Raw genomic sequence first — 54,502 nt, forward strand, 5'->3', positions numbered from 1 at the left:
TCGAGCTTCTCGTTCTGCTCGTCCTCGTCCTCGTCGTGGCCGGTCCCCACGACATCCGTGAGGTGATCGCGGACTTCGGCGGTACGGCCGTGCAGACGGTCGGCGAGCGCGTTCATCTGCCGCTCGACCAGCGCGCCCGAGGCGGCCTTGCCGACGCCGCTCAGGTCCTGGCGGAGTTCGTCGCCGATCTGCTGGAACTGCGGGTTGTCCTTGAGCTGCCGCGAGACCAGGTCCACCACGGCGCCCGGGCTCAGTTTCAGTCGCTTGCCCGCGATCAACGTGCCCGCGGCCATTGCCAGTTTGAGCTTCTTGGTGCGCCCGAGGACGTACCCGGCCCCGACCGCGAGGCCGATGAGTGTCCGGTTCATGGTGTCGTCCTGTCGTCCGTTCCGAAGCTTCGGTGTGTGGCTGTCTCCAGCCGGTCGAGGAGTTCGTCCTCCAGCCGGTCGAACTCCTCCTCGGTGATCTCGCCGGCCTCCAGCAGCTGCTCCAGGCGGGCGAGTTCGGCCTGGGCCGTCGCGGGGTCGTAGTAGATGCGCTCGGCTTCCCGCACCACCTGTTCGATGACCCACAGGCTGCCGCGCACGGGGGCGAACGGCAGGAGAAGCACTTCCGAGATCAGTCCCACGATGTGCCTTCTAACCGTCGGTGCCGTCGGTGCCGGCGGGTCCGTCCGGACCCGGCTCGACGAAGCTGTACGGAGGCAGCGGACCGTTCACGCTCATTTCGAGGTGCTGGCTGGCCGCGCGCAACTCCTCCACCTTCTCCAGGAAGCCCGCGGCCGAGTCCCGTTCCACCAGGAAGGAGATGTTGGCCAGCCATCCGGTCGATCCGGGGCCGGGACTGGTCGCCGCGGCGAGGGGCGCGAGCGCCTCCTGCACGGCTGCCGCGTCCTGGACCTCCCGGGCCTGTACGGCGGCGGCGATCATCTCGCCGAGCCGGAGCCGCTGCTCGTGGTTGCCTCCGCCGGCCTGCCGGTTGGCGTCGGCGAGGGCCCGCAGCTCGGGGTCGTCGGCCAGCACCTGGCGCACCACGTCCTCCTCCACGTGGGAGGCCTTGAGGTTGTACTCGACCTTGCCGTCGAGCGCCCTGAGCCGCTCCTCGTAGTGGCTCGCGCGCTCGGCGAGGACCTCGGTGACCTTGCTGTCGTCGGGGGCCAGACTGCCGAACCGCATGGGCAGCACACAGCCGGTGGCGCCGGTCTCGGCGAGCACGTTCTGGTGGGCGAGGAGCTCGCGCCGCTTGGGACGCAGGTCTTCTGGTGCGTCGCTGACGACCGCCGCGAGTTCACCCTCCTTCAGCACGCGCACCGGCCGTGGCGGATCGCCCACGCCGTCCAGGCCCTCGGGGAGGGCGGCGTGCGACCGCGTGGTGATGCCGTAGACGTAGGTGCTCACTCCTCTTCCTCCCTCTCCCTGCTCTCCCTGCGACGCGCGGATGTGCTCTTGCGCGTCCGTGGCCGGGGCTCCTGCTCCCTCTCCTTCGAGGAGCCCTCGTCACGGGCCTGCCGGAAGGCGTCGGAGATCGTCTCCGCGGCACCGGACAGCGCGCCCTTGGACTTGCCGTGGGCGCCGGATTCGGTGATCTCGCCGACCATGTCGGGCAGGCCGGGGCTCTTGCGGGGGCCCGCCTCCAGGTCGAGGCGGTTGCACGCCTCGGCGAAGCGGAGATAGGTGTCGACGCTGGCCACGACGACCCGCACGTCGATCTTGAGGATCTCGATGCCGACCAGCGAGACACGTATGAACGCGTCGATGACGAGTCCCCGGTCGAGGACGAGTTCCAGTACGTCGTAGAGGCTGCTGCTGCCTCCTCCTCCGCCGGCTTGTTGTGCCGGGACAACGGTCATGACTGCCGTCCTCCTTACCGGGGAAGGGCTCGCCGCGCGGGCGGCGGTCTACCGGCCGCCGGAGCGCTCTGAGTCGGACCGCCCCCGCTCGTAGCGGCGGACGCGCCGGTAACCGGTGAGCTGCCCCTGTTCGTCGAGGTCGACCTGATAGCTCGCCATGAGGCTCATCGTGTCCGGGACCCGGGCGAGTTCGAGGACTTCGATCGCCAGGGACCAGCCGCCGCCGTCCGTCTTCTCGAAGGACGAGACGGTCTCCGCAGTCATGCCGGTCATGTCGCCGAGTTGGTCGCGCGCCTGGCGCAGGACCTCTGCCGGCGTCGGCCGGTCGTCGTCCGTCATGGCGTCGTCCTTGCGCGGTCTACCGTGATATGTGAATTCTGTGAGGCTTATTAAGTTTCGTCCACATCCAACCGTATTCGAGTGGCCCGAAGCGTCCCGGCTAAACCTTGCTGTGCGGCCGCCGGGGAGTGTTTCGCCTGCCGGCTGCGGCGGGGCGGTGCCGGCGCGATCAGAGACTTCCGTATCTACGGCCCGAGCCTGGGTACCCGGGCTCAATGAACGCCATCGCATACGCCATCCCCGACCAAGCGGCCGCTTCGAATCCGGCGGGTCTGATCGCCGTCCTCGTCGGTGGCCTCATCGTCGCCGGCGCCCTGGTGTGGGCCGTACGGCTCGGCATCAAGGTACGGCGCCGCGAACCGGGCCCTCCGGGGCGTCACGAGCAGCCCACGATGCCGAGCACCGGACCGGTCCGTGAGACCCGGGAGGTGCGGGAGGAGAACGAGGTCCCCCAGGCGGGAGACAGGACCGAGCGGCTCACCCCGCACGAGCTCCAGCCGTCCGGCAGCAAACGCAGCGAGAGCCAGAAACGCCGCCGGTGGAATCCAGGCTCCAGCGGCGGGTTCGGCAGCGGGGGCCCGGGCAAGGCGTAACCGTCCGACGCGGTCCGGCATGCTGCCGGACCGCGTCGAGGACTCGGCTACGGAAGAGGCGTCCCGCCTGTCGCGTTGAGGATCTCCGCGGTGATGAAGCTGGCCTCCTGAGAGGCGAGGTAGACGTACGCGGGAGCCAGTTCGGCGGGTTGGGCCGGGCGTCCCAGGGGGCTCTGCCTGCCGAACTCGGTCGTGTCGGGCATCGTCGCGGGGATCAACGGCGTCCACACCGGTCCCGGGGCGACCGCGTTGACGCGGATACCTCGGTCGACGATCATCTGGGCCAGCCCCTGGGTGAAGGCCACGATCGCGGCTTTCGTCATCGCGTAGTCCAGCAGGTGCGGGCTGGGTTTGTAGGCCTGCACCGACGTGGAGTTGATGACGCTGCCGCCCTCGGGAATGTGCGGCAGGGCGAACTTCGTCAGCCAGAACATGCCGTAGAGGTTGGTGCGCATCACCCGGTCGAACTGCTCGGTCGGGATCGCCTCGATGCCGTCGGGCTGGGACATCTGGTAGGCGGCGTTGTTCACGAGGACGTCGATGCGCCCGAACTCCCCGACCGCCCGCTCGATCAGGGCCCGGCAGTTGTCCTCCTCGCGGATGTCGCAGGAGACGGCGACCGCCTTGCGGCCGGCCTTCTCCACGAGACGGGACGTTTCGCGGGCCTCGTCCGCCTCCTCCTCGAGGTGGGTGAAGAGCACGTCAGCACCCTCCCGGGCGAAGGCCAGGGCCACGGCCCGCCCGATGCCGGAGTCGCCGCCGGTGATGACGGTTTCGCGGCCCGCCAGCCGGCCGGTGCCTTGGTAGCTCTCCTCGCCGTGGTCGGGCGGCGGGTCCATCGGCCCGGTCCATCCGGGGTGCGGCTGGTCCTGGGAGGGGAAGTCGGGGCGTGGGTGCTGGGTGGCCGGATTCTGCTGGGTGTGCTGCGGATCGGTCACGACGACCTCCTGACCGCTGGACGGGCGTGAACCCTGACCGGGTTCCCGCCTCACCCCGACCGAAAGCCCGTCGCGGACGCGCGTCAGCGGCCCATCAGAACGCCTCCCACGGGGCTCAGCTCGCCCACGTCAGCAGGCGTTGTCCCGTCTCGGGGGCCCGTAGCCTCGCCAGGGACCGCTTCTCCAGCTGGCGTACGCGCTCGCGGGTGAGGCCCACGTGCCGTGCGACCTGCTCGAGGGTGCGCTGCTCTCCGTCGTGCAGGCCGTAGCGGAGGCTGAGGATCATGGCCTCGCGGGGCGCGAGCGTGCCGATGGCCCTCCGCAGGTCCTGCGCGAGTGCCTGGTACTCGGCGATGTCCGCGGCCTGCAGCACCTCGGTGTCGGGGATGAGGTCGCCGATCACCGTCTCACCGGTTTCGTCGACCGGCGTGTCCAGGCTGACCGCCTGCCGCCCGACGCGGCGCAGCCAGTCGACCCGGGACTCGGCCAAGCCGCTCTCCCGGGCGACCTCCTCGGCGGTGGGCTCACGCCCCAGGTCGAGCTGCAGGCGCCGTTCGATCTTGCCGAGCTTCCGCAGCTCCTCCACCACGTGCATCGGCAGCCGTACGGTCCGGGCGTGCTGGGCGAGGCCCCGCTCGATCGCCTGGCGGATCCACCAGGTCGCGTACGTGGAGAACTTGAAGCCCTTGGTGTGGTCGAACTTCTCCACCGCCCGGATCAGCCCCAGGTTGCCCTCCTGGATGACGTCGAGCAGGGGCACACCCCGGTGAGCGTGCCGCTTGGCCATCGCCACCACGAGCCGGAGGTTGGCCCGGATCATGTGGTCCTTGGCGGCCTTGCCGTCGCGGGCGACCGCGTCGAGTTCCCGGCGCCGCTCCGGCACCAGGTCGCGCTCGCCGGCGTCGGCCTCCCGCAGCTCCTCGGCGGCCCGCACTCCCGCCTCGATGCGCTGGGCCAGCCGTACCTCGTCCTCCGCGGTGAGCAGTGGGGTCGCCGCGATCTGGGCCAGGTACTGGCCGAGCAGATCCGGTTCCTCGTCGGGTTCGGGGACCCGGCCGCGCGAGCGTGCGGTGCGTGTGGAGGCGCGGCGGCTCACTCGGGGTTCCATCGCGGGAGTCTGTGTCAGGGGAGGCATCCTCACGGCCTTTCGTCCGTTCTGGTCGCCTTCATTGCCTGTTGTCCGGGTACCCGGAGAGCCCATGAGGAACCGGCTGGGGTCGGCTCAGTCAGCGGCGGTACGACGAGTGCGCCACGTGCGAGCCGGAGATACAGCGTCCGGCGACCAGCAGCCGGTCGGTGTCGGGGGGCAGCAGACAGCGCAGGGGGATGTCGTAGAAGCTGCCCGGGGGACGCGCTTGAGGACGGTGCCGCTGCCGCAGGGGTTGTGGATGTCGACGGGTTCACAGACGCTCGCGACTCCCGTGTGGAGCCGCCGACTTCGGGCACTCGGAGTCGGCGGCGGGTCCGTCCGGACCGCCGCAGAGGCTGGAGGTGAAGAACATGGGTCATGGTGGGAACGTCATCGACGAGCTGGTGACCGATCACCGCGAGGTCGAGCAGCTCTTCGGCCGGATCGAGGGGCTTCCGTCCGGTGACAAGGACCGCAAGGTGTTCGCCGACCAGGCCACGATGGAGCTGGTCCGGCACTCGGTGGCCGAGGAGGAGTACCTCTACCCGGCCGTGCGGGAGCACATCGCGGGCGGGGACGCGCTGGCCGACAAGGAGATCGAGGATCACTCCAAGGCCGAGCAGATCATGAAGGACCTGGAGGGGTGCGACGCGGACGATCCCGAGTTCGACCGGCTCATCGGGATGCTGATGAGCGAGGTCCGCTCGCACATCGCCGACGAGGAGGGCAACCTCTTCCCCCGGCTGCGCGCGGCGTGTTCCGCGGAGGCGCTCGACGGCCTGGGCGACAAGGTGCGTCAGGCGAAGAAGATGGCACCGACCCGCCCGCACCCGTCCGCCCCGGACAAGCCGCCGGCCAACAAGCTGCTGGCCCCGGGCGCCGGCCTGGTCGACCGCATGCGCGACGCGCTGTCGGGCCGCGGCAAGAAGGACTGAACCTGCCGGGTGGACGGCCGTGCGGTCCGGCAGCCCGAGAGCTGTAAATACGTGAGTTTCCGGGGGAGTTGGCCCCCGAGGCGATGGTGCGGCAGGGGCAGGCGTCATCGACCCGGGGGTCCCGTCCGTCAAGGGCGCGTCCCGCTCGCCCTGGCGCATGCTGCGGTACCGCACCATGCGCCGGTGGTCCGTCGCCAACTACTCGTGCGGCGCTCGGCGGCGTGTTCGGCAGACCTGCGTGGGTGATCGCGCGGAGGACGGCGACGCCTCGGCCGTACGGCCCGGGGGTGGGCCCGCGTCGAGGGACGTGCCTCGGGGCTCAGGCGATGAGTGCCTGGCCCGGGTCGAGGTGGTCGTGGAGTGCGGTGCGGTGCAGTACGGCCACGGGGGCGAGGAGGTCGGGGTGGCGCAGCAAGGCCGCCGCCTGGCGGTCGCGGGCGTCGGGCGACACCAGACGCCGGAACTCGATCGGCACACCGGTGGAGTGGGCGCCTTCGGCGATCGCGGCGACCGCCAGCCGGGCCAGTTCGGCGTCGCTGAGCAGGCAGGCCGCCCAGCTCGCCACCACCTCGTCCACCCAGGTGCGCCAGGCGAAGTCGTCCGCGTCGTCGTGCGCCGTCGCGTCCGCGCCGGTGATCCAGTCCAGGCCGGCCGAGCCGCCGGGCCCGGCCATCTGGACCAGGGCCACGTCCGTCGGCGTCGGGTACCGCAGCCACGCGGCCACCGTGACGGCCTGCCGGGCCTGCACCTCGCTCAGGGCCGCGGCCAGCGCGCCGCCGCACGCCGGGTAGGAATGCGTCAGCCATTGGGTGGTCGCCGCGATGAGCGGGGAGAGATCTGTGAGCACTGCCGGGCCGTCCGAGGTACTGGCGATGAACAGGGGATCCATCAGACGGTAATCCGTCGTCCCTGGCCGCCGACATACCTGCGACCGCGTGAGCAGCGTGGTTTCGCCCACACCACCGAGTGGTGGGTCAGGGCTTGAGGAGAGTCTTGACCATGCCGTCTTCCTTGGCCTGGAACATGGCGTACGCCTTGGCCGCGTCCTCCAGCGGCATCGCGTGCGTCTTGAAGGTGTCGACGCTGAGCGGATCGTCGTCCGTGAGCAGCGGCAGGATGTCCTCCACCCAGCGCCACACATTGGCCTGGCCCATCCGTACCTGGATCTGCTTGTCGAACATCGTCAGCAGCGGCATCGGGCTGGCAGCACCGCCGTAGACCCCGGAGACGGAGAGCGTGCCGCCGCGGCGTACGAGGTCGATGCCGGTGTGCAGGGCCCCCAGCCGGTCCACTCCGGCATGCTCCATGAGCGGCTGGGCCACGGCGTCGGGCAGGAGCCCGGTGACCCACTGCGCCGCCTTGGCGAACGGCGCCCCATGCGCCTCCATGCCCACGGCGTCGATGACCGCGTCGGTCCCGCGCCCGTCCGTGAGGTCTCGCACCGCCTCCGGCAGGTCCTTCGCGTGGCGTCGCGCGTCGAAGCACGTGACGCCACGCGCACTCGCCCGCGAAAGACGCTCGTCGACGAGGTCCACACCGACGACCAGGCCGGCGCCGCGGTGCCGGGCGATCCGCGCGGCCATGTCTCCGATGGGTCCGAGGCCCAGGACGGTGACGGTGCCTCCCTCGGGGATGTCCGCGTACTCGACCGCCTGCCAGGCAGTCGGCAGGACGTCGGAGAGATAGACGTAACGGTCGTCGGGCGGGCCCGCGGGCACCTTGATGGGCAGCTTGTTGCCGAACGGCACACGCAGCAACTCGGCCTGGCCGCCCGGCACTTGCCCGTAGAGCTTGGTGTAGCCGAACAGCGCTCCGCCGCTGTGCCGCTCGCGGACCTGGGTCGTCTCGCACTGCGAATGCAGTCCCCGGTCACACATGAAGCAGTCGCGACAGGAGATGTTGAACGGAATGACGACGCGGTCGCCGGGTGTGACCGCTTGGACGTCCGGCCCCACTTCCTCGACCACCCCCATCGCCTCATGGCCGAGGATGTCACCCGGATCCAGGTAGGGGCCGAAGAGCTCGTACAGGTGCAGGTCGGAGCCGCAGATGCCCGACGACGTGACCCTCACGATGATGTCGTCGGGCTTCTCGATCCGCGGGTCGGGAACGGTCTCCACCCGCACGTCCCGTTTGCCCTGCCAGGTCAGTGCGCGCATGGTGTGGCTCCTTCCGGATCGTGGTCGGCTGCCCGTAGGCCGAGTCCCCGTCCCCTCGTTCGCGACACCTCGCCCGGCTGCACGTACCGCGCCGCGCGTTTATGGGCCTGCCGTGAGGGCACGCGGCCGAACTCGCCCAGGTCGGCGTCCCGACGACGCTCGTGGAGCGCCGCCACACCGAGTCCCCTCTCACCCGGGCGTTCGCTGTCCACGCTCGCACCCTGGAAGTCCTCGACGCGAGGGGGACGGCCGACGAACTGGTCGCCGGGGGCGCCCGATCGACAGGGTCCGGGTGTTCGGCGCGGCCGAACTGGACCTGGCGCGGTCGCCCACCCGGTTTCCGTTCGTCCTGGTGACTCCGCAGTACGAGACCGAGCGTGTGCTCCGGGAGCGGGCCGAGGCGGTGGGCGCGGAGATCCGGCCGGGGACGGAGCTGGTCTCACTGCGGCAGGACGCCGACGGGGTCGAGGCCGAACTGTGCGGGCGGGACGGGACGGTGCGCACCGAGCGGACCTCGTACCTGGTCGGTGCCGATGGCGTGCACAGCACGGTGCGTCGCGCGGTGGGGCTGCCGTTCGTGGGCCGTTCCTCGGTGATGAGTTCGGTGGTTCTGGCCGACGTGCGGCTCGCCGAGCCCCCGGCTGACGTCCTCACAGGCAACGGCACCGGGGACGGCTTCGCCTTCGTCGTGCCCTTCGGCGACGGCTGGTACCGGGTCATCACCTGGTACCGGCACCGCCGGCTGCCCGACGACGCGCCCGTCACGCTGGAAGAGGTGCGCGAGGACACCCGCCGCGTGCTCGGCACCGACTACGGCATGCACGACGCCCGCTGGCTGTCGCGGTTCCACAACGACGAGCGTCAGACCTCGCACTACCGGCAGGGCCGGGTGCTGCTGGCCGGCGACGCGGCCCACACCCATTCGCCTGCCGGCGGGCAGGGTATGAACACCGGGCTGCAGGATGCCTTCAACCTCGGCTGGAAACTGGCCGCGACCGTGCAGGGCCGCGCGGACGACGCCCTGTTGGACAGCTACGAAGCCGAGCGCCATCCCGTCGGGCAGCGGGTGGTGCGTATGACCGGGGCGCTCATCCGGCTCGTCGTCCTGCGCCCGCCACCTCTGCCGGCCGTGCGCGGGCTCGCCGGCCGGACCGTCCTGCGTGTCGGGCCGGTCGCCGACAAGGTGGCGGGGGCGCTGTCGGGGATCGCGATCCGCTATCCGGCCGGGCCGGGCGGTCATCCGTCGGTGGGAGCCCGGGCGCCCGACCTGCCGCTGTCCGGTGAGTCAGGGGCGAGCAGGCTGTACGAGGCGCTGCGGACGGGGAGATTCGTCCTGCTGACGGCGGACCCGTCCGAGGCGGCCACGCTCGACGGGCGGATGGCGGACGCGGTCGACGTCCACGCTGTGGCGGACCGCCGCGCCACCGCCGTACCGCCGCTGATCCTCGTACGCCCGGACGGCCATGTCGCCTGGGCCACCGACGAAGCCGACCGCGGGCACCGCCGGCGCGAACTGACCGCCGCGCTGGATCAGTGGTGCACAGACAGCGCCGGACCGGTAGGCGACGCGTGAGTGACATGTGCCGTGAGACTCCGGGGTACCCGACCGGCAGTGACACATCGGCAGGTGACCTGGTGTGCGTCTCTACCACAGTCGGCCAACCGAGCCCGGATATCGCCGTCGACGCCATGGCCGTGGCTTCCGTTACCTCGACGTCGAGGGACAAGTGCTGCGTGACCCGCGGGAGTTGGACCGTATCCGGGCGCTGGTCATTCCGCCGGCCTGGCAGGACGTATGGATCTGCCGCAGGGGCAACGGACATCTGCAGGCTGTGGGTACGGACGCCGCCGGGCGTCGCCAGTACCTGTACCACACGCAGTTCCGCGCCGAGCAGGACCAGGCCAAGCACGGGCACGTGCTGGATGTCGCCGAGGCGCTCCCGGCCCTACGGGCCGTTGTCGAGGGGCACTTGAGCGACCGGGGGCTGACGCGCCGACGAGTCCTCGCCACCGCAGTGCGCCTGCTCGACCTCGGGCTCTTCCGTATCGGCAGCGATCGGTACGCCGAAATGAACGACAGTTACGGGCTTACGACGCTGCTGCGGGAGCACGCTCGCTGCCGGGCCGGCGCGGTCCTGTTCACCTATCCCGGCAAGGCAGGTCAAGAACTCGCCCACACCGTCACCGAGCCCGCCGCCTGCCGCAGTCTGAGGGCGCTGCTGCGGCGCAGGAACGGCGGTGACCGGCTGCTGGCCTACTGGGAGCGGGGTGCCTGGCACGACGTGAGCGGCGACGAGGTCAACGCGTACCTCAAGGAGATGTCCGGCCTGGACATCTCCGCCAAGGACTTCCGTACCTGGCACGCCACCGTCATGGCGGCGGTGGCGCTGGCTGTCTCACAGCCCGTCGCACGCAGCGAGACCGCACGACGCCGTGCCATCGCCCGCGCGGTGCGCGAAGTGTCCCGGTATCTCGGCAACACGCCTGCGGTCTGCCGGGCTTCCTACATCAATCCACGGGTGATCGAGCTCTACGAAGAGGGGGTGACGATCGCCGACGCGCTGCCCCACCTGGGTGAGGAGGCCGCGGACGGCATCCCTGCCACCCACGGCCTCCCTGAACGAGCCGTCGTGCGCATGCTCCGCAACGGGGAGCGCCTCTGAACGACCGACTGATCCGTACCGATGTGACTGTGGCTCAGTCCTCGCCCCGTACGACGTTCCAGTCGTCCCCGCGCCGCAGCTGACCCGCGTCGCCGTCGATCGTCGCGCGCATACAGGTCCGTATGCTCTGCCCACGTACGCGGCGTGCCCTCGCCCAGCCTGTCTCGGGTCGACGGACGGCGGGGGTCGTCTTCCTGGCTTCCACAGTCACGGCGGTTCATCTTCTTTCTGCGTCCGGCCCGTCGCGGTCCGGTTCGTTCCTTCGCCCCGTAGGGCTCACTCATGCTGAGCGACCGAGTTTCCATTCGGAGCTCGGGGAAACGTTGGTCAAGACCAACGCTCAATGGAGCGGCGGCTGGTGGGGCCGGCGGCTTGAGGTACACCGTCGGCGAGAGCTTGGAGGAGTCCGTCCGCGCAGTCCGGCATGGCACCCCGCCGGAACCTGGCACCGATCTCCTGGACCACTTCCGCCACCCGGGCATGCCGCCGGCGCGCGCCGTACTCGTGCCGGCCGTGGGTGAGGATCACCCCGACGACGGGTCGGATGGTCCTCGATCTGCGGCCCGTGCAGGGGACCGCAGACGAACACCAGGTGGGAGTAGTCCTCGGGGCGAGCCTGCGCCAGATGCGGTCCGGCGGGTCGGAAGCCGGGACTCCAGCCGACGTCGTGGTCCAGCCCCGCCCGTTCGAGCAGTTCCCGCACCCGGTGCAGCGCCAGCACGTCCCCGGCGGTCGCCTCCCCGTCCGGGAAGCCGACGCCGACCGGGCCGGCAATCACCGTGACCTGTCGGACGGCATGGGTACCCGGTGTCGCACGGACGCGCACGGCGCCGAGAGGCCCGGCGCGGCAGACGACCGCCAAGGAGGAAGAGATGAGCACGGTCAAGGAAACGGTGGATGTCGAGGTCCCCGTGCACACGGCCTACAACCAGTGGACGCAGTTCGAGGACTTCCCGAACTTCATGGAGGGCGTCGAGGAGGTCACGCAGCTCGACGACCGGCACAACCACTGGACCACCAAGATCGGCGGGGTCCGGCGCGAGTTCGACACCGAGATCGTCGACCAGATGCCGGACGACAGGATCACCTGGAGGTCCATCGGCGGCGACGCCGAGCAGCGGGGATCCGTCCGCTTCCAGCGCCTGGACGACATGCACACCCGGGTGGAACTGACGATGGACGTCGAGCCCACCGGTGCCGTCGAGAAGGGCGGGGACATGCTCGGCGTCATCGATCGCCGGGTGAAGGGGGACCTCCGCCGCTTCAAGGACTACATCGAGCACCGCGGCGGCGAAAGCGGTGCCTGGCGCGGACGGATCCGGCCCGGAGAACCGAACGCTCCCCTCTGATCACGAGACACCGCGCTCACCGGTACCCGGTCGGCCCGCACGCGGACACAAGCTGTCGGCGTGCGGGCCGATGCTGTCGGCCGGCCGATCCGGTCGCGGGATCACGTCACCGTCTGGTCGCTGCGGCTGCGGTCGTGCTGCTGGAGGAAGACGAGCAGATCGGCGACGGTGAGTCCGGTTTCCGCCGGGTGACGCAGGACGGTGTCCGCCTGGATGCGGTAGGTGTTGGTTCTGCCCTGCCGGGTGTGGGTGAGATAACCGCCGCCCTCCAGGTCGGCGATGATCTTCTGCACAGCCCTTTCGGTGAGCCGGCAGCGTGCGGCGATGTCCCGGATGCGGGTGGCGTGATCGCTGGCGATGGCGGCCAGGACGCGTGCGTGATTGGTGAGGAACGTCCAGCCGGTGTGCGGCTCAGGGGCTTCAGCCATACCCTCCAGATTAGGACATGGCTTTCATGCGTTCAAAAACCTGAAAGAGATTTCCGGTATCCCTTGACGTGTAACGGTCTGCGGGGGAGCCTGAATTGGAGCCACTGTCCTCGCTGGAGGCCGCCATGCAGCAGCTACAGATCCCGCATCGCTCCGTCGCAGCGGACGAGGCGGTAGCCGGCACTCCGGTCAACCCGGAGGAGGCCGTGCCGTACGAACCGGCGATCCACACGCTGGTGCAGGACGGCACCGTGATCGTCAAGGTCTGCGGTGAGTTGGACATCGACAGCGAGGAACTGCTGCGGAGTGTGCTGGAGGACTCCGTCAGCCGGTGCGCACGCCGTGTGGAGCTGGACCTGAGTGGTGTCACGTTCTGCGACTGCTCGGCGCTGAACCTCCTGCTGGCCGCGCGGCGGAGTGCCGAGCGGCACGGCAAACTCGTCACCATGCGGGCGTCCAGTCCCGCCGTGCACAGGCTCCTGGTCAAGACGGACACGTGGCCGCTGTTCGCGGGCACCCAGCCGATGGAGGACGCTCTGAGCGAGGGTCAGGAAGACCTGCGGAACGAGGTCGCTCAACTGCGCCGCGCCATGCGGACGCGCCCGGTCATAGACCAGGCCACGGGGATTCTGATGGCCACGTTCTCGCTGAGCGCCGAGGATGCGTGGGCCGTACTGGTCGCTACCTCCCAGAACACGAACACCAAACTCCATCAGATAGCCGAGGAACTCCTGACGGCCATCCATGGTGAACCGCTGCCCGACACGCTGCAAACGCACTTGGCCGCGGCGGTGAACGGACTTCGCGACCCAACGGCAACGTCCGGCTAGCCGGGCGCACCGAGCGGACGGGCGGCCAGCGCCTGGGCGACGCCGTTGAGGTTGTCGGCCATGGCACGGCCGGTGCGGTGGGCCCACTCGTGGCCGCGCTGCTCGTCCAGGTAGTCGGGGCCCGGGCCGGGGCCGAGGTGCCAGTAGGTCCACGCCTGGCCGGGAACGGTGTATCCGATGTCCGCGAGGGCACCGGAGATCTCGCTGATCACGTGGTGGGCCCCGTCCTCGTTCCCGGTGACGACCACGCCGCACACCCGGTTGTAGGCGACCGGACGGCCCTCGTCGTCCGTCTCGGTCATCATCGCGTCCATCCGTTCGAGCACACGCTGGGCAACTGAGGAAGGGCGTCCCAGCCAGGTGGGCGAGGCGATGATCAGGATGTCCGAGTGCAAAAGCTTGTCGTGCACTCGTGGCCACTCGTCGCCGTCGCCCGCGTCCGTGACGACACCGGGAGCAATGTTCAGATCGACGGCCCGGACGACCTCCACGTCCACCTTCTCCTCGGTGAGCCGCTCTCCCACCACGGCTGCCAGGGCCTCGGTGTTGGAGGGCTCGGGAGACGGCTTGAGCGTGCAGTTGATGATCAGTGCCTTCACGGTTTGTCCGCCCTCGGAGAAGTAGGCGTGCCCGCCAGGTCAGCGGGCCGACGGCTTTCCCGAGTACCCAACGGCCTCCGTCATAACGGCCACGGCAGTCGTGTCCGCACCCTGCTCATCCGAGGCTCGGGCCGCCGCGCACAAAGAGGCAGAAGGGATGGCCCACCGGGTCGTACAGAACGCGTACATCGTCCTGGGGTTGGAAGTCCGCGACTGTCGCGCCCAGGTCAAGGGCCCGCTCGACAGCTGACGGCAGATCGTTCACCTCGATGTCGAGATGCATCATCATCTGCTGCCCGGATCGGTTGAAAGGCCACTGCGGGCGCGTGAACAGCGGCTCGGTCTGGAACGACAGTCCGACAGAGCCGTCGGCCGGTGCGATCTCCACCCAGCCCGGCTCCTCCTTCTGCACCGGCCATCCGAGAAGGCTCTGGTAGAACCGCGCGAGCTCATGGGCCTCCGGCGCATCGAGGGTGGTCGCTGCCAACGTGAAACGCGGTTGCGGCTTCATGCGGTGCCATGCCTCCTTCGGTCGCCTAAGTGTCCTTACCCGCGATCACCCTCGGTTACTATGCTCGCTTCATGCCGGAGGCCGGCTGCCGTGAAGTGCAAGGCTGAAGAGACGGATGGCCCGGGACATGCTGAAAGAGGTCACCGCGACCCGCTACATCACGCCCCTGCGTGAGGGCGGCTCGCTGCCGGGGCTCGTCGAGGGCGACGACTTCGGGACCTACGTCATGAAGTTCACGGGCGCGGGCCAGGGCCGCAAGACGCTCGTCGCCGAGGTGGTGTGCGGTGAACTCGCCCGCCGGCTGGGCTTCCGAGTGCCCCGGCTCGTGACGATCGACCTCGACCCGGTCCTCGGGCTCGGCGAACCCGACCAGCAGGTGCAGGAGTTGCTCAGGTCCAGCGGCGGCACCAACCTCGGCATGGACTTCCTGTCCGGCGCCCTCGGCTTCGACCCGCTCGCCTTCGAGGTGACCCCCGAGGAGGCCGGGCGGATCGTCTGGTTCGACGCGCTGGTGGGCAACGTCGACCGGTCCTGGCGCAACCCCAACCTGCTGATGTGGCACGGCGACCTGTGGCTCATCGACCACGGCGCCACGATGATCTGGCACCACAACTGGCCCGGCGCCGAGACCTCCGCGGCCCGCCCGTACGACGCCTCGGACCACGCGCTGGCCCGCTTCGCCCCCGATGTCGCCTCCGCCGCCGCCGACTTGGCTCCGCGCGTCACCGAGGACCTGCTCGGCGAGGTCGTCGCCGAGATCCCGGACGCCTGGCTGGCCGGTGAACCCGGCTTCGACACCCCCGACGATCTCCGGCGGGCCTATGCGCGCCCGCTGCTCGCTCGCGCCGCCGTCGTCCACGAGCGCGTCACCGGGATCCGCGTCACCGGAATCGAGGAGGGCAAGTGAGCGAGCGCCACATCCACATGGCCGGCCATGTGGTCGAACGCCACATCATCCGGGGCGGCGAGCAGAACGACCGGGATGTCTTCGAGTACGCCCTCCTGCGGGTCGTACCCCGCATCGAGCGCGGCGAGTTCGTCAACGGGGGCGTGCTGGTGTACTGCCGGGCCCAGGGCTACGTCGGCGCCCGCACCCATCTCGACGAGGCGCGGCTGCTCGCCCTCGACCCGGGCGCGGACGTGGCCGGCATTCGGGCCGCCCTCGGGGCCGTCGAGAGGGTCTGCCTCGGCGGCGAGGCCGCGGGGCAGGCCGGGGGCGATGACGCCGGGCGGCGCTTTCGCTGGCTGATCGCGCCCCGCTCCACGGTCGTCCAGCCGGGGCCCGTGCACACCGGACTCACGTCCGATCCGGCGGCCGAGGCGCAGCGGTTGCTCGATCTGTTGGTGAAGTGACCGACCGGGTAATGGATCACATGCGCGCGGTTGCCGTTGACACCGCGTGCCAGGGCTTCTAGCGTCACGTCATCGAAGGTACTAAGCGGTCGCTCACCCGAGGAGAGTCATCCATGTCCACCACTGAGCAGCGGGTCGCCGTGGTCACCGGCGGAGCACGCGGCATCGGCGCCGCCACCGCCGTACGACTGGCCGCCGAGGGCCGCGCGGTCGCCGTGATCGACCTCGACGAGGCGGCCTGCAAGGACACCGTGGAGAAGATCACCGCGGCCGGCGGCAAGGCGATCGCGGTCGGCTGCGACGTCTCGGACGAGGCGCAGGTCGAGGCGGCCGTCGCGCGGATCGCCGAGGAGCTCGGCGGGCCGACGATCCTGGTGAACAACGCGGGCGTGCTCCGCGACAACCTGCTGTTCAAGATGAGCGTCTTCGACTGGGACACCGTCCTGAACGTGCATCTGCGGGGCGCCTTCCTGATGTCGAAGGCCTGTCAGAAGCACATGGTGGACGCCAAGTTCGGCCGGATCGTCAACCTCTCCTCGTCGTCCGCGCTCGGCAACCGCGGCCAGGCCAACTACTCCGCCGCCAAGGCCGGCATGCAGGGCTTCACCAAGACGCTCGCCATCGAGCTCGGCAAGTTCGGCGTCACCGCCAACGCGGTCGCCCCTGGCTTCATCGCCACCGAGATGACCAAGGCCACCGCCGACCGGGTCGGCATGGGCTTCGACGACTTCAAGGCCGCCGCCGCCACCCAGATCCCCGTGCAGCGGGTCGGTGAGCCGGCCGACGTCGCGAACGCGGTCGCCTTCTTCACGGGCGAGGACGCCGGATTCGTCTCCGGCCAGGTGCTGTACATCGCCGGCGGACCGCTCGACTAGGGACCAGGGACATGACTTCACAGCTCCCCGAGCTTTCGGGCAAGGTCGCGCTCGTCACGGGCGCCAGCCGCGGCATCGGCTACGGCGTCGCCGAGGCGCTCGTCGCGCGCGGTGACCGCGTGTGCATCACCGGCCGCAACGAGGACGCCCTCAAGGAGGCCGTCGAGGCGCTCGGCGCCGACCGCGTCATCGGAGTCGCCGGCAAGGCGCACGACGTGGCGCACCAGGCCGCCGCCGTCGAGCGCACCATGGAGGCCTTCGGCCGGGTCGACTTCCTGGTCAACAACGCCGGTACGAACCCGGTGTTCGGGCCGATCGCCGACCTCGACCTGGATGTGGCCCGCAAGGTCTTCGAGACCAACGTGATCTCGGCGCTCGGCTTCGCACAGAAGACCTGGCACGCCTGGCAGAAGGACAACGGCGGCGCGATCGTCAACATCGCGTCCGTCGCGGGCCTCGCGCCCTCGCCGTTCATCGCCGCCTACGGCGTCAGCAAGGCCGCGCTGATCAACCTGACCCAGCAGCTCGCCCACGAGTTCGCGCCCAAGGTGCGGGTCAACGCGATCGCCCCGGCCGTCGTGAAGACCAAGTTCGCGAAGGCGCTGTACGAGGGCCGCGAGGACGAGGCCGCCGCGTCCTACCCGCTGGCCAGGCTCGGCGTGCCCTCAGACATCGGCGGCGCCGCCGAGTTCCTCACCTCGACGCAGTCCGACTGGATCACCGGGCAGACCCTCGTCATCGACGGCGGCATCTTCCTCAACGCCGGGGTCGGCTGACAGAGTGCGGTGGGCGCCGGTGAGGGTCTTCACCGACCTTCTCCCGCGCCCGCCCGCACCCCTCACGAGGACTCGAAAAACCGTCACAACCGGGCTGACCCAGAGCTGTGCCAGCCGAGTGGAAGCGGTTCCAGGGGCCTGCGGTATCGTTCGGCCACTTGTGTACGGCATTTCGAGGAGCATGCACGTGTTCAATCGGAACCGAATCTCGCCGCCACTCGCGGTGATCGCGTCCATATCCATGGTGACCGGGTGTGGTGTGTTCTCCTCGGACGCCTCTGACGACGCGGACCCGATCATCGTGGGGACAACCAGCGCGCCGAGCACCCTGGACCCGGCCGCGGCCTGGGACAGCTCCTGGGAGCTGATGCGTAACGTCTACCAACCCCTTCTGGGCTACTCGCCCGGTTCGACCAAGCCCGAACCCGACGCCGCCGAGAGCTGCGAGTTCACGGACAACTCCAGCACCGTGTACACATGCACGCTGCGCGAGGGTCTGAAGTTCTCCAACGGGCACGCGCTGGACGCCGAGGCCGTCAAGCACTCGTTCGACCGGATCAAGGAGATCAACGTCAACGGTGGCCCCGCGGGCCTGCTGACCACCCTCGACCGGGTGCAGGTGAAGGGTGACCGCGAGGTCGTCTTCCACCTCGGCCAGCCCGACGCGACCTTCCCCCTGGTGCTCACGACGCCCGCCATGTCGATCGTGGACCCCGAGGAGTACCCCGCGGACAAGCTCCGCGAGGACGGGAACATCACCGGCTCGGGGCCCTACAAACTCTCCTCCTACGAAGACGGCGAGAAGGCCGAGCTGGCCCGCAACGAGGACTACAAAGGCCTGGCGGAGATCAAGAACTCCGCCGTCACCATCCGGTACTTCCAGCAGTCGGACGAGCTGGTCACGGCGCTGAAGAGCAACGACATCTCGGTCATCTACCGTGGCCTCGGCGCCTCGGACATCGTGGACATCCAGGTCAACCGCGACAAGGAGGGGCTCCAGATCATGGAGAACCCCACCACCGAGATCAGCTATCTGGTGTTCAACCCCAAGGACAGCTGGGCCAAGAACCCCGCGGTCCGCAAGGCGGTCGCCCAGGTCATCGACCGCAAGGCGCTCGCCCACAACATCTACAAGGACACCGTCGAGCCGCTGTACTCCATGATCCCCAGGGGTCTGGTGGGCCACGGGACGGGCTTCTTCGACGACTACGGCAACCCCAGCGCGGCCAAGGCGAAGGCCATCCTCACCGAGGCGGGCATCAACGAAACGGTTCCTCTCACGCTCTGGTACACCACCGACCGTTACGGCTCCCAGACCAAGCCGGCCTTCGAGGAGCTGAAGCGACAGCTGGAGGCGTCCGGCCTGTTCACGGTCACCCTGAAGAGCCGCCCCTGGAAGACCTACTCGGAGGGCTACCAGAAGGGCGAGTACCCGGTCTTCGGGCGTGGCTGGAACCCCGACTTCAACGACCCCGACAACTTCATCGCGCCCTTCGTGGGCGAGCAGAACGCGCTCGGCACCCCGTACAACTCCCCCGAGATCACCACCAAGCTGCTGCCGCGGTCGCGCGAGGAGAGCGACCGCGGGGCCGTCGCCGAGGAGTTCGAGGAGGCCCAGCAGATCCTCGTGGACGACGCGCGGCTGATCCCGCTGTGGCAGGGCAAGGCGTACACGGCCGCGAACGAGGAGATCGCCGGTCTGGAGAAGGTCATCGACCCGGCGACGATGATGATGATGTGGGAGCTGTACCGGAAGACCAGCTGGTAGTGCGGTAGCAGCGCCGATTGTCAGTGGTCGCCGGTAGGTTCTGGGGCATCGAAGCGACCACACATCGTAAGGAAGTCGACGTGACCGACATCTCCATGCTGCCCGAGTCCTGGCGCGGGGTTCTGGGCGACGAACTGCAGCAGCCCTACTTCAAGGAGCTGACGGAGTTCGTGGAGGAGGAGCGGGCGAAGGGTCCTGTCTACCCTCCGCGTGAGGAGGTCTTCGCCGCGCTGGCGGCGACGCCGTACGACAAGGTGAAGGTCCTGATCCTCGGCCAGGACCCGTACCACGGCGAGGGCCAGGGGCACGGCCTGTGCTTCTCGGTCCGCCCGGGAGTCAGGACCCCGCCCTCCCTCCGCAACATCTACAAGGAGATGCAGGCCGAGCTGGGCACGCCCGTCCCGGACAACGGCTATCTCATGCCGTGGGCCGAGCAGGGCGTGCTCCTGCTCAACGCGGTGCTCACGGTCCGCGCGGGCGAGGCCAACTCGCACAAGGGCAAGGGCTGGGAGAAGTTCACCGACGCGGTGATCCGGGCCGTGGCCGACCGTCCCGACCCGGCGGTCTTCGTCCTGTGGGGGAACTACGCGCAGAAGAAGCTCCCGCTGATCGACGAACAGCGCCATGTGGTGGTGAAGGGCGCCCACCCCTCGCCGCTGTCGGCGAAGAAGTTCTTCGGCTCCCGTCCCTTCACGCAGATCGACGAGGCCGTCGCCCGGCAGGGCCACGAGCCGATCGACTGGCGCATCCCGAACCTCGGCTGACCTGGAGCGGGCCGGCCCCCTGGGTCGGCCCCGCCTCGGCGGGATTGTCGGTGCCTGCGGTTAGCGTCGTCGCAGAGCGACATCGGCGACGGGCTGGGAGGGTGCGGTGGCGGAGCGACAGGAGCAGGCGGCGCCGGATGCGGTCATGACCCGCATCGGCCAGGTCGTCATGCTGCACCACGCGGGCGACCGCGAGGAGGCCCGGCACCGCTTCCTGGGCCTCTGGGCGGAGATCGGCGTGACCGGGGACCCACTGCACCGCTGCACCCTGGCGCACTACATGGCCGACACACAGGACGATCCCGTGGACGAACTGGCCTGGGATCTGCGGGCGTTGACCGCGGCGGAAGAACTCACGGACGAGCGGCTCGCCGAGCACGAGGGGGCTTTGGCCGCGCGGGCGCTGTATCCCTCCCTCCATCTCAATCTGGCCGCCGACTATGTGAAGCTGGGCCGCGCCGAGGCCGCACGTGCACACATCCGACAGGCACGAGGCGCGGTGCACGCTCTGGGGGACGATCCCTACGGGGACGGCGTACGGGCGGCCATCAGCCGGCTGGAACTGCGGTTGGGGACGTAGCGCGGGGACCCCATGCGCGGGAATCCCTCAACGCCCGTACGTCTGCTCGCAGATCTTCGACTGCGGGCTGTCCTGTGGCCAGCCGCCGTACTGTCTGCCGAGATCACAGACATCGCCGAGGTGCGTGGGAACCGGCTGGGTCACCTGGGCACGCGGCCGCTGCGGTGCCTCTGGAGTCCGCGGTGCCGGACGCGGTGGGCGCGGGCGTGAAGGCGCCGGTTTCTCCGGGGTCGGCGCCGGTGGGGGAGGCCGTCGCACCGATGCCGTCGGCGACGGCTCACGGGGAGGTCCGATCCGCTCCAGTGCCTCCCGCGCGGGCGCCTGCACGATCTGCGGCTCCGCGCTGGCGTCCGGCCGGGCAGGAACGGTCCGGGACGGCGGCGCCGAGGGCCCCGACGCGGGCGGCAGTTGGACCGTCACACAGCCGGAGAGGGCCGAGGCAGCCACGGTGACCAGGAGCGTTGCGGTGGTCGACGTTCGATGCACGCGCGCAACTCTGCTGCGTCGGCTGCCCTCTCGGGCGGCGGACAGCGCAGGATGCCCCACATGGGTGATCGGCGCCGCCGTCAGTCGCCGGTGCCGCCGTCGATACGCTCGCGGATCAGGTCGGCGTGGCCGTTGTGGCGGGCGTACTCCTCGATCATGTGGGTGTAGAGCCAGCGGAGGTTGAACTGCTCGCCGGAGCGTCGGCTCCTGCCCTTGGAGAGGTCGTCCAGGTCGAAGCCGGCCGCGTTGCGCCGGGCGATGTCGATCTCGGCCCGCCACGTGGCGTGCGCCTCCTCCCAGCTGTCCTCCTCGTTGACGTGGAAGTCGCCGTCCGGATCCTCGTCGGAGTAGTAGATGGGCCCCGCGTCCTCGTCCATGAGCACCTTGCGGAACCAGCCGCGCTCCACCTCCGCCATGTGCCGCACCAGCCCCATCAGGGAAAGCGTGGACGGCTCCACGGAGGCGCTCCTGAGCTGGGCGTCGGTCAGGCCCTCGCATTTCCACGCGAGGGTCTCGCGGTGGTAGTCCAGCCAGCCCTCCAGCATGGTGCGTTCGTCGGCGGTGTTCGCGGGTTCACGGCGCTCGATGGTCATGCCTGCATCCTGACCCAGCCCGCCCCGCCCCACCAGCGATTTACGACGCCCCGCCGAGCATCCCGTCGAGCAACTCCCGCAACCCCGCCCGCACTTCATCGAGGCTCGGCACCTGTGCACTGAAGGACCCGGCCACGCACGAGAACATCAGCCCGTCCGCCCAGGCGATCAGCGACAGCGCGTGCCGCGCAGGGGCGGTCGAGCCCAACGCCGTGGCCAGGGCGGTGAGCTGGTCACGGAACCGGGCGCCGGTGGCATCGAAGTAGGCGCGCAGCTCGGGGCGGCGGGTCGCCTCCAGGGCCAGTTCGTAGCGAGCGAGCGTCAGGTCGCGGTGGTGGGTCAGGGCGCGGTGCGTGGCCAGCGCCAGGCCGTCCACCACCGAGTCGCGGCCACCCCGCGGGTCCGGCATCTCGTGCAGCGCCAGGACGCGCGACTCGCGCTCGGCGAGGCGGCGCACGGCCAGCTCCAGCAGTGCCTGCCGGGTGCGCGCCAGATTCGACGTCGAGCCCTGGGGGAGCCCTGACGCCTCATCGACCGCCCGGTGGGTGAGCCCGCGCATCCCGCGTTCGGCGAGCAGGGCGAGCGCGGTGTCGGCGACGAGGTCGGTGCGGGAGGGGCTCTCGGTGCGTTCGGACATGGACGTCAACCTACCGCCCGCACTACGCCTGTAGTACCGTCGGTGCAGCACCTCACTACACCTGTAGTGAAGGTCTGAGGAGGAGCCATGGCACAGACATCGCAGGTTGTCGTGATCGGCGGCGGAATCGGCGGCCTGACCGCGGCGGCGGCCCTGCATCAACGCGGCCTGCAGGTCACCGTGTTGGAGCGGGCCCGCACGCTGGACCCGGTCGGCGCGGGCATCTCCCTGGCCCCCAACGCCCTGCGCGCCCTGGACGTCATCGGCCTCGGCGACGAGATCCGCGACCTCGCCGCCTGGCAGGGCGACGGAGGCCTGCGCACCCCCGGCGGGCGGTGGCTCTCCCGCGCCAACGCCGAGGCCGTCGCCGAGCGTTTCGGCGACCCCCTCGTCCTCCTCCACCGCGCCACCCTCATCAACAGCCTCGCCGCACAGCTCCCGCCGGACGCCGTCCGCACGGCGGCCACCGCGACCCTCGCCGACCCCGGCGACGCCGATCGCCCGGCCCGGGTGCGCACGCCCGAGGGCGAGTGGGAGGCCGACCTGGTCGTGGCTGCCGACGGGATCCACTCGGGCGTACGGCGGACCCTGTTCCCCGAGCACCCCGGACCCGTCTACTCCGGCTTCACCACCTGGCGCGTCGTGATCCCCGTGCCGGGCGCCGAACCCGCCTCGCACGAGACCTGGGGCAGGGGCCGTATCTGGGGCACACAGCCGCTCAAGGACGGTCGGGTCTACGCGTACGCCGCCGCCCTGGCCCCGGCGGGGGAGCGGGCGCCCGACGACGAGAAGGCCGAGCTGGTCCGCCTGTTCGGCGACTGGCACGACCCGATCCCCGCCGTCCTGGCCGCGGCCCGCCCCGAGGACGTCCTGCGTCACGACGTCCACCACATCGCCGACCCGCTGCCCGCCTTCCACCGCGGTCGGGTCGCCCTCCTCGGCGACGCCGCGCACGCCATGCCCCCGACGCTCGGTCAGGGCGGCAACCAGGCCATCGAGGACGCGATCGTGCTCGCGCACCACTGCGACGACCTCGCTGCCTATACGGCGGCGCGGCTGCTTCGTACGACGGCCGTCGCCCGGCATGCCGTGCGGGTCGCGCGCCTGAACCTGACCGGTAACCGGACCATCATGGCCGTACGCGACACCCTGATCGCCGCGCTGTCGAAGGCCGGACCGGCGCTGCTCCTGCGGAGCTTCGACGGGGTCGTCGACTGGCGGCCACCGCAGCCGCCGTATGCTGCCGGGAAAGACCCAGGCAGGCAACGGTCAGAGGAGCACGCCCCGTGAAGGTCGGCTGCATCGGACTCGGTGACATCGCGGAGAAGGCGTACCTGCCGGTGCTGGCGACGCAGCCGGACGTCGAACTGCACCTCCAGACCCGCACACCCGCGACGCTCGACCGCGTCGCCGACACGCTCCACCTCCCCGGCACCCGGCGCCACCGGGACCTCGACGCGCTCCTCGCCCAGGACCTCGACGCCGCGTTCGTGCACGCGCCCACCGTCGTGCACCCGGAGATCGTGGCCCGGCTGCTGGAGGCGGGCGTACCGACGTACGTCGACAAGCCGCTGGCGTACGAACTCGCCGACTCCGAGCGGCTGGTGGCGCTCGCGGAGCAGCGGGGCGTGTCGCTGGCCGTCGGGTTCAACCGGCGGTACGCGCCCGGGTATGTGCAGTGCGCCGATCATCCGCGCGAGCTGATCCTGATGCAGAAGAACCGGATCGGGCTGCCGGAGGAGCCGCGCGCGATGGTCCTCGACGACTTCATCCATGTCGTGGACACACTCCGCTTCCTGGTGCCGGGCCCGGTCGACGACGTGACCGTGCGCGCCCGCACCGAGGGCGGCCTGCTGCACCACGTCGTGCTCCAGCTCGCCGGGGACGGCTTCACCGCGCTCGGTGTGATGAACCGGCTCAGCGGCTCGGCCGAGGAGATCCTGGAGGTGTCCGGACAGGACACCAAGCGTCAGGTGGTCAATCTCGCCGAGGTGATCGACCACAAGGGGCAGCCGACGGTGCGGCGGCGCGGGGACTGGGTGCCGGTGTCCCGGCAGCGCGGCATCGAGCAGGCCGCGGGTGCCTTCCTCGACGCGGTGCGGGCGGGCAAGGTGCTCAGTGCCCGTGACGCGCTGGCCACCCACGAACTGTGCGAGCGGGTTGTACAGGCGGTCGAGGAGCGTGCCGCCTGAACCGCAGCGTCCGTAGGCCCTCTACGGCGCACCACGCGGCCATGATCAGCAGCGCGGCCCGCACCACCCAGTCGCCGAAGCGGACGTACGGCGTGACACCGTGGGACAGCGGCACGTCGTAGACCTGCGAGGCGCTCTCGCTCGTACCGAGCCACTGGCCCACCCGCTCTCCGTCGGGCCCGTGGACCGCGGAGACGCCGGTCAGTGTGGCGTGCACCATCGGGCGGCCGGTCTCGGCGGCACGCAGCGCGGCGAGCGAGGCATGCTGCTCGGGGGCCCAGCTCTGCTGGAACGTCGAGGTCGCCGACTGCGCGATCAGTACGTCGGCGCCGTCGTCGGCGAGATTGCGGCTCATGTCGGGAAACGCGGACTCGAAGCACACCATCGGCCCGACCCGCAGCCCCTGGCCGACATCCATGACGACCTGCCCGGTGCCGCGCCTGCGGTCCTCGCCCGCCGCCTCGCCGACGGAGGTCGCCCAGCCGAGGACCGAGCGGAACGGGACGTATTCGCCGAAGGGGACGAGCCGCATCTTGTCGTAGCGGGTGCCGGTGTAGCCGTTCGGGCCGATGAGCACCGAGCTCTTGTAGATGCCGGGCCGGTCGGATCGCCGGGCGTCCACGTTGACGAGGATGTCCGTCCCCGTCTCACGGGACAGCGCGGCGATCCGCCGCTCAAGGTCGGGCCGCCTGCCCAGGTCGTAGCCGACGCTGCTCTCGCCCCAGACGATCAGATCGAGGTCCTGCCCGGCCAGTTCGCGGGTGAGCTGCTCCTCGCGGGTGAAGCGGTTGTCGGGGCCGGCGACGACGCCCGGCTGGACGACGGCGATCCGCATCCGGCCGTCCGTGTCGGGGCGCGGTGACCACATCCAGACCGCGGAGGTGGCGGTCGCGGTCGCGACGAGCCCGGCGACAGCGGGCACGCGGGACGCGCGTATCACCACGAGCACGGCGACCGCGACGTTCACGGCGACCACCAGGAAGCTCAGCAGCCACACTCCGCCGACCGAGGCGAGCCGCAGCGCGGGTTCGACCTGCCACTGGCTGGAGCCGATCATGCCCCACGGCCCGCCCAGCCCCTGCCAGGACCGCACCAGCTCCACCATCAGCCAGCCGGCCGGCAGCACGGCGAGCGCGGCGGCGATCCGGCCCGCGGACGGCACCCCGGCGAGGAAATGCCGTACCAGCCACCCCCAGGGGGCCCAAAGAGCGCCGAGCAGCCCCGCGAGCACGAAGGTGAAGACGTGCAGGTTCGGCAGCAGCCAGTGGTGCATCGCCACCATGAACCCGAAGCCGCCGCTCCAGCCGTCGTACAGCGCCCGTTTCCCGGTCGGCGCGGAGCGGATCAGCGCGATCCAGGGGACCAGGGCGACGTAGGCGAACCACCACAGCGACGGCGCGGGGAACGCGAGCACGGGCAGGACGCCGGCCAGGGCGGCGAGCGCGGACCGGCGCCATGGGGAGGTGAGCCACTGCCCGAACGACTTCATACGGCGCCTCCCAGACCGGTTTCCCTCCAGTGTGCGCGCCCGGATGATCGCGGGACAGACGGCATCGGCCGACTTGATCACGCCGGGGCGGTCAGGGGCGTCGGCTATCGGTCGCGTCGGCCCGATCAGGGCCTGGGCCGCCGGTCGGCATGCGGCGCCACTTCTCCTGCACCACGACCTCGCGCAGCCGCCAGCCGTCGTACGTACGCGTCAAGGAGAAGGCGTAACGGCCGCCGCACAGGAAGTCCGGAGCGGCCGATCCACCGTCGTCACCGGCGAACCGCATCGGATTCACATAGTCGGCCTGCACCCGTGCGGTGTCGCCGGTGTCCTGCTCCAGGGTCCCGAACCGCACCTGGCGGTTGACGATCAGATGCTGCCGCATGGGGAACAGCCGCATAGTCTCCGCGAGCCACTCGGCGATCTTCCCGGCGTCTCCCTCGATCCCGCCGGCCGAGCGGTAGTCCGCCCGCCCGTCCGCCGTGAACAACTGCCGGTACGCCTCCCAGTCGCCGTCGTCCACGGCCACCGCATAGTCGGTGATCACTCCGTCGACCGCCAGCCGGTCCATCACGGCGGCAAGCTCCACACGCTGCGTCATCGGCTCAGTTTTGGGCATGTGACCGGCCGAGCCAAGGGGTACGCGGCGATATTCGAGGGCCGTTCACCAGGGGGACCGTACGAGAGGCCCCACCCCCTCTGCGAAGCTGGGGCGATCTTCATGCCGTCAGCGAGCCAGGAGGTACCGAATGAGCCGTCCCGTCACCGTGGTCACCGGCGGCAGCCGGGGCATCGGCGCCGCGACCTGTCTGCGGCTCGCGGCGGAGGGGCACGACGTCGTGGTGGGGTACGTCCGGGACGCCGAGGCCGCCGAGGCGGTGGCCGACGGGGTGCGGAAGGCCGGCGGGCGGTCGGTGCCGGTGCGGGTGGACACATCGGTCGAGGCGGATGTGGCGCGGCTGTTCGAGGTGGCCGAGGAGCGACTCGGGCCGGTGACGGGGCTGGTGAACAACGCCGCGGTGACCGGCCTGCTGGGGCGGCTCGCGGACACGGACCCCGCGGTCCTGCGGCGGGTCGTCGACGTCAACCTGCTGGGCGCGCTGCTGTGTTCGCGCCGGGCGGCACAGCTGATGACGGCGCGGGGGAGCGGCGTGATCGTGAACGTCTCGTCGGCCGCGGCGACCCTCGGCAGCCCCGGCGAGTATGTGCACTACGCGGCGACCAAGGCGGCCGTGGACGCGCTGACCTTGGGTCTGGCCAAGGAACTCGGACCTGACGGCATCCGCGTCAACGCCGTGGCCCCCGGCGTGATCGACACGGAGATACACGCGGCCATGGGCGACCCGGATCGCGCCCGGCGCGCGGCTGACAGGATCCCGCTGCGCCGTCCGGGACAGGCCGAGGAGATCGCGGCGGCGGTGGCGTGGCTGATGTCACCGGACGCGTCCTATGCGACGGGGGCGGTGCTGCGGGTCTCGGGCGGAATATGACCTGCCGGTTCGCCGAACGCTCAGGCCGCCTCGATCACATCGCCACGGATCGCGGCCGCCCACTCGACCACCAACAGCTCGTATTCCGCGCGCTCCTCGGCCGACAGCGAGCCGCCCGCGCGCATCCACAGCGCGCGGATCTGCTCATTCACCTCGGCGGCAGACCGTAAGGAACCAGAGGACACGGATTCGCGGGGCATGCGGGCAAGCCTAGGGGCAAGCACTGACACTGCGCTACCGGGTCGCTACTCATTCCGTATGGGCTTGGTCACGGGTACGGGGCCGGCTCAGCCCGCCGACTCCGCCGCGTGCGGGCTCAGGACGCCCGCCGTCACGAGTATGACGATCACGATGCCGAGCGCTATGCGGTACCAGACGAACGGCATGAAGCTCTTGGTCGAGATGAACTTCATGAACCAGGCGATGACGGCATATCCGGTCCCGAACGCGATCACCGTCGCGAAGGCCGTCGGCCCCCAGGAGACGTGGCCGGTCTCCATCGCGTCCTTGAGTTCGAAGAGGCCGGAGGCGAGTACAGCCGGGATGGCGAGCAGGAACGAGTAGCGGGCCGCGGCCTCGCGCTGATAGCCCATGAAGAGGCCGCCGCTGATCGTCGCGCCGGAGCGGGAGACCCCGGGGATGAGGGCCGCGGCCTGGCAGACGCCGAAGATCAGGCCGTCCTTCACGTTCAGGTCCGCGAGTTGCTTGCGCTCCTTGGCGGCGCGATGCCGGCCGCCGCTCTCGTCGCGCGCTGCCAGCCGGTCGGCGACGCCGATGACGACGCCGATCACGATCAGCATGGTCGCCGTGATCCGCAGATCGCGGAACGGCCCCTCGATCTGGTCCTTGAGCGTGACGCCGAGCACGCCGATCGGGATCGAGCCGACGATCACCAGCCAGCCCATCTGCGCGTCGTGATCCTTGCGCATGGCCTTGTCGGTGAGCGATTTCGTCCAGGCCGAGATGATCCGCCCGATGTCCTTGCGGAAGTAGATCAGCACCGCGGTCTCCGTGCCGATCTGGGTGATCGCGGTGAAGGCCGCGCCCGGGTCCTCCCAGCCCGAGAAGGCCGCCGTCAGCCGCAGGTGCGCGCTGGAGGAGACAGGCAGAAACTCGGTCAGCCCCTGGACGAGTCCGAGGATGAGGGATTCAAACCAAGACATGAAGTTACGGAGTCCAAGTGCTGGTCGGGCCGGAACGACGGGAGCCCCCAGCCGCCGGTGCGGTGATCACAGTTGTCGGGGGGAAGCGTAGCGTCCCCGGCCGACAGCCCTGGCACAGGGGCGTCGCAGCCGGGCGGTGGCACCGGGTTCGACGGTGTTGACCTGCGATGGGGGCGGCGCTTACGTTGCAGCGGTAGAGAAAGCGCTTGCTGGCTCCCTGGGGAGTCCTGCTCGTCCCCTGAGGAGTGCTGATCGGTTCGATGCCTGCATCCGAGTCCGCGGGAAGTGTGGCGATGGGCCGTCGGCCGCCTGCGGGCGCGTCGGGGCTGGTCGCGCAGTTCCCCGCGCCCCTTCGGGGCGCTGCTGTACCGCAGTCGACTTCACCGGGCCCGCTTGGTGAGCGCTCCGCCGCACTCGCCGGCCGGCGTATCAAGGTCGCTGTCGTCGGCACCGGTGCGATCGCTCGTGACTCGCATCTGCCCGCGCTGGCGCGGCTCGCCGAGGAGGGGGAGGTCGAGGTCGTCGCCGCTGTCGACATCGACGCCGCCTCGGCCGAGGCCTGCTGCGCGGAGAGCGGCATTCCGCACGCGTACACCGACCTGGACCGGATGCTGGGGGAGCAGCGGCCCGACCTGGTCACCATCTGCACGCCGCCCACGCTCCACCGCGACCAGACCATCACCGCGCTGCGCGCCGGTGCCTGGGTGTGGTGCGAGAAGCCGCCCGTGCCGACGCTGGCCGACTTCGACGCCGTCGAGGCCGCGGAGGGCGAGGACGGCGGGCCGTATGCCGCCATCGTCTTCCAGCACCGCTTCGGCTCGGGCTCCCGGCATGTACGACGGCTGCTCGCCGAGCAGGCTCTGGGGCGGCCGCTGGTCGCGCACTGCCAGACCACCTGGTATCGGGACACCGCTTACTACGCGGTGCCCTGGCGTGGGCGCTGGCAGACCGAGGGCGGTGGTCCGGCCATGGGGCACGGGATCCATCAGATGGACCTGCTGCTCGATCTGCTCGGCCCGTGGAGCGAGGTCCGGGCGATGGCCGGACGGCTGGTGCACGACGTGGAGACGGAGGACGTCTCCACCGCGCTGGTCCGCTTCGAGAACGGCGCGTTGGCGACCGTCGTCAACAGCGTTCTGTCGCCCGACGAGGTCAGCCGCATCCGCATCGACTGCGCCCGCGCCACCGTCGAACTCACCCACCTCTACGGCCACAGCAACGCCCACTGGCGCATCACCCCGGCGTCCGACGTGCCCGCCGAACTGGCCGCGCGGTGGCAGGACTTCGGTGAGGACGTGCCCAGTTCGCATCTCGCGCAGCTGAGGGAGCTGGTCGCGAGCATGCGGGCCGGACAGCGACCGCGCAGCAGTGGCGCGGACGGGCGGACGAGCCTGGAGCTGATCGCCGCGCTCTACAAGTCTGCGTTCACGGACGCGACGGTGAAGGCGGGCGAGATCGGCCCGGGCGACCCGTACTACGCGGCGATGCACGGCGGCGCTCCCGGCTGGGCCCCCGTCGTCGGCGAGGGGGTCTCGGCGTGACCGGGCTGCGCATCACACACGCGTACGGCGACCGCGTCACCGTGACCGAGCCGGTCACCGGTGTGGAACTGCTCGCCTATGTGTACCGGCCGGAAGCGGCCTGGGAGGCGCCGAGGCCGTACGTCCATCCGCTGCGGACCCTCGCGGGCGACGTCGTCACCGACTACCGGCCCAACGACCACCGCTGGCACAAGGGCCTGTCGCTCACGGCCTCGCATCTGTCCGGGGCGAATCTGTGGGGCGGCAACACCTATGTGCACGGACACGGGTATCTCGAACTCCCGGAGCGGGTCGGGTCGATGGCGCACGTCGGCTTCGACGAGATCTCCTCGGACGACGATCGGCTCGTCATCGCCGAACGGCTGACGTGGCACCCCTACGACGGAGAGCTGTGGGCCGAGGAGGAGCGCCGGATCGAGGTGCACGACGTCGATCCGGGCACGGGGTCCTGGGCGCTGACCTGGACGACCGCGGTCACCAACCGGCGCGAGGAGCCGCTGCGGTTCGGCAGCCCGACCACCGCTGGGCGTGAACTGGCCGGCTATACGGGCCTGTTCTGGCGCGGCCCGCGCGCCTTCCGGGACGGGCGGATCATCGGGCCGGACGGTGAGGGCCCGGAGCTGATGGGCACGCAGGCGCCCTGGCTCGCCCTCTCCGGCGAACACGACGGCACCGACGGCCACGCGACCCTCGTCTTCGAGCACGCCCCCGAGAACGACCACCTCGGCGACCGAGGGGCCCACCCCGCCCACTGGTTCGTCCGCAACGAACCCTTCGCCGGTGTCGCCCCCTCCTGGGCCTTCTTCGACGAACTGGAACTCGCGCCCGGCGACACCCTCACCCGCCGCTACCGGGTCGTCGTGGCCGACGGAGCCTGGGAGCGGGACGAGGTCGCCAAGTACCTGGAGGCGCACCCCTGGTGAGGACAGCGGCCTGTTGAAGGCTTACGCCGCTGTCGGTCCCGACACCGTCCAGCCGGGCGTCTGCGGATGGGCCGTCAGGTCCTCGTGGTGCACCGCGCCGGCGCAGGCGGAGCAGGTGACGACGGGGACCAGTTCATTGCCGCAGATGTGCTCGATCACCATGGGGCGGTCGTCGTCCTCGCGGAGATGGCGGTCGCCCCACGCCATGAGCGTGATCAGGACCGGCTCCAGTTCGAGCCCCGCCTGCGTCGGCCGGTACTCGAAACGCTGCGGGCGCTCGCTGTAGGCCTGCTTCGTCAGGATCCTGGCGTCCACGAGGCGGCGCAGCCGGGTGGCCAGGATGTCGCGCGGGGCGCCGATGTTGCGCACGAGCTGGTCGAAGCGGCCGTTGCCGAGGCACACCTCCCGCAGGACGAGCAGCGAGTACTTCTCACCGACGAGCGCCAGGGTGTCGGCGATGGAGCAGGGGCGGGCGTCTTTCATGGCGGCCATGACGCCAGTCTAGAGGAGGGTTTGATTTTCCAACCCTCTGGGCTATGGTGAGTTTGGATTTCCTACTGACCGGTAGTCATGTAGTTGCTTAGTCGCGGAGGCCCGCACCATGCGTGACGCAGTCATCGTCGAAGCCGTACGCACGCCGATAGGCAAGGGCAAGCCGAACGGCTCCCTCGCCCACGTCCACCCCGTCGAGCTCCTCGCCCACACCCTGCGCACCCTCGTCGCCCGCTCCGGCGTCGACCCGGCCCTGGTCGACGACGTGATCGGCGGCGCCGTCGACCAGGTCGGCGAGCAGGCCATGAACACCACCCGGTACGCCGCTTTGTCCGCCGGCTTCCCGGAGACCGTCCCGGCGACCACCGTGGACCGCCAGTGCGGCTCCTCCCAGCAGGCCGTGCACTTCGCGGCCCAGGGCGTCATCTCGGGCGCGTACGACCTCGTCGTCGCCTGCGGTGTCGAGTCGATGAGCCGGGTGCCGATGTGGTCGAACGTCCCGCCCGGTACCGACCCCTTCGGCCCCGGCATCGCCGAGCGCTACCCCGAGGGACTCGTCCCGCAGGGCATCAGCGCCGAGCTGATCGCCGCCAAGTGGTCGATCACCCGCGAGCAGATGGACACCTTCGCGGTCTCCTCGCACCACAAGGCCGCCGCGGCCTGGGACGCCGGCCTGTTCGACGCGGAGGTCGCCCCCCTGCACGACGTCACCCGTGACGAGTGCGTACGTCCGTCCAGCACCCCCGAGATCCTGGCCGGCCTCAAACCCGCCTACCACGACCCGGCGTTCGCCGAGCGCTTCCCGCAGATCGAGTGGAACGTCACCGCGGGCAACGCCAGCCCCGTCAACGACGGCGCCTCCGCCGTGCTCATCACCTCCAGCGAGACCGCCGCTCGCCTCGGCCTGCGCCCGCTGGCCCGGCTGCACAGCTTCGCCGTCACCGGCTCCGACCCGCTCCTCATGCTCACCGGCGTGATCCCGGCCACGGAGAAGGTGCTGCGCAAGGCGTCGCTCTCCCTCGACGACATCGACCTGTTCGAGGTCAACGAGGCGTTCTCCAGCGTCGTGCTTGCCTGGCAGCAGGAGACCGGTGCCGACCTCGCCAAGGTCAATGTGCACGGCGGCGCGATCGCCATCGGCCATCCGCTGGGTGCTAGCGGCACCCGCCTGACGACCACGCTGGTGCATGCGATGCGGGAGCGCGGCGCACGGTATGCCCTGCAGACGATGTGCGAGGCGGGCGGGCTCGCCAACGCGATGGTTATCGAGTCGGTCTGACCGGGGGCGATCACCCGCACCGGTTCAGCGGCGGCGCAGGTGGTGGCGCTTGCGCCAGGCCAGCACCGCGCCTCCGAGGGCCGGCAGAGCTATGGCGGCCACCGCGATCAGGAACACCGGAGACGTCGGCGCCCCGGCCCGGGCGCCGGCGACGACGTACGCGGCGACGTTGGGCATCGAACCGAGCGCCGTGGCGAGCAGGAACGGGAAGTAGCCCATGCGGGAGACGGAGGCGGCGTAGTTCGCCGCCCAGAACGGCACCCCGGGGAACAGCCGCACCGCGAGCATCGACCGGAAACCGTGTCTGCTGAACTGCCTGTCCGCCGCATGAAGCAACCGGCCGCGCAGCAGCGGGCGCAGGGCGTCCTGGCCGAGCATCCGGCCGAGCGCGAAGGAGATCGCGGCCCCGATCACCGTGCCGGTGATGGCGGCGAGCAGGCCCAGGGCCGAGCCGAAGAGCGCGCCGGCCGCGAGGTTCAGCAGCGGCCGCGGTACGAACGCCACGGTGACCAGGCCGTACGCCACCGCGAAGATCACCACCGCCGTGGGACCGCCGATCTGTGGCGGCCAGCCCTGCGCCATGAGTTTCTGGGGCTCGAAGAGCAGCACCGATGCCCCGGCCGCCGCCAGCAGGGCGACGAGCAGGGACAGGCGCGACCACGGCGACAGCAGGACTCTCGTGCAGCGCGTGGCGAAGCCACCCGGAGTGGGTACGGCGAGGTCGGCGAGCTCCGTGGCGTCGGCCGGGCGAGCGACCGTGGGTGCGGTGCCCCCAGAGCGGGTGGTGGCATCGAGCATTCGGCGACACTAACCGACTCAGGTGTGTGATCGCCGTATGGTTCGTCTCATGGGCGTCACAGGAGGGGGAACAACGGATGTACCCCGCAGCGATGTTGCCGACACCGTCCTGAAGCGGCTCACCGCCACCTATGCCGCCGCGGCCGACCCGGAACGCGCCGTGGCCCTGCGGGCGTACATGAAGGACGTCGCTCCCTTCCTCGGCCTCGTCACACCGGAGCGGCGCGCCCTGTCCCGCATCGTCCTGGAGGGCGTTCCCCGCCCCGACGAGACCGACTGCACCGCGGTCGCCCTGCGCTGCTGGCAGCTCCCCGAGCGGGAGTACCACTACTTCGCCGTCGACTATCTGCGCCGCCACATCGGCCGCTGTTCCTCGGACTTCCTGCCGGTGGCCCGGCACTTGGTGAGCACCGTCCCGTGGTGGGACACCGTCGACGCACTCGCCTGCCACGTAGTGGGAGGCCTGGTCGCCGCCGACCCGAAGCTGAAGACCGAGATGGACGCCTGGATCGCCGACGACGACCTGTGGATCGCCCGCACGGCCCTGCTTCACCAGCTGCTCTACAAGGAACACACCGACACCGAGCGTCTCTTCGCCTACTGCCTGCGTCAGTCGGGCCACCCGGACTTCTTCATCCGCAAGGCCATCGGCTGGTGTCTGCGCCAGTACGCCAAGACCGATCCGGAGGCCGTACGGGCCTTCGTGGCCCAGGAGCAGGGGAGGCTCGCGCCGCTGTCGGTGCGGGAGGCGCTGAAGAACATCGGAGCCTGAACGGAGCCTGAACTCGGCTGCCCCGACTCCTCTGCCCCGCCACCTTTGCCTCTCCTCTGCCCCGATAAATCATTCGACGTCGGGCAAAGCGTCGGCAATGATCGGAGCCATGTTCCGGTACGCCTTCGTCGTTGCAGCATCCGCAGTCGCGGATGCTCCGAAGGCTGCCGTCGCGATCTTCCTGGCCGCCGCCGACGGCGCCCGAAGCTGACCCTCTCCGGATCGTCCGGCGGACCCCGCAGGGGGAGGGTCGGCAAGTCCTTGGGGTCCCCGCTCTCCACACAGAGGCTTTGCGACAGAGACTTCGAGGTACAGCCATGTCCAAGACGGCATACGTGCGCACCAAACCGCATCTGAACATCGGCACGATGGGTCACGTAGACCACGGCAAGACCACCCTGACCGCCGCCATCACCAAGGTCCTCGCCGAGCGCGGCGCCGCGTCCTTCGTCCCGTTCGACCGGATCGACCGGGCGCCGGAGGAGTCCGCGCGCGGCATCACCATCAACATCGCGCACGTCGAGTACGAGACCGACACCCGGCACTACGCGCACGTGGACATGCCGGGCCACGCCGACTACGTCAAGAACATGGTCACCGGGGCCGCGCAGCTCGACGGGGCGATCCTCGTCGTCTCCGCGCTCGACGGGATCATGCCGCAGACCGCCGAACACGTGCTGCTCGCCCGGCAGGTGGGCGTCGACCACATCGTCGTCGCCCTGAACAAGGCCGACGCGGGCGACGAGGAGCTGACCGACCTGGTCGAGCTGGAGGTCCGTGACCTGCTCTCCCGGCACGGGTACGGCGGTGACGCGGCGCCTGTCGTACGGGTCTCCGGGCTGAAGGCGCTGGAGGGCGACCCGCGCTGGACGGCGTCCGTGGAGGCGCTGCTGGACGCCGTGGACACGTATGTGCCCATGCCGGAGCGGTACGTGGACGCTCCGTTCCTGTTGTCCGTCGAAAACGTGCTCACGATCACCGGCCGGGGGACGGTGGTGACGGGCGCCGTCGAGCGGGGCACGGTCCGTGTGGGCGACCGGGTCGAAGTGCTCGGCGCCTCCGTCGACACCGTGGTCACCGGCCTGGAGACCTTCGGCAAGCCGATGGAGGAGGCGCAGGCGGGGGACAGCGTGGCGCTGTTGCTGCGGGGAGTCGCCCGTGATGTGGTCCGGCGCGGGCACGTCGTGGCCGCACCCGGCAGTGTCGTGCCCAGTCGCCGGTTCTCGGCGCAGGTGTATGTCCTGTCGGCGCGTGAGGGTGGGCGTACGACGCCTGTCTCCTCCGGTTACCGGCCTCAGTTCTATATCCGTACGGCGGATGTGGTGGGGGACATCGACCTCGGTGAGGTGGGCGTCGCGCGGCCCGGGGAGACGGTCACGATGACCGTGGAGCTCGGGCGCGAGGTGCCGCTGGAGCCGGGGCTCGGGTTCGCCATCCGTGAGGGCGGACGGACGGTGGGGGCGGGGACCGTTACGGCCCTTGTCTGAGGGCGGCACAGGTGTGTGGGGGACTGCGGGGCCGTTGTGGCTGGTCGCGCCCACGCGGCGGAGCCGCAAATCGACACAGCCCCGCGCCCCTGGGCGGGGACACTCACCGCACAATGGGGGAGTGAACGAATCCATACCCGTGACCAGGACGGTCGACCACGGCATCGCCAAGCTCATGCCCGATGTCGACCGGAAGCGGGCCTGGCTGCTCACCGTCGACGGGGCGCCGCAGTCGTACGTCGATCTGGATGAGCCGACGCATCTGGAGTTCGAGTACGCGCGGCGGCTCGGGCATGTCCTGGACACCGTTGCCGAACCGGGGAGTCCGCTGGACGTCCTGCACCTCGGTGGGGGAGCGCTCACCCTGCCCCGGTATGTGGCGGCCACGCGGCCCGGCTCCCGGCAGGACGTCGTGGAGGCCGACCGGGCGCTGCTGGAGCTGGTCGGCGAGCAGCTTCCGCTCACGGACGGGGCCGGTATCGCCCTGCATGCCGCGGACGCGCGTGCGTGGCTGGCTGACGCGCCCGCCGGGTCGGCGGACGTCATCGTCGCGGATGTCTTCGGCGGCTCACGTGTGCCGGCGCATCTGACGTCGGTCGCCTACGCCGCGGAGGCCGACCGGGTGCTGCGAGCAGGCGGCGTCTATCTCGCCAACCTCGCCGATGCCACGCCCTTCACCTTCCTGCGCTCCCAACTCGCCACCTTCGCCACGGTGTTCCAGGAGCTGGCGCTGATCGCCGAACCGGCCGTCCTGCGCGGCCGGCGCTTCGGCAACGCGGTCCTCGTCGCCGCGCACCATCCCGTCGACATCGGCGCGCTGACCCGGCTCACCGCCGCCGACGCCTTCCCGGCCCGCGTCGAACACGGGCTCGCCCTACGGCACTTCACCGGCGCCGCGCGTCCGGTCGGGGACGCGGACGCCGTGGCGTCACCCGAGCCCCCCGACGGGGCGTTCGGCATCGGTTGAGCGGTGCTCCCGGCGTTGCCTTCCTGGCCCGCGTCGAACACGGGCTCGCTCTACGGCACTTCACGGGCGCCGCGCGTCCGGTCGGGGACGCGGACGCCGTGGCGTCACCCGAGCCCCCCGACGGGGCGTTCGGCGTCGGCTGAGCCGTTGTCGGCACCCGGCGCTCCCTTGGTCACGGGTGTAGTGGTGCGGCGCAGGTTCCGAATGTCCGGCACGCACAGCGCTGCCGCGGTCACCACGACGACCAGTGCCGCGCAGCCCCACAGCGCGTTCGTCCGCCCGAGACCCTCCTCGGCCGGACCCGCCAGCGCTGTCGCCAGCGGCACCAAGGCGACCGAGCCGAACCAGTCGTAGGCGGCGACCCGCGACAGCTTGTCCTCGGGGATCTCCTGATGGAGCGCGGTCATCCAGGACACGCCGAAGACCTCGAGCGTCACCCCGGTCACGAACATCACCGCGCACAGCGCGGCGACCGGTACCGGCACGGCGAGGGCGGCGGCGGGCAGGGCGAGGGGGAAGACGCAGAGGGTGCCGGCGAGGAGGAGACGGCGTGGCTTCCAGCGGGTCATCAGGAGTGCGCCGGCCACCGTGCCCGCGCCGAAGAAGCCCAGTGCCAGACCCCAGGGGCCCGCCCCGCCGAGGTGGTCCCGGGCGACGAGGGGACCGTAGACCGCCTCGGCCGCGGCGACGACGGCGTTCGCGACGGAGAACTGCACGACGACGGCCCACAGCCACGGCCGGCCGGTGAACTCCCGCCAGCCTTCCCGGAGATCGGCGAGGAGCCCGCCGCCCGGCTCGCGCGGCGGGATGTGGCCGACGTCGAGGAAGGACCGCAGCGATGCGGCGACCGCGAAGGCGGCGGCGTCGGCCGCGAGGACCCACCCGGGACCGATCGCGGCGACCATCGCGCCGCCGAGGGCCGCGCCCCCCACCGCCGCCCCCTGCATCGCCATCCGGAACACCGCGAACGCACGGCTCGCCTGCTCCCCGCTGACCGTGGACAGCAGCATGCCCTCCGCGGCCGGGCTGAAGAACGCCTGACCGGTGCCGCCCAGCGCGGTCAGCAGCATCATCTGCCACAGCTGCGGCTCGCCGGCGAGGACCAGCACGGCGAACGCGCCCTGCGAGACGACGTTGAGGGCGTTCGCCGCGACCATCACGCGATGCCGGGGCAACCGGTCCGCGACGGCGCCGCCGATCAGCAGGAAGAGCACCAGCGGCAGCGTGCGGGCGGCGGCCACCAGGCCCACGTCACCGCCGTCGCCGCCGGTCTCGATCACGGCGAACGCGGCGGCGATCAGCGCGCCGTGACTGCCGAGGTTCGTGACGACCGCGGCGGCGGTCAGCAGGCTGTAGTTGCGGCCCGCCCACTCGGGCCTGCGCGGGCGTCGGGCGCGGGATTCGGCGGCGGAGGTCACCGGGCGACTATCCCCGCCCCGGCCCCTGCTTGCCAAACCCGTTTCCGGTCGTCAGGGACGTGATGACTCCGGCCACACAGATCTGGCCACCGTGGGCTACTCGTGGGTAACATGCCGGTCATGAGCGCAGACCAGATGTCGATCGGCGAACTGCTCGCCGCCACGGTGCCGATGGTTCGGACCCTGAACCTGGAGTACCTGGAGACCACTCCGGAGAAGGCCGTGCTGGCCCTCCCGGACCAGAGCGAGTACCGCAATCACGTCGGCGGTCCGCACGCCGGAGCGATGTTCACCCTCGGCGAGTCGGCCAGCGGCGCGATCGTCCTGGCCGCCTTCGGGGACCAGCTCTCGCGGGCCGTACCCCTCCCGGTGAACGCCGAGATCGCCTTCAAGAAGATCGCGCTCGGGCCGGTCCGGGCCACCGCGACGCTCGGCCGCCCGGCCGCCGACATCGTCGCCGAACTCGACGAGGGCAAGCGCCCGGAGTTCCCGGTGACCGTCGCCATCCAGCGCGAGGACGGTGCCGTCACCGGCGAGATGACCGTGGTGTGGACGCTCCGGCCCAATGGCTGACCGTCGGCAGTGAAGAAGACGAAGGCCCCGGGCGCGTCCCGGGGCCTTCGCCATAAGTTGGAGATTTCGTGTGCCAACCGGCTTTGGACGCACACAACTTGACGGCCATACCCCGGCATTTTTCGAATGCGGGTGCGGATACCGCTGGTAACAGTCTGAATTTCTTGCGTTTTGAACATCGGTCACTCGAACTTCTTGTTTCCTGTCAGGCGCTTGTGCGAAAGTGATCCTCCCGCGAGAAGGTAAAGGTCAGGGTCTTTCTCCGGTCTGCACCAATCCGGCGCCTGCTTTCCGACGGATGTCATTCACATTGCCGTCCAGCGGCTTGGAAGGAAATGGCTCAGTGCATTCTCCCAACCCCCCACGGCCCCCGTACCCGCCGCGGCCCGGAGCGAGCCAGGGGGAGTCCGACCGCAATCTCGTCGCCCAGCTGAACGGACCCGACGGCGGTTGCCGAGCCGTCGCGCTGCTGCTGACCCGGCACTGGCGGGCGACATACGACTACGCAGTCATCTGCCTGGCCTCCACGGAGAGTTCGGCGACGATGGCGGCCACCGCGGCGTTCCATCGAGTGCTCGGCCGGCCCACCGGTGGCGCGCTGCGGCCCCGCCTCCTCGCGGCCGTACGGGACACGGTCAAGGAGTGGGCCGCCGAGGAGAGCATTTCCACGGTGCTGCCCGAACTCCGCAAACCGACCGGTGGTCGCGGACTGCTCGCGGCGCGCTCCGTGACGCCCGAAAGGCGGCGGCTCGCCGAGCGCGCTTTCGGAGCCCTTCCGGGGGCTTCGCAATGCCTGCTCTGGCACACCGAAGCCGAAGCCGACCCCATATCCGTACCAGCTGGTCTGTTGGGGGTGGATTCGGGCACCGCGACCGCCGCTCTCGAGCAGGCTCGGGAGCAATTCCGGGCGGGCTGTGTACGCGCCCACCGGGAACTCGCGCCCTCCGCGGAATGCCGCTTCTACAACCGCCTCCTCGATGTCCCGATTCGCCGTGGCGGAGCGCTGCTGCCGGATGTCCGACGCCATCTGGCGGAGTGCCGGTACTGCCGTCACGCCGCCGAGCAGCTGAGTCATTTCGAGGGCGGCCTGGAAGTGCTGCTCGCCGAAACGGTGCTCGGCTGGGGCGCGGTCCGCTATCTCGACTCACGGCCCGGCCGCGGCGGGGGCCGGGAACTGCCCGCCGCACGCGCCTTCGCCCGTCCGAGAAGCGGCGGCCGCCACCGTCCCGCACCCGGCGGCCTCCTCGCCCCGGCCCGACGGCACAAGAAGGCCGTCGTCGTCGGAGTCGGCCTGACCTCCCTCGCGCTGCTGGCCACCGTGCTCACCGCCAAGGGCTGGTCCGAAGACAACGGTGTCCCCGGCGCGCAGGCCACCTGGGGTGTGCCCAGCGGCAGTTCCGGCCGGCCGAGCACGGCGTCCCAGCCGTCGTCCGCCTCCGCGCAGCGGCCGTCGGAGGTCGGGCACGGCAGATTCCACAACCCGGCCGCCGACGCGTGCCTCGATGTGCGCGACGGCCGGGTGGAGCCCGGTACGGCGGCCGTACTGGCGGCCTGTTCGTCCGCCGGATCGCAGCAGTGGTCGTACGAGAACGACGGTCTGCTGCGCAGCCTCGCCGATCCGACCCTCTGCCTCGGCTCCGACGCCGACCGGGGATCGGTCGCGCTGGCCGGGTGTGTGGTGCACGCGGGGCAGGTGCAGTACGACCTGACCGTGCACGGCGAGCTGCTGCTCCGCTGGCGCAACGGGCAGGCCGTCGCACCCGGCCCGGGCAAGGACGTGGTCGTCACCGACCGGGACGGATCCCCGGACCAGAGGTGGGTGCTCAACCCGGGGAGCGACGCGCCCGACGAGTCCAGTGCCCCCGAGCCGGAGGTGCGGAAGACTCCGGACCGGCCCTCGGAGCAGGGTCCGGACGATCCGCCCGAGCGGTACCAGACGCGTTCCGTCCAAGCCGGGGCCGGGGCTGGGGACGAATCCGAGGCCGAGGCGCCGGGAGCGCATGCCGGCGATCTTCCGGTCGAGGGACGTGTACTGCACGCGGCTTCGGCAGCGACCGACTCCGTCGTCGCGACTCTTGAAGCCGCTCTGCACTGATCACAGGGTTACGTGCCCTGAAGATGACTCATTAACACGAGCCACCCTCGCACGCAGTTTTCCCGTCGCGCCCGTGGTGTCTAACGGAGTGTCAAGTCGGTTCTGGCGCATAGTGCGTTTCAGAGGGCGAATGCAGCCACGGGCGCCCGGCGCGTCCGCGGTCACACCGTCGTGCCCGCACACCGAAGGAGTGACGGCCCATGACCGACACCGTCTCCCGGCGATCCACCCTGCGTCTGCTGGGCGCAGCGATCGCCGTCGCCACGGCGGCCTCCGGCGGCCTCACCCCGCCGTCGCGCGCCCACGCGCAGGGCAAGCCCGGTGCGGGCGCCGCACCCCGCGTCGAGGCGCTCATCGCCAAGCTCACCCTCGACGAGAAGATCTCCCTGCTGCACGGCGCCACCGACCCCGCCACGCTCGGCCAGGCGGGCTACGTCCCCGGAGTGAAACGCCTCGGCATCCCGCCCCTGCGCCTCGCCGACGGTCCGGCCGGAGTCCGCGTCACCAAGCACGCCACCGCCCTACCCGCACCCGTCCTGCTGGCCTCCGCCTTCGACCCCGCCCTCGCCCGCCGGTACGGACAGGTCATCGGACGCGAGGGCCGCGCCCTCGGCCAGGACGTCCTGCTGTCCCCGATGGTCAACCTGATCCGCACCCCGTACGCGGGCCGCAACTTCGAGACCTTCAGCGAGGACCCGCTGCTCTCCTCCGACCTGGTCGCCGCCGAGATCGAGGGCATCCAAGGCGAGGGACTCATCGCGACGGTCAAGCACTTCGCGATGAACAACCAGGAGAAGGACCGCACGACCGTCGATGTGCGGGTCGACGAGCAGACCATGCACGAGACCGAACTGCGTCCCTTCGAAGCGGCCGTGCAGGCCGGCACCGGCGCGGTCATGGGCGCCTACAACAAGGTCAACGGCACCTACGCCTGCGAGAACAAGGCCCTCCTCACCGACATCCTGCGCACCCGATGGGGCTTCGACGGCTGGGTGATGACGGACTGGCGGGCCGCGCACAGCACCGCCAAGTCCCTCACCGCCGGGCTCGACATGGAGATGCCGGGCGACGTCTATTACGGCGAGGCCCTGAAGAAGGCCGCGCAGAACCGCACCGTGCCCGAGCTCCACATCGACCAGGCCGTACGCCGCATCCTCACCGTGATGGACCGCTTCGGCCTGCTCGGCGGCAGCGCTCCGACCCGCCCAGGCCGGAACGCCAAGGCGGGTGCGGCCGTCGCCCTGGAGGTCGCCAAGGCGGGCGCGACCCTGCTGCACAACGAGCGAGGCACCCTCCCGCTGACCGCCGGGGACATCGCGGTGATCGGCCCGACCGGCGAACTGCCCTTCGTCAGCGGCGGAGGCAGCGCCCATGTCGTCCCCGACCGCGCCGACAGCCCCCTCGACGCGATCCGGGCGCGCGCCGGACGAGCAGGGAGGGTGACGTACGCGCTCGGCGAGGACCTGTACGGCAGACCGCTCCCGGCGTCCGCGCTCTCACCCGGCTTCAAGAGCGAGGGCCAGGGCGTCGGTGCCGGGAAGACCTGGACGTACGACGGTGAACTGACCGTCTCCGACACCGATGAATGGACCTTTGTCATCCACTACTCGGGCGCGGCCGACCTCCGCCCCAAGGTCCTCGTCGACGGCAAGGAACTCTTCCCGGTCAAGCCCGGCTACGGCGAATGGTTCAGCGGCGGCCTCATCTACACCGCGCCCGACCAGCTGTCCGTGCGGCGCACGACCCTGCAGCTGACCAAGGGCAAGCACGCCCTGAAGATCACCGCGCGGGGCGGGGACACCGGCCAGCTGTTCCGGCTGCGGCACACCACCGGCGCGATCCGCACGCAGGACGTCGCCGAGGCGGTACGGGCCGCGCGCGCCGCCCGGCATGTCGTCCTGTTCGCCTACGAGGACGCCACCGAGGGCCAGGACCGCACCACCATCGCGCTCCCCGGCCACCAGAATGAGCTGATCGACGCGGTGACCTCGGCGAACCCGCGCACCACCGTCGTCCTCAACACCTCGTCCGCCACCTCGATGCCCTGGCTCACCCGCACCGGCGCCGTGCTCCAGATGTACTACCCGGGCCAGGAGGGCGCCGCCGCCACCGCCGCCGTCCTGTTCGGCGACTGCGACCCCGGCGGGCGGCTCACCCAGACCTTCCCCGTCGACGACGACCACCATCCCGTCGCCCGCGACGCCGCCCGATACCCCGGTGTCGGCGGCCGTGAGGAGTACACGGAGGGCATCCACCTCGGCTATCGCTGGTACGAGGCCGAGGGCGTGCCGCCCCTGTTCCCCTTCGGGCACGGGCTGTCGTACACCTCTTTCTCCTACGAGGACCTGTCCGTGCGCCCCGCCGGCCGCGGGCTCGACGTCACCTTCACCGTCCGCAACACGGGCCGGCGTGCCGGTGTCGCCGTGCCGCAGGTGTACGTCGGGAAATCGCCCGACCTCCAACTCGACCAGGCGGTACGGGTGTTGGGCGCCTATCGGCGGCTCTCCCTGCTCCGGGGCGAACAGCGCCGCGTCACCGTGCACGTCGCCGCCCGCACCCTCTCCTCATGGGACCCGAACCGCCATGACTGGGCCCTCGGCACGGGCCTGCGTGTGGTGTGGGTCGGGGCGTCGGCACGGGATCTGCGGCTGCGGGGGCTCGGAGAGGTACGCGGATAGGGCTGGAGAGCACCCGCTGAACACCCGCAACCTGTGGGACGCCGTGGTGTCAGTGTGACCCGGTAGGCTTCCCGGCGTGCGCCCGGACCAGGGCGTACGCCGGGAAATGAAGCAGGACCCGAATCGGGAGGAAGCGGCGTTGCACGTCCAGGAATGGCTCGAGACAGTACCTCCGATCGCCATCTACGTACTGGTGGGTGTGGTGATCGGCCTGGAGAGCCTGGGCATCCCGCTGCCGGGAGAGATCATCCTGGTCTCCTCCGCGCTGCTCGCCTCCCAGCACGGCGACATCGACCCCTTCATCCTCGGAGCGTGCGCCACCGCCGGCGCCATCATCGGCGACTCCATCGGTTACGCCATCGGCCGCAAGGGCGGACGCCCCCTGCTGGCCTGGCTCGGCAAGAAGTTCCCCAAGCACTTCAGCGAGGGCCATATCGCCACCGCCGAGCGCTCCTTCCAGAAGTGGGGCATGTGGGCCGTCTTCTTCGGCCGCTTCGTCGCCCTCCTCCGCATCTTCGCCGGCCCCCTCGCCGGCGTACTGCACATGCCGTACTGGAAGTTCCTCATCGCCAACGTCTTCGGCGGCATCCTCTGGGCCGGCGGCACGACCGCCGTCATCTACTACGTCGGCGTCGTAGCCGAGTCCTGGCTGAAGCGCTTCTCCTGGCTGGGCCTGGTGGCAGCGGTCCTGATCGGCCTCACATCGATGCTCATCATCAAGCGCAAGGCGAAGAAGGCAGCACCTGCACACCAGGAACCGGAACCGGTAGGCGTCGGCGAGTAGAACCGGACGCGGCCCCGTCACCGGTGCTGCGTCGTGCCCAGCTCGTCGGTGTACCGGGCGAGGGCGTCTTCGGCGGTGGGGGCGGGGCCGAACAGCTGCTCCTGGCGGCGGGGATCGGCGACGTAGCGTCCGGTGTCGAACCAGCCGAACATCGCGGCCATGTCCTTGACCACCGGGTTGAAGCGGCCGACGACGGCTCCTGCCGCGCGGACGACGATGGAGGGGACGGCCCACACCTTGATCTTCCTTCCGGCCCGGCGGCCCATCAGGTCGGCCACCTCGCGCATGCTGACCGGGCGGTCCCAGCCGATGTCGATGCGCTCGCCGTTGTCGGCCTCGGCGTCGACGGCGGCCGCCAGGTACGCCGCGAGGTCGGCGGTGTGGACAAAGGTCAGCGGGACGCCGGCCTTGGCCACCCAGATCAGCCGGCCCTTGTCGATCGGGTTGCCCGCCATGGTCGCGACCTGGTCGAGGAAGGCCCCCGGGCGCAGCGCGACAAACGGGACGCCGAGTTGTTCGAGCTTGTCCTCGGCGATCTTCTTGTGCCAGAAGTGCGGGACCTGGGGCGTCTGGTCGCTGGTGAGGATGCTGGTCAGGACGAACCGTCGGATGCCGGCGCGGTGGGCCGCCTCGGCGAGGTTGGCGTTGCCGACGGTGTCGATGTCGTGGGCGCTCTTGCCGCCGCGGGTGTAGCCGGCGGCGGTGGTGATGACGGCGTCAACGCCGTTCATGGCAGTGACGAGCGAGTCGAGGTCGAGCATGTCGCCGCGGGCGATCTCGACACCTCGCTTCTCGAGCCTGCTCGCGTCGGTGGTCGGCCGGACCAGGGCACGGACGTTCTTGCCGCGCCCCAGCAGTTCGTCGACGACCTTGCCGCCGAGGGAGCCGGTCGCGCCGACGACGAGGACGGGGAGGGTGGTGGTCATGGGGATCACACTTTCCAGCAGGTCAGTGGTGGGGGATGGGGGGAGTGGGTGGGGCAGGGTCCCCGTCTGAGGCCCCGCTCAGCCCGTACTCCCTGATGTGCCGGGATGAGCGGGGGGCGCGCCACAATTTGGCGGCGCGGCTTACCGGGCTTCGCGCCGAGGGGAGTTACGCGGACTCGTCCCGGGGAAGAGCGCCGCTGTTGATCGCGTCGGCGATGGCGTAGGCGGTGCGGACGAACCTCTCCGCCTGCTGTGCCGAGAGGTTCAGTGCGGAGGTCTCCTCCAGGGCGCGCCACATGGCGGCGATGGGTTCGCGCAGGGCGCGGCCCTTGTCGGTGAGGTGGACGACCAGGACGCGCCGGTCGTGTTCGGCCGGCTCGCGGACGAGCAGGCCGGCGTCCTGCATGCGGCGCAGGGACTTGGAGACGGTGGAGTGGTCCAGGCCGACGCTTTCGAGCAGTTCGGACTGGGTCTGGCCGTCCCGGTCGAGGAGTTGCATCAGCAGCAGTTCCTGTCCCGGATGCAGGTCCATCTCGCGGAGCATGGCGGCGGCGCGGGCGCGGTGGGCGCGGGCGAGCTGGAAGATCGCGTAGCTCATCGGCCCCTCGCTCGCCGTGGAGGGGGTGCGGTGTGTGGGGCGGGGCATGGTGGGGTTCCTCAGACGGTGTGGGTGGGGTAGTCGGTGTAGCCGGCCACTCCGCCGCCGTAGAAGGTCGCCGGGTCGGGGGTGTTCAGCGGCGCGTCAGAGCGTAGCCGCTCGACCAGGTCCGGGTTGGCGAGCGCGAGGGCGCCGACGGAGACGAGGTCGGCCGTGCCGTGGTCGATGTCCTGGGCGCGGGTGGGCAGGTCGGTGCCCGCCCGGTTGAGGATCAGCGTGGTCGGCCACAGCGCGCGCAGGGTGCCCAGCAGCTCCTCGTCGCCGGGGTGGATCACGTGGAGGTAGGCCAGGCCGAGCGGGCTGAGGGCGCGCACGAGCGCCGGGTACAGCTCGGCGGTGTCGGACTCGGCGATGTCGTTGTAGGGGTTGCCGGGGGAGATACGGATGCCCGTGCGGTCGGCGCCGATCTCCTCGGCCACGGCGGCAGCGACCTCGACGGCGAAGCGGATGCGGTTGTCGAGGGAGCCGCCGTAGCCGTCGGTGCGCTGGTTGGAGTTGTCGGACAGGAACTGGTGCACCAGGTAGCCGTTGGCGCCGTGGATCTCCACGCCGTCGGCGCCTGCCGCGACCGCGGCCGCCGCGGCGCGGCGGAAGTCGTCGACGGTTGCCGCGATCTCCTCGGTGGACAGCTCGCGCGGGACCGGCATCTCCCGGGGCCCGGACGCGGTGAACATTGCGCCCGCCGGCCGGATCGCCGAGGGGGCGACCGGCAGGCGCCCGTGCGGAGTGTTGTCGGGGTGCGCGATACGTCCGGTGTGCATCAGCTGGATGACGATCCGGCCGTCGGCCGCGTGCACGGCGTCCGTGACCTTGCGCCACCCGGCGATCTGCTCGGCACTGTGGATGCCGGGGGTCAGGAGGTAGCCCTGGCCGTCGGCGGAGGGCTGGGTGCCCTCGGTGATGACGAGCGCGTGCGAGGCCCGCTGGGCGTAGTACTCGGCGTTCAGCTCGGTCGGTACGCCTGCCGAGGTGGCCCGGCTGCGGGTCATGGGGGCCATGACCAGGCGGTGCGGGAGGGAGATGTCACCGACGGTGGTCGGTGTCCACAGGGCGTTCAACATGAAGGGTCCTTCGGTGCGGTGATGAACAGGGGATGATCAAAAAGAGGGAAAGACGGGCGTGATCAGTCGACGGTGAGGACGAGCTTGCCCCGGACGTGCCCGGCGTCGCTCACCTGCTGGGCCGTGGCGGCCTGGTCGAGCGGGTAGGCGGTGACGGTGGTGACGATCTTGCCGGTCGCGGCGTCCTGGGCCAGCTCGGCCAGGGCGGCGGTGGAGCGTTCCCCGGGGCTGCTGGAGAAGGTGATGCCGAGCTGGTGCGCGCGGAAGTCGGAGATGGTGACGATGCGGTCGGTGCCGCCGCGCAGGGTGACGGAGTCCTCCAGGGCGCCCTTCCCGGCCAGGTCGAACACCGCGTCCACGCCGTCGGGGGCGAGCGCCCGGACCCGCTCGACCAGACCCTCGCCGTAAAGGGTCGCGGTGGCGCCGAGCGCGGTGAGGTAGTCCTGGTTGGCGGCGCCGGCGGTGCCGATGACACGCGCTCCGCGGGCCGTGGCGAGCTGGACCGCCAGGGTGCCGACCGCTCCGGCCGCGCCGTGCATCAGTACGGTCTCCCCGGCGGTGACGCCGAGCAGGTCCAGGACCCGCTCGGCCGTCGCGCCAGCCACGGGCAGCGCGGCCGCGTGCTGCCAGTCGAGGCCGGCGGGCTTGGGGGCCACGGTGGTGGCCAGCGCGTACTGGGCGTACGAGCCGGTGTCCGACCAGCCCAGCACCTCATCGCCCACCTGTACGTCCTGCACGCCCTCACCCAGGGCGTCCACCACGCCGGCGAGCTCGCCACCGGGGACGGCGGGCAGCGGCGTCGGGAACACGGCCTCCAGCGCCCCGGAGCGGATCTTGCCGTCCAGCGCGTTCAGCCCGGCCGCCTTCACACGGACGCGGACCTGGCCGGGGCCGGGCTGCGGGACCTCGATGTCCGCTTCGTGCAGCACTTCCGTGCCTCCGAAACGGTCGAAAACTATTGCCCTCACGATGACTCCTAGTGTCTTCGGCCACCCAAAGCGTGGCTGGCCACATAATGAACGTACCAGCAATCACGTGGCTAGCCAAGTATTTGCGGAAGTGGGGCCGAGTGCGGCGACCGCCCGCAGGTCACCCGCCGGCGGTCACAGCTCTTCCCGGTGTGCCGTGGCCAGCTCCGCATACATCGTGCCGTTGAGCGTGACGCCCTCCCGCTCCTCACCCGTCAACTCCCGCTTGACCTTCGCGGGAACCCCCGCGACCAGGGAACCGGGCGGCACCCGCATCCCCTGCGGCACCAAAGCCTGCGCCGCGACCAAGGACCCGGCGCCGATCACCGCACCGTTCAGCACGGTCGCCCCCATCCCGATCAGGCAGTCGTCCTCGACGGTCGCCCCATGCACCACCGCGTTGTGCCCGACGGACACCCGTGCACCGATGCTCACGGGGAAACCGGGATCGGCATGCAACGTGCAGTTGTCCTGGATATTGCTCTGAGCCCCGACAGAGATCCGCTCCACGTCACCGCGTACCACCGCGCCGTACCAAACGCTCGCCCCGGCCTCCAGCGTCACATCCCCGATCACCGTGGACGTGGGCGCTACGAAAGCCTCCGTGTCGATCTTCGGCTCCCTGCCGCCGATGCCCTTGATCAGCGCTTTGTGCGTCATCACCGTCTCCTGTCGTCCGGGGTACACCGGCACGCTACCGCCGCCTGGTAGGGCGAAGATCACAGCCCCTCGGCGTCATCAGGGGGCTGAACGCTCAGTACGGTAAGCGGGTGCTCAAGCGCAAGAACACGTTCTCGTCCTGGCGGCGCGGCCTCACGCAGCGCGCCGTCCACGCGGGCTGGGCGTGGGCGCAGCGCATGGGTTCGGTGACGGCCGAGAGTCCCGGCCGCTTCCACTTCGGCGCCATCGGCGAAGCCACCCGCCTCGCCTTCCCGCTCGGCACGGTCTTCGGCGAACCCTGGATCCACCTCGGATCCCACTGCATCGTCGGCGAGCAGGTGACCCTGACCGCCGGTCTGATGCCCGACCTGGATCTCGGCCCTGAGCCGATCCTGCGCATCGGGGACGGGGTGGTCCTGGGGCGCGGCAGCCATGTCATCGCCGACACGACGGTCACCATCGGCAGCGACTGCTACTTCGGGCCGTACGTCTATGTCACGTCCACGAACCACTCGTACGACGATCCGCACCAGCCCATCGGCAAGCAGTGGCCGCGGATGGAGCCGGTGGAGATTGGGCCGGGCTGCTGGATCGGCACCGGCGCGGTGATCCTGCCCGGCGCCCGGATCGGCCGGAACGTCGTGGTGGCGGCGGGGGCGGTCGTGCGAGGTGTGGTGCCCGACCATGCCGTGGTGGCGGGTGCGCCCGCCCGGGTCGTACGACGCTGGACTCCCGGTGAGGGCTGGCAGCCGCCGCTGAGGACCCCCGCGCCGGTGCCGATTCCGGACGGCGTCACGCCCGAACAGTTGCTGGCGCTGGGGGAGTTGGACGAGGAGGCCGCGGCCAGGCTCGCTCAACTGGACGCCGAAGCCTGAGTGCTCCCGCTCAGCCCGTCGCCAGCAGCAGCGTGCCGACCAGAGCGAGGCCCGCGCCGGCCGCCTGGATCGTGCGCAGCCGTTCGCTGAGGAAGCCGCGTGCGGCCAGGGCGGTCACCACGGGGTAGAGCGAGGCGAGTACCGCGGCCACGGTGACCGGGCCGTGCTGGGCGGCGATCGAGTAGGTGCCGTTCGCCGCGACGTCCGCCAGCCCGACGAAGGCCAGTGCGGGCAGCGATGCCCACAGGAAGCCGCCCTCCGGGACGGCCGCGGCGCCCTTCTTCACGGAGACGTACAACGCGAGGCCGCCCGCCGCCATGTTCGTCACGCGCTGCACGAAGAGGGCGAGGAAGAGACCGGTGATCGTCGTCGACGCCTCCGCGATCAGCGCGAACACCGTGCCGAAGCCCAGCGCCGCGATCAGCGTGAGCAGGATGGCCTGGCGCTGCACCGGCGCGCCCCTGAGCTGCGGTCCGCCGGCGAGGACGACGCCGAGGACGGCGACCGCGACCCCCGCGACCTGCACCGGGCCGGGCCGCTCACCGAGGAAGAGCCCGACGCCGACCGGGACGGCGACGCCCAGTGTGCCGAGCGGGGAGACCACGCCCATCGGCCCGAGCGACAGTGCCTTGTAGAAGCAGAGGAGGGCGACCGGTCCGACCAGTCCGGCCGCGACGGCGAACCACAGCAGCGGACCGGCTTCGCTCCAGGCGCCCGTGGCCACCACGATCACGCCGAGCACCGCGGCCGCGATCGTCTGCGAGACGACGACCACGGTGAGCGCCGGGGTGCGTCGGGTCAGCAGTCCGCCGCCGAAGTCGGCCAGCCCCCACAACAGGCTGCTGGCCAGGGCGAAGAATGCTGTCACGGGTACCCTCGCAGTACAGTTCGGTGAACACGTCAGGTGCGTCGGTTGCACCCCCACCGTAGTTCAACGAACTGAACGCTGTCATCCAGAATATTGGCCTAGATGTTGGACGGAATGTGTCGGACCTCGACCTGCTGACCCAATCCCTGGCGCGCAACGTCAAGCACTGGCGCTCGGTGCGCGGCTACACCCTGGACGTGCTCGCCGCCCGGTCCGGCGTCAGCCGCGGCATGCTCATCCAGATCGAGCAGGCCCGCACCAATCCCAGCCTCGGCACGGTCGTCAAGATCGGCGACGCCCTCGGGATCAGCATCACCACCCTCCTCGACTACGAGCAGGGCCCGAAGGTCCGTATCGTCCCCGCCGAGCAGGCCGTACGGCTGTGGCACACCGACGCCGGCAGCTACAACATGCTCCTCGCGGGCACCGAGGCCCCCGGCCCGCTGGAGCTGTGGAGGTGGTTCCTGATGCCGGGTGAGAGCAGCCCTTCGGATCCGCATCCCACCGGCACGGTCGAGTTGCTGCACGTCACGGAAGGCGAGCTCACGCTCACGGTCGACGGCGTGGACTACCAGATCCCGGCCGGTTCGAGCGCCTCCTTCGAGGCCAACACCCCGCACGTGTACGGCAATACGGGCAAGGCGCCGATGCGCATGGTCATGGCGGTCTCGGTCCCGCCCGTGCACTGAGACGGCCCTGTTACCGTGCGGTCATGGACGCACCCATCGGACACTTCGACACCGCCGCCCCGGCCCCCGACTCCCTCGACGAGCTGACCCGCCCGGTCGCCGACGCCGTACGCCACTGGAGCGGCAGCGTCCCCGCCGACCAGATCGTCTACGTCGACACCGACCCGGAGTGGGCCGACACCGCCGTCTTCGTGGAGCACTACGGCCGGGAGCTGCTGGAGCAGTCGGCGAACTGCGTGGTCGTCGCGGGCAAGCGCGGCGGCGAGACCACGCTCGCCGCCTGTGTGGTCCTGTCCACCGCCCGGGTCGACGTCAACGGCGTCGTCCGCCGCCAACTCGGCGCGCGCAAGGCCTCGTTCGCGTCGATGGACACCGCGACCGGCGAGACCGGCATGGAGTACGGCGGCATCACCCCGATCGGACTGCCCGCCGACTGGCCGGTGTTGGTGGACTCGGCCGTCGTCGACCTGCCGTACGTCCTGGTCGGCAGCGGGCGCCGACGCGGCAAGCTGCTGGTACCGGGGAAGGCGTTCGCCGAGCTGCCGGGAGCCGTGGTCCTGGAGGGGCTGGGCGTTCCGGTGTGACGGTCAGGTGTGGTGGGCCAGCGTCAGATGCGGATCCGCCTCGCCCGGGACCGGCGCCGGATCGGCGTGCACCAGGGCCGCGGTGAGCCGCGGAACGGCATGCAGCAGCGCGTGTTCGGCGTTCACCGCGACGGCATGTGCCTGACGTACCGTCACATCACCGTCCACGACGACCGCCACCTCGGCCCGCAGCCGATGCCCGATCCAGCGCAGCCGCAGCTCACCCACCTCACGCACGCCCGGCACCTCCCGCAGTGCCCGCTCGGCCCGGTCCACCAGAGCCGGGTCGACGGCGTCCATCACGCGCCGGAACACCTCCCGTGCCGCGTCGCGCAGCACCAGCGTGATCGCGGCCGTGATCGCCAACCCCACGATCGGGTCGGCGAGTTGCCAGCCCAGCGCGGCGCCCCCGGCACCCAACAGCACGGCCAGTGAGGTGAATCCGTCCGTACGGGCATGGAGTCCGTCCGCGACCAGTGCGGCCGAGCCGATCTCACGCCCGACCCTGATCCGGTAGCGGGCCACCCACTCGTTGCCCGCGAATCCGACCAGGGCGGCCACGGCGACCGCCGGAATGTGCGCGACGGGCCGCGGGTCGATCAGCCGCTCGATCGCCGTCCACCCCGCGAAGGCCGCGGACGCGGCGATGGTCAGCACGATCGCGATGCCCGCCAGATCCTCGGCGCGTCCATAGCCGTAGGTGAACCGCCGCGTGGCCGCACGCCGGCCCAGCAGGAAGGCGATCCCGAGCGGTACGGCGGTCAGCGCGTCCGCGGTGTTGTGCACTGTGTCGCCGAGCAGCGCGACCGAACCGGACATCGCCACCACGAACGCCTGCGCCAGCGCCGTCACCCCCAGCACCGCCAGCGAGACCCACAGTGCCCGCATGCCGCGCGCGGAGGACTCCAGGGCGGAGTCGAGCTTGTCGGCGGTCTCGTGGGAGTGGGGGGTGAGGAGGTGCGTCAGACGGTGGCGGAGGGAGTGCTTGTGCGTGTGGGGGGTGCCGTGGTGCTCGTGGTGGTGCCCGTCGCTCACGAGGGTCCCCTTCCGTTGCGTGCTGGTGGACATCTTCCCGTCCACGACGCCATTATGTGCGTATGAGCGCACGCATGCACCTGTCACCTGCGCACCATGCGCATCCGCGCACCCCCGGCGAGGAACAGTTCGCACTCGCCGCCGAGATCCTGGCGCTGCTCGGCGACCGCACCCGGCTCGCGCTGCTGCACGCCCTGAGGGAAGGGGAGGCCGATGTCACGACGCTGACGGAGGCGTGCGGGGCGGCGCGGCCGGCGGTGAGCCAGCACCTGGCCAGGCTGCGGCTCGCGGGGCTGGTGAACACGCGGAAGGAGGGGCGCCGGGTGATCTACTCGCTGCGTGACGGGCATCTGCGCCGGCTCGTGGACGAGGCGCTGAACGTGGCCGATCACCGGCTCAGCGACCGGCCTGTGCATGACTGAACTCGGTAACCGTCAGCCGCTGGTATTCAGTCCCAGATAGCCCTCCGCGAACGCCGCCGCCGCGAGGCGTGATTCGAAGAGGCGGTGCAGCCGGGCGCGGGTGGTGCCCGCGCGGTACGGGTCGCCGGACGAGGTGCCGTGGTAGACCTCGGAGAGCCACTGCGAGAACTCCGCGTAGTCCCAGGCACGGCTCACGCAGGCCGCCGAATAGCCGTCGAGGCCGCTGTCGTCGCCCTTCGTGAGGTGGGCGGCGAGCGCGTCGCCGAGCAGGAAGGCGTCGTGCAGGGCGAGGTTCATGCCCTTCGCCGCGATCGGTGCGGTGAGGTGGGCCGCGTCGCCCGCCAGGTACAGCCGCCCGAACACCATCGGCTCGACCACGTAGTTGTGCATGTCGAGGACGCGTTTCTCGATCAGTCGCCCTTCGGTGAGCGGCGGGGCGCCGGCCGCGCCGAGCCGCGCCTGCAGCTCGGACCAGACCCTGTCGTGGGGCCAGTTCTCCGGGTCGTCGCCGGGCGGGCACTCCAGGTAGTAGCGGGTGACCTCGGGGCTGCGGGCCATGTGTCCGGCGAAGCCGCCCGGATGCATGCCGAACAGCACGCAGTCCGCCGACTGCGGGGCCTCGGCGAGCAGCGCCAGCCACCCGATGCCGTAGTCGTGGCGCGCGATCCGGGTCCGGTCGGCCGGCAGTGCGGTCCGGGTCACTCCGCGCGCCCCGTCGCAGCCCGCGACGAAGTCGCAGTGCAGGACCTGCCGTTGACCGCTCTCGGGGCAGAGGTACGACACCGACGGCCGGTCCGAGTCCAGGTCGTGCAACTTGACGTCCCGCACACCGAAGCGGATGGCGCCGCCCCGCACGTCCGCGTACTCGCGCACCAGGTCCGTCACCAGCAACGGCTGCGGATAGACGAAGTGATGCTGCCCCGTCAGCTCGCCGTACGAGAACCGGAACCGCTCACCGGCGAAGCGGAACTCGCACTCGGTGTGCAGCTGGGCCCGCTCCAGCAGGTTCGCGGCGAGTCCGCGCCGTTCCAGGGCGCGTACGGCCCACTCCTCGATGACTCCGGCCCGCGGCCGGCGCTCGATGAACTCCCGTGTCTCGGTCTCCAGGACCACACAGTCGACGGAGGCGGCCCGCAGGACGTTGCCGAGGGCCAGCCCGGCGGGCCCGGCGCCCACGATGACGACCGGAAAGCGTTGCGGGGCGGGGGAGTTGGCGTGGGGGGCGGCGAAGGTCACCCGTGCATTATGGGGCGCCGGGGCGCCGCGGCGGGAGTGCCGAGGCGATTCACGGCCGTATGCCCTGGCCTCACGGACGTATGTCCTGCGCGCAGCGGAAGCCCATGTGGCCGCTGGTGCTGTCGGGGGTGTTCGCGCTGCGGGCCGCGACGCGGTAGCGGTTGCAGTACGACCTGTGGCACATGTGTGAGCCGCCGCGGATGACCTTGGCGGTGCCGGAGCGGG

General features: G+C 70.7%; 63 protein-coding genes and 1 pseudogene (2 of these 64 only partly in view). 31 read left to right on the top strand and 33 right to left on the bottom strand.

Annotation, left to right across the window (positions count from 1 at the left end; all coding sequences use genetic code 11):
• The 5 genes in view from KCH48_RS05585 to gvpO are tightly spaced (at most 48 nt apart) and all read right to left on the bottom strand, a layout consistent with a single transcriptional unit that may run on beyond the window.
• Positions 1-368, bottom strand: the 5' portion of a protein-coding gene (locus KCH48_RS05585; protein ID WP_210571002.1) for a DNA primase. 235 nt of this gene lie to the left of the window's left edge; 368 of the gene's 603 nt are visible here — the first part of the coding sequence; the start codon lies at positions 366-368; the stop codon falls past the left edge of the window.
• Complete coding sequence (locus tag KCH48_RS05590; RefSeq protein ID WP_210571003.1) at positions 365-628, bottom strand: gas vesicle protein GvpG; 264 nt, start codon at positions 626-628, stop codon at positions 365-367. Before KCH48_RS05590 ends, KCH48_RS05585 begins: the two co-directional genes overlap by 4 nt.
• Before the next feature lie 10 nt (positions 629-638).
• Complete coding sequence (locus KCH48_RS05595) at positions 639-1,397, bottom strand: GvpL/GvpF family gas vesicle protein (RefSeq protein WP_210571004.1); 759 nt, start codon at positions 1,395-1,397, stop codon at positions 639-641.
• A complete protein-coding gene (locus KCH48_RS05600; RefSeq protein WP_210571005.1) occupies positions 1,394-1,849 on the bottom strand; it encodes a gas vesicle structural protein GvpA in 456 nt (151 codons plus the stop codon). The genes KCH48_RS05595 and KCH48_RS05600 overlap by 4 nt, the downstream gene beginning before the upstream one ends.
• Before the next feature lie 48 nt (positions 1,850-1,897).
• The gene (gene gvpO / locus KCH48_RS05605) at positions 1,898-2,188 is read right to left on the bottom strand and encodes a gas vesicle protein GvpO (protein ID WP_210571006.1); all 291 of its coding nucleotides are present in this window, start codon (positions 2,186-2,188) and stop codon (positions 1,898-1,900) included.
• A gap of 215 nt (positions 2,189-2,403) precedes the next feature.
• On the opposite strand from gvpO, the gene KCH48_RS05610 reads away from it, so the two are divergent.
• The gene (locus KCH48_RS05610) at positions 2,404-2,781 is read left to right on the top strand and encodes a DUF6479 family protein (protein ID WP_210571007.1); all 378 of its coding nucleotides are present in this window, start codon (positions 2,404-2,406) and stop codon (positions 2,779-2,781) included.
• Between the two features lie 47 nt (positions 2,782-2,828).
• Here the strand turns inward: KCH48_RS05610 and KCH48_RS05615 are convergent, their stop codons facing one another.
• The 3 genes from KCH48_RS05615 to KCH48_RS43150 all read right to left on the bottom strand — a co-directional run bounded on the left by KCH48_RS05615 (position 2,829) and on the right by KCH48_RS43150 (position 5,098).
• Positions 2,829-3,719 carry an SDR family oxidoreductase gene (locus KCH48_RS05615; RefSeq protein ID WP_210571008.1) on the bottom strand — a complete coding sequence of 297 codons (891 nt, stop codon included), beginning with the start codon at positions 3,717-3,719 and terminating at the stop codon, positions 2,829-2,831.
• 115 nt (positions 3,720-3,834) lie between these two features.
• Positions 3,835-4,854: a sigma-70 family RNA polymerase sigma factor gene (locus tag KCH48_RS05620; protein WP_210571009.1), complete on the bottom strand. Its 1,020-nt coding sequence runs from the start codon at positions 4,852-4,854 to the stop codon at positions 3,835-3,837.
• Between the two features lie 91 nt (positions 4,855-4,945).
• On the bottom strand, positions 4,946-5,098 hold the full coding sequence (locus KCH48_RS43150) for an FAD-dependent oxidoreductase (protein ID WP_374104660.1): 153 nt from the start codon (positions 5,096-5,098) through the stop codon (positions 4,946-4,948).
• A 121-nt stretch (positions 5,099-5,219) separates the two neighbouring features.
• Here KCH48_RS43150 and KCH48_RS05630 point away from each other — a divergent pair, with 121 nt between their 5' ends.
• On the top strand, positions 5,220-5,783 hold the full coding sequence (locus KCH48_RS05630; RefSeq protein WP_210571010.1) for a hemerythrin domain-containing protein: 564 nt from the start codon (positions 5,220-5,222) through the stop codon (positions 5,781-5,783).
• 319 nt (positions 5,784-6,102) lie between these two features.
• On the opposite strand, the gene KCH48_RS05635 is transcribed toward KCH48_RS05630, so the two are convergent.
• Positions 6,103-6,630, bottom strand: coding sequence for a hypothetical protein (locus KCH48_RS05635; RefSeq protein ID WP_210571474.1), 528 nt, complete (start codon positions 6,628-6,630; stop codon positions 6,103-6,105).
• 127 nt (positions 6,631-6,757) lie between these two features.
• The gene (locus KCH48_RS05640) at positions 6,758-7,942 is read right to left on the bottom strand and encodes an alcohol dehydrogenase catalytic domain-containing protein (RefSeq protein ID WP_210571011.1); all 1,185 of its coding nucleotides are present in this window, start codon (positions 7,940-7,942) and stop codon (positions 6,758-6,760) included.
• A 161-nt stretch (positions 7,943-8,103) separates the two neighbouring features.
• Between KCH48_RS05640 and KCH48_RS42860 the strand changes: the two genes are divergently transcribed.
• The 3 genes from KCH48_RS42860 to KCH48_RS05650 all read left to right on the top strand — a co-directional run bounded on the left by KCH48_RS42860 (position 8,104) and on the right by KCH48_RS05650 (position 10,605).
• Positions 8,104-8,298, top strand: a complete 195-nt coding sequence (locus tag KCH48_RS42860) for an FAD-dependent monooxygenase (protein WP_307840814.1) — start codon at positions 8,104-8,106, stop codon at positions 8,296-8,298.
• On the top strand, positions 8,235-9,515 hold the full coding sequence (locus KCH48_RS05645) for an FAD-dependent monooxygenase (protein ID WP_246884899.1): 1,281 nt from the start codon (positions 8,235-8,237) through the stop codon (positions 9,513-9,515). The genes KCH48_RS42860 and KCH48_RS05645 overlap by 64 nt, the downstream gene beginning before the upstream one ends.
• Positions 9,516-9,579: 64 nt before the next feature.
• Positions 9,580-10,605 carry a DNA topoisomerase IB gene (locus KCH48_RS05650; protein WP_210571012.1) on the top strand — a complete coding sequence of 342 codons (1,026 nt, stop codon included), beginning with the start codon at positions 9,580-9,582 and terminating at the stop codon, positions 10,603-10,605.
• A gap of 34 nt (positions 10,606-10,639) precedes the next feature.
• On the opposite strand, the gene KCH48_RS05655 is transcribed toward KCH48_RS05650, so the two are convergent.
• Together KCH48_RS05655 and KCH48_RS42045 are read right to left on the bottom strand one after the other, a co-directional pair.
• Positions 10,640-10,816 carry a hypothetical protein gene (locus KCH48_RS05655; RefSeq protein WP_210571013.1) on the bottom strand — a complete coding sequence of 59 codons (177 nt, stop codon included), beginning with the start codon at positions 10,814-10,816 and terminating at the stop codon, positions 10,640-10,642.
• A 248-nt stretch (positions 10,817-11,064) separates the two neighbouring features.
• Positions 11,065-11,383: pseudogene (locus KCH48_RS42045) on the bottom strand (polysaccharide pyruvyl transferase family protein); the annotation flags it as partial.
• 94 nt (positions 11,384-11,477) lie between these two features.
• On the opposite strand from KCH48_RS42045, the gene KCH48_RS05660 reads away from it, so the two are divergent.
• Positions 11,478-11,954 carry an SRPBCC family protein gene (locus KCH48_RS05660; protein ID WP_210571014.1) on the top strand — a complete coding sequence of 159 codons (477 nt, stop codon included), beginning with the start codon at positions 11,478-11,480 and terminating at the stop codon, positions 11,952-11,954.
• 101 nt (positions 11,955-12,055) lie between these two features.
• Here the strand turns inward: KCH48_RS05660 and KCH48_RS05665 are convergent, their stop codons facing one another.
• Positions 12,056-12,382 carry a helix-turn-helix domain-containing protein gene (locus tag KCH48_RS05665; protein ID WP_210571015.1) on the bottom strand — a complete coding sequence of 109 codons (327 nt, stop codon included), beginning with the start codon at positions 12,380-12,382 and terminating at the stop codon, positions 12,056-12,058.
• Between the two features lie 125 nt (positions 12,383-12,507).
• On the opposite strand from KCH48_RS05665, the gene KCH48_RS05670 reads away from it, so the two are divergent.
• Positions 12,508-13,212, top strand: coding sequence for an ANTAR domain-containing protein (locus tag KCH48_RS05670; protein ID WP_210571016.1), 705 nt, complete (start codon positions 12,508-12,510; stop codon positions 13,210-13,212).
• Here KCH48_RS05670 and KCH48_RS05675 read toward each other — a convergent pair.
• Both KCH48_RS05675 and KCH48_RS05680 read right to left on the bottom strand, forming a co-directional pair.
• Positions 13,209-13,811 carry a flavodoxin family protein gene (locus KCH48_RS05675; RefSeq protein ID WP_210571017.1) on the bottom strand — a complete coding sequence of 201 codons (603 nt, stop codon included), beginning with the start codon at positions 13,809-13,811 and terminating at the stop codon, positions 13,209-13,211. The two genes, KCH48_RS05670 and KCH48_RS05675, sit on opposite strands and share 4 nt — an antisense overlap.
• 115 nt (positions 13,812-13,926) lie before the next feature.
• The gene (locus KCH48_RS05680; RefSeq protein WP_210571018.1) at positions 13,927-14,322 is read right to left on the bottom strand and encodes a VOC family protein; all 396 of its coding nucleotides are present in this window, start codon (positions 14,320-14,322) and stop codon (positions 13,927-13,929) included.
• Positions 14,323-14,449: 127 nt separating this feature from the next.
• On the opposite strand from KCH48_RS05680, the gene KCH48_RS05685 reads away from it, so the two are divergent.
• From KCH48_RS05685 to KCH48_RS05715, 7 genes are all read left to right on the top strand, one after another.
• The gene (locus tag KCH48_RS05685; protein WP_210571019.1) at positions 14,450-15,229 is read left to right on the top strand and encodes a HipA family kinase; all 780 of its coding nucleotides are present in this window, start codon (positions 14,450-14,452) and stop codon (positions 15,227-15,229) included.
• A complete protein-coding gene (locus tag KCH48_RS05690; RefSeq protein ID WP_210571020.1) occupies positions 15,226-15,675 on the top strand; it encodes a DUF3037 domain-containing protein in 450 nt (149 codons plus the stop codon). The genes KCH48_RS05685 and KCH48_RS05690 overlap by 4 nt, the downstream gene beginning before the upstream one ends.
• 113 nt (positions 15,676-15,788) lie before the next feature.
• Positions 15,789-16,550 (top strand): 3-oxoacyl-ACP reductase FabG, encoded by a 762-nt coding sequence (gene fabG, locus KCH48_RS05695; RefSeq protein ID WP_210571021.1) that lies wholly within the window; start codon positions 15,789-15,791, stop codon positions 16,548-16,550.
• 11 nt (positions 16,551-16,561) lie between these two features.
• On the top strand, positions 16,562-17,326 hold the full coding sequence (locus tag KCH48_RS05700; protein ID WP_210571022.1) for an SDR family oxidoreductase: 765 nt from the start codon (positions 16,562-16,564) through the stop codon (positions 17,324-17,326).
• Positions 17,327-17,513: 187 nt separating this feature from the next.
• Entirely contained in the window at positions 17,514-19,094 is a 1,581-nt protein-coding gene (locus KCH48_RS05705; protein ID WP_210571023.1) for an ABC transporter substrate-binding protein, read from the top strand.
• Positions 19,095-19,174: 80 nt separating this feature from the next.
• On the top strand, positions 19,175-19,858 hold the full coding sequence (ung, locus tag KCH48_RS05710) for a uracil-DNA glycosylase (RefSeq protein WP_210571024.1): 684 nt from the start codon (positions 19,175-19,177) through the stop codon (positions 19,856-19,858).
• A gap of 106 nt (positions 19,859-19,964) precedes the next feature.
• Complete coding sequence (locus KCH48_RS05715; RefSeq protein WP_210571025.1) at positions 19,965-20,438, top strand: hypothetical protein; 474 nt, start codon at positions 19,965-19,967, stop codon at positions 20,436-20,438.
• A gap of 566 nt (positions 20,439-21,004) precedes the next feature.
• On the opposite strand, the gene KCH48_RS05720 is transcribed toward KCH48_RS05715, so the two are convergent.
• Together KCH48_RS05720 and KCH48_RS05725 are read right to left on the bottom strand one after the other, a co-directional pair.
• The gene (locus KCH48_RS05720; RefSeq protein WP_210571026.1) at positions 21,005-21,517 is read right to left on the bottom strand and encodes a DinB family protein; all 513 of its coding nucleotides are present in this window, start codon (positions 21,515-21,517) and stop codon (positions 21,005-21,007) included.
• Positions 21,518-21,557: 40 nt separating this feature from the next.
• Complete coding sequence (locus KCH48_RS05725; RefSeq protein WP_210571027.1) at positions 21,558-22,154, bottom strand: TetR/AcrR family transcriptional regulator; 597 nt, start codon at positions 22,152-22,154, stop codon at positions 21,558-21,560.
• Between the two features lie 87 nt (positions 22,155-22,241).
• On the opposite strand from KCH48_RS05725, the gene KCH48_RS05730 reads away from it, so the two are divergent.
• Together KCH48_RS05730 and KCH48_RS05735 are read left to right on the top strand one after the other, a co-directional pair.
• Positions 22,242-23,444 (top strand): FAD-dependent monooxygenase, encoded by a 1,203-nt coding sequence (locus KCH48_RS05730; RefSeq protein ID WP_210571028.1) that lies wholly within the window; start codon positions 22,242-22,244, stop codon positions 23,442-23,444.
• Positions 23,441-24,346, top strand: a complete 906-nt coding sequence (locus tag KCH48_RS05735) for a Gfo/Idh/MocA family protein (protein ID WP_210571029.1) — start codon at positions 23,441-23,443, stop codon at positions 24,344-24,346. The genes KCH48_RS05730 and KCH48_RS05735 overlap by 4 nt, the downstream gene beginning before the upstream one ends.
• On the opposite strand, the gene lnt is transcribed toward KCH48_RS05735, so the two are convergent.
• Positions 24,270-25,835 carry an apolipoprotein N-acyltransferase gene (gene lnt / locus KCH48_RS05740; protein WP_210571030.1) on the bottom strand — a complete coding sequence of 522 codons (1,566 nt, stop codon included), beginning with the start codon at positions 25,833-25,835 and terminating at the stop codon, positions 24,270-24,272. The two genes, KCH48_RS05735 and lnt, sit on opposite strands and share 77 nt — an antisense overlap.
• Positions 25,836-25,926: 91 nt before the next feature.
• A complete protein-coding gene (locus tag KCH48_RS05745) occupies positions 25,927-26,436 on the bottom strand; it encodes a nuclear transport factor 2 family protein (protein ID WP_210571031.1) in 510 nt (169 codons plus the stop codon).
• Between the two features lie 148 nt (positions 26,437-26,584).
• On the opposite strand from KCH48_RS05745, the gene KCH48_RS05750 reads away from it, so the two are divergent.
• A complete protein-coding gene (locus KCH48_RS05750) occupies positions 26,585-27,325 on the top strand; it encodes an SDR family NAD(P)-dependent oxidoreductase (RefSeq protein ID WP_210571032.1) in 741 nt (246 codons plus the stop codon).
• A gap of 20 nt (positions 27,326-27,345) precedes the next feature.
• Here the strand turns inward: KCH48_RS05750 and KCH48_RS05755 are convergent, their stop codons facing one another.
• Positions 27,346-27,525 carry a hypothetical protein gene (locus KCH48_RS05755; RefSeq protein WP_210571033.1) on the bottom strand — a complete coding sequence of 60 codons (180 nt, stop codon included), beginning with the start codon at positions 27,523-27,525 and terminating at the stop codon, positions 27,346-27,348.
• A gap of 87 nt (positions 27,526-27,612) precedes the next feature.
• Positions 27,613-28,488, bottom strand: a complete 876-nt coding sequence (locus KCH48_RS05760) for an undecaprenyl-diphosphate phosphatase (protein ID WP_210571034.1) — start codon at positions 28,486-28,488, stop codon at positions 27,613-27,615.
• 260 nt (positions 28,489-28,748) lie between these two features.
• On the opposite strand from KCH48_RS05760, the gene KCH48_RS05765 reads away from it, so the two are divergent.
• Together KCH48_RS05765 and KCH48_RS05770 are read left to right on the top strand one after the other, a co-directional pair.
• On the top strand, positions 28,749-30,029 hold the full coding sequence (locus KCH48_RS05765) for a Gfo/Idh/MocA family protein (protein WP_246884901.1): 1,281 nt from the start codon (positions 28,749-28,751) through the stop codon (positions 30,027-30,029).
• A complete protein-coding gene (locus KCH48_RS05770) occupies positions 30,026-30,952 on the top strand; it encodes a PmoA family protein (RefSeq protein WP_210571035.1) in 927 nt (308 codons plus the stop codon). The genes KCH48_RS05765 and KCH48_RS05770 overlap by 4 nt, the downstream gene beginning before the upstream one ends.
• Before the next feature lie 21 nt (positions 30,953-30,973).
• On the opposite strand, the gene KCH48_RS05775 is transcribed toward KCH48_RS05770, so the two are convergent.
• Complete coding sequence (locus KCH48_RS05775) at positions 30,974-31,444, bottom strand: helix-turn-helix domain-containing protein (RefSeq protein ID WP_210571036.1); 471 nt, start codon at positions 31,442-31,444, stop codon at positions 30,974-30,976.
• Between the two features lie 109 nt (positions 31,445-31,553).
• Between KCH48_RS05775 and KCH48_RS05780 the strand changes: the two genes are divergently transcribed.
• Positions 31,554-32,723 (top strand): thiolase family protein, encoded by a 1,170-nt coding sequence (locus KCH48_RS05780; protein ID WP_210571037.1) that lies wholly within the window; start codon positions 31,554-31,556, stop codon positions 32,721-32,723.
• Between the two features lie 24 nt (positions 32,724-32,747).
• Here KCH48_RS05780 and KCH48_RS05785 read toward each other — a convergent pair whose 3' ends face one another.
• Positions 32,748-33,521, bottom strand: a complete 774-nt coding sequence (locus KCH48_RS05785; protein ID WP_210571038.1) for a TVP38/TMEM64 family protein — start codon at positions 33,519-33,521, stop codon at positions 32,748-32,750.
• A 49-nt stretch (positions 33,522-33,570) separates the two neighbouring features.
• Between KCH48_RS05785 and KCH48_RS05790 the strand changes: the two genes are divergently transcribed.
• The 3 genes from KCH48_RS05790 (at position 33,571) to KCH48_RS05800 (ending at position 36,747) form a co-directional block, all read left to right on the top strand.
• Positions 33,571-34,293 (top strand): DNA alkylation repair protein, encoded by a 723-nt coding sequence (locus KCH48_RS05790; RefSeq protein ID WP_210571039.1) that lies wholly within the window; start codon positions 33,571-33,573, stop codon positions 34,291-34,293.
• Between the two features lie 317 nt (positions 34,294-34,610).
• Positions 34,611-35,780, top strand: a complete 1,170-nt coding sequence (tuf, locus tag KCH48_RS05795; RefSeq protein ID WP_210571040.1) for an elongation factor Tu — start codon at positions 34,611-34,613, stop codon at positions 35,778-35,780.
• A gap of 121 nt (positions 35,781-35,901) precedes the next feature.
• Positions 35,902-36,747 (top strand): spermidine synthase, encoded by an 846-nt coding sequence (locus KCH48_RS05800; RefSeq protein WP_210571041.1) that lies wholly within the window; start codon positions 35,902-35,904, stop codon positions 36,745-36,747.
• Positions 36,748-36,851: 104 nt separating this feature from the next.
• On the opposite strand, the gene KCH48_RS05805 is transcribed toward KCH48_RS05800, so the two are convergent.
• On the bottom strand, positions 36,852-38,165 hold the full coding sequence (locus KCH48_RS05805) for an MFS transporter (RefSeq protein ID WP_210571042.1): 1,314 nt from the start codon (positions 38,163-38,165) through the stop codon (positions 36,852-36,854).
• Positions 38,166-38,300: 135 nt separating this feature from the next.
• Here KCH48_RS05805 and KCH48_RS05810 point away from each other — a divergent pair, with 135 nt between their 5' ends.
• From KCH48_RS05810 to KCH48_RS05825, 4 genes are all read left to right on the top strand, one after another.
• Entirely contained in the window at positions 38,301-38,738 is a 438-nt protein-coding gene (locus KCH48_RS05810) for a DUF4442 domain-containing protein (RefSeq protein ID WP_210571476.1), read from the top strand.
• A gap of 343 nt (positions 38,739-39,081) precedes the next feature.
• Positions 39,082-40,833, top strand: coding sequence for an RICIN domain-containing protein (locus KCH48_RS05815; RefSeq protein ID WP_307840815.1), 1,752 nt, complete (start codon positions 39,082-39,084; stop codon positions 40,831-40,833).
• A 200-nt stretch (positions 40,834-41,033) separates the two neighbouring features.
• Positions 41,034-43,511, top strand: a complete 2,478-nt coding sequence (locus KCH48_RS05820; protein WP_210571044.1) for a beta-glucosidase — start codon at positions 41,034-41,036, stop codon at positions 43,509-43,511.
• A gap of 139 nt (positions 43,512-43,650) precedes the next feature.
• Positions 43,651-44,295: a DedA family protein gene (locus KCH48_RS05825; RefSeq protein ID WP_210571477.1), complete on the top strand. Its 645-nt coding sequence runs from the start codon at positions 43,651-43,653 to the stop codon at positions 44,293-44,295.
• Between the two features lie 17 nt (positions 44,296-44,312).
• On the opposite strand, the gene KCH48_RS05830 is transcribed toward KCH48_RS05825, so the two are convergent.
• The 5 genes from KCH48_RS05830 to KCH48_RS05850 all read right to left on the bottom strand — a co-directional run bounded on the left by KCH48_RS05830 (position 44,313) and on the right by KCH48_RS05850 (position 48,568).
• On the bottom strand, positions 44,313-45,221 hold the full coding sequence (locus KCH48_RS05830) for an SDR family oxidoreductase (protein ID WP_210571045.1): 909 nt from the start codon (positions 45,219-45,221) through the stop codon (positions 44,313-44,315).
• 166 nt (positions 45,222-45,387) lie between these two features.
• Positions 45,388-45,867 carry a MarR family winged helix-turn-helix transcriptional regulator gene (locus tag KCH48_RS05835; RefSeq protein WP_210571046.1) on the bottom strand — a complete coding sequence of 160 codons (480 nt, stop codon included), beginning with the start codon at positions 45,865-45,867 and terminating at the stop codon, positions 45,388-45,390.
• Between the two features lie 11 nt (positions 45,868-45,878).
• Entirely contained in the window at positions 45,879-46,940 is a 1,062-nt protein-coding gene (locus tag KCH48_RS05840) for an alkene reductase (RefSeq protein WP_210571047.1), read from the bottom strand.
• Between the two features lie 62 nt (positions 46,941-47,002).
• Positions 47,003-47,908, bottom strand: coding sequence for an NADP-dependent oxidoreductase (locus KCH48_RS05845; protein WP_210571048.1), 906 nt, complete (start codon positions 47,906-47,908; stop codon positions 47,003-47,005).
• Between the two features lie 135 nt (positions 47,909-48,043).
• A complete protein-coding gene (locus KCH48_RS05850) occupies positions 48,044-48,568 on the bottom strand; it encodes a gamma carbonic anhydrase family protein (protein ID WP_210571049.1) in 525 nt (174 codons plus the stop codon).
• A 110-nt stretch (positions 48,569-48,678) separates the two neighbouring features.
• On the opposite strand from KCH48_RS05850, the gene KCH48_RS05855 reads away from it, so the two are divergent.
• Positions 48,679-49,443 (top strand): acyltransferase, encoded by a 765-nt coding sequence (locus KCH48_RS05855; RefSeq protein WP_210571050.1) that lies wholly within the window; start codon positions 48,679-48,681, stop codon positions 49,441-49,443.
• A 10-nt stretch (positions 49,444-49,453) separates the two neighbouring features.
• Here KCH48_RS05855 and KCH48_RS05860 read toward each other — a convergent pair whose 3' ends face one another.
• On the bottom strand, positions 49,454-50,311 hold the full coding sequence (locus KCH48_RS05860) for a DMT family transporter (RefSeq protein ID WP_210571051.1): 858 nt from the start codon (positions 50,309-50,311) through the stop codon (positions 49,454-49,456).
• A 116-nt stretch (positions 50,312-50,427) separates the two neighbouring features.
• On the opposite strand from KCH48_RS05860, the gene KCH48_RS05865 reads away from it, so the two are divergent.
• A complete protein-coding gene (locus KCH48_RS05865) occupies positions 50,428-51,000 on the top strand; it encodes a helix-turn-helix domain-containing protein (protein ID WP_210571052.1) in 573 nt (190 codons plus the stop codon).
• 23 nt (positions 51,001-51,023) lie between these two features.
• Complete coding sequence (locus KCH48_RS05870) at positions 51,024-51,584, top strand: YbaK/EbsC family protein (protein ID WP_210571053.1); 561 nt, start codon at positions 51,024-51,026, stop codon at positions 51,582-51,584.
• Positions 51,585-51,587: 3 nt separating this feature from the next.
• Here the strand turns inward: KCH48_RS05870 and KCH48_RS05875 are convergent, their stop codons facing one another.
• Positions 51,588-52,619, bottom strand: coding sequence for a cation diffusion facilitator family transporter (locus KCH48_RS05875; protein ID WP_210571054.1), 1,032 nt, complete (start codon positions 52,617-52,619; stop codon positions 51,588-51,590).
• A 62-nt stretch (positions 52,620-52,681) separates the two neighbouring features.
• Between KCH48_RS05875 and KCH48_RS05880 the strand changes: the two genes are divergently transcribed.
• Positions 52,682-53,041 carry a metalloregulator ArsR/SmtB family transcription factor gene (locus KCH48_RS05880; protein ID WP_210571055.1) on the top strand — a complete coding sequence of 120 codons (360 nt, stop codon included), beginning with the start codon at positions 52,682-52,684 and terminating at the stop codon, positions 53,039-53,041.
• 12 nt (positions 53,042-53,053) lie between these two features.
• Here the strand turns inward: KCH48_RS05880 and KCH48_RS05885 are convergent, their stop codons facing one another.
• On the bottom strand, positions 53,054-54,277 hold the full coding sequence (locus tag KCH48_RS05885; protein WP_210571056.1) for a 4-hydroxybenzoate 3-monooxygenase: 1,224 nt from the start codon (positions 54,275-54,277) through the stop codon (positions 53,054-53,056).
• A gap of 70 nt (positions 54,278-54,347) precedes the next feature.
• A protein-coding gene (locus tag KCH48_RS05890; RefSeq protein ID WP_210571057.1) for a formylglycine-generating enzyme family protein crosses the window boundary here: on the bottom strand, positions 54,348-54,502 show its 3' end. Its footprint extends 799 nt past the window's final position; the window shows 155 of its 954 coding nt (coding positions 800-954); its start codon lies beyond the right edge, outside the window; the stop codon is at positions 54,348-54,350.

The organism is Streptomyces sp. GESEQ-4, assembly GCF_017948455.1.
In the GTDB taxonomy this organism is placed as follows: domain Bacteria; phylum Actinomycetota; class Actinomycetes; order Streptomycetales; family Streptomycetaceae; genus Streptomyces.

Excerpts from the sequence above, each read along its gene's own strand:
- KCH48_RS05730 (WP_210571028.1), top strand. The coding sequence starts at position 22,242 with ATGGCACAGACATCGCAGGTTGTCGTGATCGGCGGCGGAATCGGCGGC.
- KCH48_RS05780 (WP_210571037.1), top strand. The coding sequence starts at position 31,554 with ATGCGTGACGCAGTCATCGTCGAAGCCGTACGCACGCCGATAGGCAAG.
- KCH48_RS05765 (WP_246884901.1), top strand. The coding sequence starts at position 28,749 with ATGCCTGCATCCGAGTCCGCGGGAAGTGTGGCGATGGGCCGTCGGCCG.
- KCH48_RS05685 (WP_210571019.1), top strand. The coding sequence starts at position 14,450 with ATGCTGAAAGAGGTCACCGCGACCCGCTACATCACGCCCCTGCGTGAG.
- tuf (WP_210571040.1), top strand. The coding sequence starts at position 34,611 with ATGTCCAAGACGGCATACGTGCGCACCAAACCGCATCTGAACATCGGC.
- KCH48_RS05840 (WP_210571047.1), bottom strand. The coding sequence starts at position 46,940 with ATGTTGAACGCCCTGTGGACACCGACCACCGTCGGTGACATCTCCCTC.
- KCH48_RS05820 (WP_210571044.1), top strand. The coding sequence starts at position 41,034 with ATGACCGACACCGTCTCCCGGCGATCCACCCTGCGTCTGCTGGGCGCA.
- KCH48_RS05660 (WP_210571014.1), top strand. The coding sequence starts at position 11,478 with ATGAGCACGGTCAAGGAAACGGTGGATGTCGAGGTCCCCGTGCACACG.
- KCH48_RS05665 (WP_210571015.1), bottom strand. The coding sequence starts at position 12,382 with ATGGCTGAAGCCCCTGAGCCGCACACCGGCTGGACGTTCCTCACCAAT.
- KCH48_RS05785 (WP_210571038.1), bottom strand. The coding sequence starts at position 33,521 with ATGCTCGATGCCACCACCCGCTCTGGGGGCACCGCACCCACGGTCGCT.
- KCH48_RS05700 (WP_210571022.1), top strand. The coding sequence starts at position 16,562 with ATGACTTCACAGCTCCCCGAGCTTTCGGGCAAGGTCGCGCTCGTCACG.
- KCH48_RS05750 (WP_210571032.1), top strand. The coding sequence starts at position 26,585 with ATGAGCCGTCCCGTCACCGTGGTCACCGGCGGCAGCCGGGGCATCGGC.
- fabG (WP_210571021.1), top strand. The coding sequence starts at position 15,789 with ATGTCCACCACTGAGCAGCGGGTCGCCGTGGTCACCGGCGGAGCACGC.
- KCH48_RS05790 (WP_210571039.1), top strand. The coding sequence starts at position 33,571 with ATGGGCGTCACAGGAGGGGGAACAACGGATGTACCCCGCAGCGATGTT.
- gvpO (WP_210571006.1), bottom strand. The coding sequence starts at position 2,188 with ATGACGGACGACGACCGGCCGACGCCGGCAGAGGTCCTGCGCCAGGCG.
- KCH48_RS05745 (WP_210571031.1), bottom strand. The coding sequence starts at position 26,436 with ATGACGCAGCGTGTGGAGCTTGCCGCCGTGATGGACCGGCTGGCGGTC.
- KCH48_RS05830 (WP_210571045.1), bottom strand. The coding sequence starts at position 45,221 with ATGACCACCACCCTCCCCGTCCTCGTCGTCGGCGCGACCGGCTCCCTC.
- KCH48_RS05755 (WP_210571033.1), bottom strand. The coding sequence starts at position 27,525 with ATGCCCCGCGAATCCGTGTCCTCTGGTTCCTTACGGTCTGCCGCCGAG.
- lnt (WP_210571030.1), bottom strand. The coding sequence starts at position 25,835 with ATGAAGTCGTTCGGGCAGTGGCTCACCTCCCCATGGCGCCGGTCCGCG.
- KCH48_RS05775 (WP_210571036.1), bottom strand. The coding sequence starts at position 31,444 with ATGGCCGCCATGAAAGACGCCCGCCCCTGCTCCATCGCCGACACCCTG.
- KCH48_RS05810 (WP_210571476.1), top strand. The coding sequence starts at position 38,301 with ATGTCGATCGGCGAACTGCTCGCCGCCACGGTGCCGATGGTTCGGACC.
- KCH48_RS05680 (WP_210571018.1), bottom strand. The coding sequence starts at position 14,322 with ATGAAGCCGCAACCGCGTTTCACGTTGGCAGCGACCACCCTCGATGCG.
- KCH48_RS05725 (WP_210571027.1), bottom strand. The coding sequence starts at position 22,154 with ATGTCCGAACGCACCGAGAGCCCCTCCCGCACCGACCTCGTCGCCGAC.
- KCH48_RS05720 (WP_210571026.1), bottom strand. The coding sequence starts at position 21,517 with ATGACCATCGAGCGCCGTGAACCCGCGAACACCGCCGACGAACGCACC.
- KCH48_RS05880 (WP_210571055.1), top strand. The coding sequence starts at position 52,682 with ATGAGCGCACGCATGCACCTGTCACCTGCGCACCATGCGCATCCGCGC.
- KCH48_RS05630 (WP_210571010.1), top strand. The coding sequence starts at position 5,220 with ATGGGTCATGGTGGGAACGTCATCGACGAGCTGGTGACCGATCACCGC.
- KCH48_RS05670 (WP_210571016.1), top strand. The coding sequence starts at position 12,508 with ATGCAGCAGCTACAGATCCCGCATCGCTCCGTCGCAGCGGACGAGGCG.
- KCH48_RS05870 (WP_210571053.1), top strand. The coding sequence starts at position 51,024 with ATGGACGCACCCATCGGACACTTCGACACCGCCGCCCCGGCCCCCGAC.
- KCH48_RS05760 (WP_210571034.1), bottom strand. The coding sequence starts at position 28,488 with ATGTCTTGGTTTGAATCCCTCATCCTCGGACTCGTCCAGGGGCTGACC.
- KCH48_RS05620 (WP_210571009.1), bottom strand. The coding sequence starts at position 4,854 with ATGCCTCCCCTGACACAGACTCCCGCGATGGAACCCCGAGTGAGCCGC.
- KCH48_RS05850 (WP_210571049.1), bottom strand. The coding sequence starts at position 48,568 with ATGACGCACAAAGCGCTGATCAAGGGCATCGGCGGCAGGGAGCCGAAG.
- KCH48_RS05600 (WP_210571005.1), bottom strand. The coding sequence starts at position 1,849 with ATGACCGTTGTCCCGGCACAACAAGCCGGCGGAGGAGGAGGCAGCAGC.
- KCH48_RS05610 (WP_210571007.1), top strand. The coding sequence starts at position 2,404 with ATGAACGCCATCGCATACGCCATCCCCGACCAAGCGGCCGCTTCGAAT.
- KCH48_RS05640 (WP_210571011.1), bottom strand. The coding sequence starts at position 7,942 with ATGCGCGCACTGACCTGGCAGGGCAAACGGGACGTGCGGGTGGAGACC.
- KCH48_RS05835 (WP_210571046.1), bottom strand. The coding sequence starts at position 45,867 with ATGCCCCGCCCCACACACCGCACCCCCTCCACGGCGAGCGAGGGGCCG.